Source organism: Pseudomonas oryzihabitans (assembly GCF_014522265.1).
GTDB lineage: Bacteria > Pseudomonadota > Gammaproteobacteria > Pseudomonadales > Pseudomonadaceae > Chryseomonas > Chryseomonas aestiva.
In genome coordinates, this window is the sequence record NZ_CP017024.1 from 3485520 (window position 1) to 3540710 (window position 55191).

53 protein-coding genes, 1 tRNA gene and 5 pseudogenes (2 of these 59 running past the window's edge) are annotated in these 55191 nt (G+C 65.4%); 29 read left to right on the forward strand and 30 right to left on the reverse strand.

The genetic code is table 11. From position 1 onward, the window contains the following. Window positions 1–665 carry the 5' portion of an MIP/aquaporin family protein gene (locus BGI51_RS16125; RefSeq protein WP_133859426.1) on the reverse strand. Its footprint begins 208 nt before the window's first position, so the window shows 665 of its 873 coding nt (coding positions 1–665); the start codon lies at window positions 663–665; the stop codon falls past the left edge of the window. A gap of 296 nt (window positions 666–961) precedes the next feature. On the opposite strand from BGI51_RS16125, the gene BGI51_RS16130 reads away from it, so the two are divergent. After that, window positions 962–1744 carry a PhzF family phenazine biosynthesis protein gene (locus BGI51_RS16130; protein ID WP_187978972.1) on the forward strand — a complete coding sequence of 261 codons (783 nt, stop codon included), beginning with the start codon at window positions 962–964 and terminating at the stop codon, window positions 1742–1744. A gap of 45 nt (window positions 1745–1789) precedes the next feature. On the opposite strand, the gene argF is transcribed toward BGI51_RS16130, so the two are convergent. Both argF and BGI51_RS16140 read right to left on the reverse strand, forming a co-directional pair. Beyond that, complete coding sequence (gene argF, locus BGI51_RS16135) at window positions 1790–2707, reverse strand: ornithine carbamoyltransferase (RefSeq protein WP_187978973.1); 918 nt, start codon at window positions 2705–2707, stop codon at window positions 1790–1792. 191 nt (window positions 2708–2898) lie between these two features. Further along, window positions 2899–3303 carry a DUF3597 domain-containing protein gene (locus BGI51_RS16140; RefSeq protein WP_187978974.1) on the reverse strand — a complete coding sequence of 135 codons (405 nt, stop codon included), beginning with the start codon at window positions 3301–3303 and terminating at the stop codon, window positions 2899–2901. Window positions 3304–3548: 245 nt separating this feature from the next. Between BGI51_RS16140 and grxD the strand changes: the two genes are divergently transcribed. Next, a complete protein-coding gene (gene grxD, locus BGI51_RS16145) occupies window positions 3549–3875 on the forward strand; it encodes a Grx4 family monothiol glutaredoxin (protein ID WP_017640308.1) in 327 nt (108 codons plus the stop codon). 60 nt (window positions 3876–3935) lie between these two features. Here the strand turns inward: grxD and bfr are convergent, their stop codons facing one another. The 4 genes and pseudogenes from bfr to pyrC all read right to left on the reverse strand — a co-directional run bounded on the left by bfr (window position 3936) and on the right by pyrC (window position 6645). Then, a complete protein-coding gene (gene bfr, locus BGI51_RS16150) occupies window positions 3936–4412 on the reverse strand; it encodes a bacterioferritin (protein WP_017640309.1) in 477 nt (158 codons plus the stop codon). Window positions 4413–4602: 190 nt separating this feature from the next. Further along, complete coding sequence (locus BGI51_RS16155; RefSeq protein WP_007162750.1) at window positions 4603–4818, reverse strand: bacterioferritin-associated ferredoxin; 216 nt, start codon at window positions 4816–4818, stop codon at window positions 4603–4605. A 110-nt stretch (window positions 4819–4928) separates the two neighbouring features. Further along, a pseudogene (gene rnt, locus BGI51_RS16160) lies at window positions 4929–5599 on the reverse strand (ribonuclease T). Window positions 5600–5601: 2 nt separating this feature from the next. Next, on the reverse strand, window positions 5602–6645 hold the full coding sequence (gene pyrC / locus BGI51_RS16165) for a dihydroorotase (RefSeq protein ID WP_187978975.1): 1044 nt from the start codon (window positions 6643–6645) through the stop codon (window positions 5602–5604). Between the two features lie 141 nt (window positions 6646–6786). Here pyrC and BGI51_RS16170 point away from each other — a divergent pair, with 141 nt between their 5' ends. Together BGI51_RS16170 and BGI51_RS16175 are read left to right on the forward strand one after the other, a co-directional pair. Then, window positions 6787–7737 (forward strand): flagellar protein MotY, encoded by a 951-nt coding sequence (locus BGI51_RS16170; protein ID WP_187978976.1) that lies wholly within the window; start codon window positions 6787–6789, stop codon window positions 7735–7737. A 117-nt stretch (window positions 7738–7854) separates the two neighbouring features. Beyond that, on the forward strand, window positions 7855–9072 hold the full coding sequence (locus tag BGI51_RS16175) for an argininosuccinate synthase (protein ID WP_133859418.1): 1218 nt from the start codon (window positions 7855–7857) through the stop codon (window positions 9070–9072). Between the two features lie 50 nt (window positions 9073–9122). On the opposite strand, the gene BGI51_RS16180 is transcribed toward BGI51_RS16175, so the two are convergent. The 5 genes and pseudogenes from BGI51_RS16180 to BGI51_RS16200 form a co-directional block, all read right to left on the reverse strand. Then, complete coding sequence (locus tag BGI51_RS16180; protein ID WP_064307213.1) at window positions 9123–9305, reverse strand: PA3496 family putative envelope integrity protein; 183 nt, start codon at window positions 9303–9305, stop codon at window positions 9123–9125. A gap of 141 nt (window positions 9306–9446) precedes the next feature. Next, window positions 9447–10085: an endonuclease III gene (gene nth, locus BGI51_RS16185; RefSeq protein WP_187978977.1), complete on the reverse strand. Its 639-nt coding sequence runs from the start codon at window positions 10083–10085 to the stop codon at window positions 9447–9449. Then, a pseudogene (locus tag BGI51_RS16190) lies at window positions 10082–11077 on the reverse strand (RnfABCDGE type electron transport complex subunit B); the annotation flags it as partial. The gene nth and the pseudogene BGI51_RS16190, both read right to left, overlap by 4 nt. Before the next feature lie 171 nt (window positions 11078–11248). Next, window positions 11249–13288, reverse strand: a complete 2040-nt coding sequence (gene metG, locus BGI51_RS16195; RefSeq protein WP_187978979.1) for a methionine--tRNA ligase — start codon at window positions 13286–13288, stop codon at window positions 11249–11251. A 98-nt stretch (window positions 13289–13386) separates the two neighbouring features. Further along, the gene (locus tag BGI51_RS16200) at window positions 13387–14538 is read right to left on the reverse strand and encodes a M14 family metallopeptidase (RefSeq protein WP_187978980.1); all 1152 of its coding nucleotides are present in this window, start codon (window positions 14536–14538) and stop codon (window positions 13387–13389) included. A gap of 122 nt (window positions 14539–14660) precedes the next feature. Here BGI51_RS16200 and apbC point away from each other — a divergent pair, with 122 nt between their 5' ends. The 5 genes from apbC (at window position 14661) to BGI51_RS16225 (ending at window position 19217) form a co-directional block, all read left to right on the forward strand. Then, on the forward strand, window positions 14661–15755 hold the full coding sequence (gene apbC, locus BGI51_RS16205; protein ID WP_158896505.1) for an iron-sulfur cluster carrier protein ApbC: 1095 nt from the start codon (window positions 14661–14663) through the stop codon (window positions 15753–15755). Between the two features lie 81 nt (window positions 15756–15836). Continuing rightward, window positions 15837–16403, forward strand: a complete 567-nt coding sequence (dcd, locus tag BGI51_RS16210; RefSeq protein WP_187978981.1) for a dCTP deaminase — start codon at window positions 15837–15839, stop codon at window positions 16401–16403. Between the two features lie 116 nt (window positions 16404–16519). Further along, entirely contained in the window at window positions 16520–17449 is a 930-nt protein-coding gene (locus tag BGI51_RS16215; RefSeq protein ID WP_187978982.1) for a chemotaxis protein CheV, read from the forward strand. Between the two features lie 71 nt (window positions 17450–17520). Next, window positions 17521–18324: an MOSC domain-containing protein gene (locus tag BGI51_RS16220; protein WP_187978983.1), complete on the forward strand. Its 804-nt coding sequence runs from the start codon at window positions 17521–17523 to the stop codon at window positions 18322–18324. Further along, on the forward strand, window positions 18321–19217 hold the full coding sequence (locus tag BGI51_RS16225) for a S66 peptidase family protein (RefSeq protein ID WP_187978984.1): 897 nt from the start codon (window positions 18321–18323) through the stop codon (window positions 19215–19217). The genes BGI51_RS16220 and BGI51_RS16225 overlap by 4 nt, the downstream gene beginning before the upstream one ends. Before the next feature lie 15 nt (window positions 19218–19232). Here the strand turns inward: BGI51_RS16225 and BGI51_RS16230 are convergent, their stop codons facing one another. Continuing rightward, complete coding sequence (locus BGI51_RS16230; protein WP_187978985.1) at window positions 19233–21086, reverse strand: pyruvate kinase; 1854 nt, start codon at window positions 21084–21086, stop codon at window positions 19233–19235. Window positions 21087–21298: 212 nt separating this feature from the next. Here BGI51_RS16230 and nadA point away from each other — a divergent pair, with 212 nt between their 5' ends. Next, a complete protein-coding gene (nadA, locus tag BGI51_RS16235; RefSeq protein WP_187981338.1) occupies window positions 21299–22357 on the forward strand; it encodes a quinolinate synthase NadA in 1059 nt (352 codons plus the stop codon). 16 nt (window positions 22358–22373) lie between these two features. Here nadA and BGI51_RS16240 read toward each other — a convergent pair whose 3' ends face one another. Beyond that, window positions 22374–23813, reverse strand: a complete 1440-nt coding sequence (locus tag BGI51_RS16240) for a M48 family metalloprotease (RefSeq protein ID WP_187978986.1) — start codon at window positions 23811–23813, stop codon at window positions 22374–22376. A gap of 96 nt (window positions 23814–23909) precedes the next feature. Between BGI51_RS16240 and BGI51_RS16245 the strand changes: the two genes are divergently transcribed. Further along, window positions 23910–24164 (forward strand): sulfurtransferase TusA family protein, encoded by a 255-nt coding sequence (locus BGI51_RS16245; RefSeq protein ID WP_007162768.1) that lies wholly within the window; start codon window positions 23910–23912, stop codon window positions 24162–24164. Here BGI51_RS16245 and BGI51_RS16250 read toward each other — a convergent pair whose 3' ends face one another. Together BGI51_RS16250 and BGI51_RS16255 are read right to left on the reverse strand one after the other, a co-directional pair. Next, entirely contained in the window at window positions 24165–24638 is a 474-nt protein-coding gene (locus BGI51_RS16250) for a peroxiredoxin (RefSeq protein ID WP_187978987.1), read from the reverse strand. Window positions 24639–24660: 22 nt separating this feature from the next. Beyond that, on the reverse strand, window positions 24661–25221 hold the full coding sequence (locus tag BGI51_RS16255) for a glycine cleavage system protein R (protein ID WP_007162770.1): 561 nt from the start codon (window positions 25219–25221) through the stop codon (window positions 24661–24663). A gap of 153 nt (window positions 25222–25374) precedes the next feature. Between BGI51_RS16255 and dapA the strand changes: the two genes are divergently transcribed. The 6 genes from dapA to BGI51_RS16285 all read left to right on the forward strand — a co-directional run bounded on the left by dapA (window position 25375) and on the right by BGI51_RS16285 (window position 30015). Beyond that, entirely contained in the window at window positions 25375–26253 is an 879-nt protein-coding gene (dapA, locus tag BGI51_RS16260) for a 4-hydroxy-tetrahydrodipicolinate synthase (RefSeq protein WP_187978988.1), read from the forward strand. Between the two features lie 14 nt (window positions 26254–26267). Next, complete coding sequence (gene bamC / locus BGI51_RS16265) at window positions 26268–27452, forward strand: outer membrane protein assembly factor BamC (RefSeq protein ID WP_187978989.1); 1185 nt, start codon at window positions 26268–26270, stop codon at window positions 27450–27452. Next, a complete protein-coding gene (locus BGI51_RS16270; protein ID WP_187978990.1) occupies window positions 27391–28149 on the forward strand; it encodes an MBL fold metallo-hydrolase in 759 nt (252 codons plus the stop codon). Before bamC ends, BGI51_RS16270 begins: the two co-directional genes overlap by 62 nt. Before the next feature lie 158 nt (window positions 28150–28307). Then, entirely contained in the window at window positions 28308–29018 is a 711-nt protein-coding gene (gene purC / locus BGI51_RS16275) for a phosphoribosylaminoimidazolesuccinocarboxamide synthase (protein ID WP_007162774.1), read from the forward strand. Between the two features lie 80 nt (window positions 29019–29098). Further along, window positions 29099–29188, forward strand: a tRNA-Ser gene (locus BGI51_RS16280). Between the two features lie 356 nt (window positions 29189–29544). Beyond that, window positions 29545–30015 carry a hypothetical protein gene (locus tag BGI51_RS16285; RefSeq protein WP_158896513.1) on the forward strand — a complete coding sequence of 157 codons (471 nt, stop codon included), beginning with the start codon at window positions 29545–29547 and terminating at the stop codon, window positions 30013–30015. 22 nt (window positions 30016–30037) lie between these two features. Here the strand turns inward: BGI51_RS16285 and BGI51_RS16290 are convergent, their stop codons facing one another. The 4 genes from BGI51_RS16290 to BGI51_RS16305 form a co-directional block, all read right to left on the reverse strand. Beyond that, the gene (locus BGI51_RS16290; protein WP_187978991.1) at window positions 30038–30244 is read right to left on the reverse strand and encodes a carbon storage regulator; all 207 of its coding nucleotides are present in this window, start codon (window positions 30242–30244) and stop codon (window positions 30038–30040) included. A gap of 113 nt (window positions 30245–30357) precedes the next feature. After that, entirely contained in the window at window positions 30358–30594 is a 237-nt protein-coding gene (locus BGI51_RS16295) for a hypothetical protein (protein ID WP_187978992.1), read from the reverse strand. A 439-nt stretch (window positions 30595–31033) separates the two neighbouring features. Further along, window positions 31034–31969, reverse strand: coding sequence for a dTDP-4-dehydrorhamnose reductase (gene rfbD, locus BGI51_RS16300; RefSeq protein ID WP_273862924.1), 936 nt, complete (start codon window positions 31967–31969; stop codon window positions 31034–31036). Window positions 31970–32171: 202 nt separating this feature from the next. Next, window positions 32172–33017 carry a sigma-54-dependent transcriptional regulator gene (locus BGI51_RS16305; protein ID WP_187978994.1) on the reverse strand — a complete coding sequence of 282 codons (846 nt, stop codon included), beginning with the start codon at window positions 33015–33017 and terminating at the stop codon, window positions 32172–32174. Window positions 33018–33241: 224 nt separating this feature from the next. On the opposite strand from BGI51_RS16305, the gene BGI51_RS16310 reads away from it, so the two are divergent. Then, window positions 33242–33634 (forward strand): hypothetical protein, encoded by a 393-nt coding sequence (locus BGI51_RS16310; RefSeq protein WP_187978995.1) that lies wholly within the window; start codon window positions 33242–33244, stop codon window positions 33632–33634. Between the two features lie 4 nt (window positions 33635–33638). On the opposite strand, the gene xth is transcribed toward BGI51_RS16310, so the two are convergent. Then, window positions 33639–34427, reverse strand: a complete 789-nt coding sequence (gene xth, locus BGI51_RS16315; RefSeq protein WP_187978996.1) for an exodeoxyribonuclease III — start codon at window positions 34425–34427, stop codon at window positions 33639–33641. Between the two features lie 442 nt (window positions 34428–34869). Here xth and BGI51_RS16320 point away from each other — a divergent pair, with 442 nt between their 5' ends. Continuing rightward, window positions 34870–37548 carry a glycoside hydrolase family 5 protein gene (locus tag BGI51_RS16320; protein WP_187978997.1) on the forward strand — a complete coding sequence of 893 codons (2679 nt, stop codon included), beginning with the start codon at window positions 34870–34872 and terminating at the stop codon, window positions 37546–37548. Between the two features lie 224 nt (window positions 37549–37772). Next, the gene (locus BGI51_RS16325; protein ID WP_187978998.1) at window positions 37773–37961 is read left to right on the forward strand and encodes a hypothetical protein; all 189 of its coding nucleotides are present in this window, start codon (window positions 37773–37775) and stop codon (window positions 37959–37961) included. Window positions 37962–37974: 13 nt separating this feature from the next. Here the strand turns inward: BGI51_RS16325 and BGI51_RS16330 are convergent, their stop codons facing one another. The 4 genes from BGI51_RS16330 to BGI51_RS16345 form a co-directional block, all read right to left on the reverse strand. Further along, window positions 37975–38316, reverse strand: coding sequence for an FKBP-type peptidyl-prolyl cis-trans isomerase (locus tag BGI51_RS16330; protein ID WP_187978999.1), 342 nt, complete (start codon window positions 38314–38316; stop codon window positions 37975–37977). Between the two features lie 55 nt (window positions 38317–38371). Beyond that, entirely contained in the window at window positions 38372–39232 is an 861-nt protein-coding gene (locus BGI51_RS16335) for a pirin family protein (RefSeq protein ID WP_187979000.1), read from the reverse strand. Window positions 39233–39308: 76 nt separating this feature from the next. Continuing rightward, window positions 39309–40394 (reverse strand): sigma-54 interaction domain-containing protein, encoded by a 1086-nt coding sequence (locus BGI51_RS16340; RefSeq protein ID WP_187979001.1) that lies wholly within the window; start codon window positions 40392–40394, stop codon window positions 39309–39311. Window positions 40395–40404: 10 nt separating this feature from the next. Next, window positions 40405–41571, reverse strand: coding sequence for an acyl-CoA dehydrogenase family protein (locus tag BGI51_RS16345; RefSeq protein WP_187979002.1), 1167 nt, complete (start codon window positions 41569–41571; stop codon window positions 40405–40407). 301 nt (window positions 41572–41872) lie between these two features. Here BGI51_RS16345 and BGI51_RS24095 point away from each other — a divergent pair. Further along, window positions 41873–42559, forward strand: a pseudogene (locus BGI51_RS24095) (PAS domain-containing protein); the annotation flags it as partial. 144 nt (window positions 42560–42703) lie between these two features. Next, window positions 42704–43099: pseudogene (locus tag BGI51_RS24100) on the forward strand (methyl-accepting chemotaxis protein); the annotation flags it as partial. 57 nt (window positions 43100–43156) lie between these two features. On the opposite strand, the gene BGI51_RS16355 reads toward BGI51_RS24100, so the two are convergent. Next, window positions 43157–44401: an acyl-CoA dehydrogenase family protein gene (locus BGI51_RS16355; protein WP_187979004.1), complete on the reverse strand. Its 1245-nt coding sequence runs from the start codon at window positions 44399–44401 to the stop codon at window positions 43157–43159. A 186-nt stretch (window positions 44402–44587) separates the two neighbouring features. Here BGI51_RS16355 and BGI51_RS16360 point away from each other — a divergent pair. The 3 genes and pseudogenes from BGI51_RS16360 (at window position 44588) to BGI51_RS16370 (ending at window position 47394) form a co-directional block, all read left to right on the forward strand. Continuing rightward, window positions 44588–45591, forward strand: a pseudogene (locus tag BGI51_RS16360) (ribonuclease Z). Between the two features lie 102 nt (window positions 45592–45693). Further along, entirely contained in the window at window positions 45694–46815 is a 1122-nt protein-coding gene (locus BGI51_RS16365) for a YncE family protein (RefSeq protein WP_187979005.1), read from the forward strand. 108 nt (window positions 46816–46923) lie between these two features. Beyond that, window positions 46924–47394 (forward strand): MEKHLA domain-containing protein, encoded by a 471-nt coding sequence (locus tag BGI51_RS16370; RefSeq protein WP_187979006.1) that lies wholly within the window; start codon window positions 46924–46926, stop codon window positions 47392–47394. Window positions 47395–47562: 168 nt separating this feature from the next. Here the strand turns inward: BGI51_RS16370 and BGI51_RS16375 are convergent, their stop codons facing one another. From BGI51_RS16375 to BGI51_RS16390, 4 genes are all read right to left on the reverse strand, one after another. After that, window positions 47563–48231: a LutC/YkgG family protein gene (locus BGI51_RS16375; protein ID WP_187979007.1), complete on the reverse strand. Its 669-nt coding sequence runs from the start codon at window positions 48229–48231 to the stop codon at window positions 47563–47565. Next, complete coding sequence (locus BGI51_RS16380) at window positions 48228–49682, reverse strand: LutB/LldF family L-lactate oxidation iron-sulfur protein (protein ID WP_187979008.1); 1455 nt, start codon at window positions 49680–49682, stop codon at window positions 48228–48230. Before BGI51_RS16380 ends, BGI51_RS16375 begins: the two co-directional genes overlap by 4 nt. Further along, window positions 49679–50503, reverse strand: a complete 825-nt coding sequence (locus BGI51_RS16385) for a (Fe-S)-binding protein (RefSeq protein ID WP_187979009.1) — start codon at window positions 50501–50503, stop codon at window positions 49679–49681. Before BGI51_RS16385 ends, BGI51_RS16380 begins: the two co-directional genes overlap by 4 nt. Window positions 50504–50718: 215 nt before the next feature. Continuing rightward, entirely contained in the window at window positions 50719–52413 is a 1695-nt protein-coding gene (locus BGI51_RS16390) for a lactate permease LctP family transporter (protein WP_187979010.1), read from the reverse strand. A gap of 221 nt (window positions 52414–52634) precedes the next feature. Between BGI51_RS16390 and BGI51_RS16395 the strand changes: the two genes are divergently transcribed. The 4 genes from BGI51_RS16395 to BGI51_RS16410 form a co-directional block, all read left to right on the forward strand. After that, on the forward strand, window positions 52635–53402 hold the full coding sequence (locus BGI51_RS16395) for an FCD domain-containing protein (protein WP_187979011.1): 768 nt from the start codon (window positions 52635–52637) through the stop codon (window positions 53400–53402). 565 nt (window positions 53403–53967) lie between these two features. Beyond that, window positions 53968–54717 (forward strand): methyl-accepting chemotaxis protein, encoded by a 750-nt coding sequence (locus tag BGI51_RS24105; protein ID WP_252977305.1) that lies wholly within the window; start codon window positions 53968–53970, stop codon window positions 54715–54717. Between the two features lie 11 nt (window positions 54718–54728). Then, window positions 54729–55100, forward strand: coding sequence for a response regulator (locus BGI51_RS16405; RefSeq protein ID WP_133859381.1), 372 nt, complete (start codon window positions 54729–54731; stop codon window positions 55098–55100). Between the two features lie 20 nt (window positions 55101–55120). Further along, window positions 55121–55191 carry the start of an STAS domain-containing protein gene (locus BGI51_RS16410; RefSeq protein WP_187979012.1) on the forward strand. 235 nt of this gene lie beyond the right edge of the window, so the window shows 71 of its 306 coding nt (coding positions 1–71); the start codon lies at window positions 55121–55123; its stop codon lies beyond the right edge, outside the window.

The window sequence follows — 55191 nt, forward strand, 5'->3', positions numbered from 1 at the left end:
CCCCAGCCGGCAAAGAAGGTCATCAGCTTGGGTCCGAAATCGCGAGCCGGGTTCATGGCGAAGCCGGTCAGCGGACCCATGGAGCCACCGATCACGGCGATCAGCAGGCCGATCAGCAGGGGTGCGAGCGGGCCACGGGGCAGGCCGTTGCCGTCGTCGGTGAGGGCCATGATCATGGCCAGCAGGATGGCGGTGATGACGGCTTCGACCAGGAAGGCCTGGCCAACCGACAGGGACGGATGGGGATAGGTGGAGAAGACGCCGGCCAGCTCCAGGCTCGCCTGGCTGCCGCGGACCATGTGATGGGCCTGTTCATAATCGAAAAACAGGCTGCTGTAGAGGCCGTAGACCAGCGCCGCACCGCAGAAGGCGCCGGCCACCTGGGCCAGGATGTAGGCCGGGACCTTGCGTCTTTCGAAGCCACCGAACAGCCAGAGAGCGATGGTGACGGCCGGACTGAGATGCGCGCCGGAGACACCGGCGGACAGGTAGACCGCCATGCTCACGCCGACGCCCCAGATGATACTGATCTCCCAGAGGCCGAGAGTAGCGCCGCCGACCTTCGCGGCCGCCACGCAACCGGTACCGAAAAAGATGAGTAGGGCTGTGCCGAGGAATTCGGCGATGCATTGACCGCGTAGCGTTGGAGCCGGAAGAGTACTCATGGAGGAGCCTCGTGGTTGTTGTATTTATAGGTGGCCGGAGAGCCATTTGTTCGCAACCGAAAATCTAATTTCAAATATGAAAACTGTCAAAGCTCCTGAGCGCAAAAACAGTGACGACGTTCGACAATTCATTGCCGATGCGACGCCGCCTGCTATTTTGGTCATAGGACTTCTGGCGACAACCGGCCGGTTGGCAGGTCTTAAGGTATAGCCGTTGCTGTCAGGGATCATCAGAGGCCGGGTGCCCGTGCGACGTCGATGCTTGCTGTTTCTCTTCTTCTGCTCAGGTAGCGCGCATGCCCCTAGAATTTCATCAGGTCGATGCCTTCACCGATCAGTTCTTCCGTGGCAATCCCGCCGCGGTCTACCGCCTGGACAGCTGGCCGGCCGATGAGCTGCTGCAGCGGATCGCCACCGAGCACAATCTTTCGGAAACCGCCTTCGTGGTGTGGGAGGAGGATACCTGGCGCATCCGCTGGTTTACCCCGCGGACCGAGGTGCCCCTGTGCGGTCATGCCACCCTGGCTGCCGCGCACATCCTGTTCGAGGTCTATGGCGAAGCGGGTGATCGCCTGGAGTTCATCAGTCAGTCGGGCGTCCTGCGGGTATTTCGCGAAGCCGATGGACTGCTGGCGTTGGATTTCCCTGCGCTGGTGCCCACGGAGCAGGGGGTCACTCCCGAGCTGGAACGTGCCCTGCGGGTCTCGCCGGTGGATGCACTGGCGGCGGACAAGCTGCTGGTACTGCTGGAGTCGGAGCAGGCGGTGCGTGACTGCAAGCCGGACCTGGCGGCCATCGCCCGGCTCCCCTGGCAAGGCGTCATCGTGACCGCGCGGGGGCAGGAGGTGGACTTCGTTTCGCGCTTCTTCGCCCCGGCAGTGGGTGTGGATGAAGATCCCGTCACCGGTTCGGCGCATTGCAGCCTGATTCCCTACTGGTCGCGGCGACTGGCCAAGCGGATGCTCACCGCCCAGCAGCTTTCGGCCCGGGGCGGGCAGCTCAGGTGTCGACTGGAGGGTGACCGGGTCAGTATCGCCGGGCGGGCGGTGACGGTGCTGCGCGGTCAGCTGTTGCTGTAGCGAAAGGGCCTCGACTGCCTGACGCAGCCGAGGCTTCTGCCGGGTTCAGGCGTGCAGCGGCGGCTTGATGAGAAATTCGAGCAGCGCCTTCTGGGCATGCAGGCGATTTTCGGCTTCGTCCCAGACCACCGCGCGGGCATCGTCCAGCAGGGTGTGGCTGATCTCTTCCCCGCGGTGGGCCGGCAGGCAGTGCATGAACAGCACATCGGGCGCGGCGCCATCGAGCAGTTGGGCGGTGACCTGGTAGGGCTTGAAGGCCGCCAGGCGCAGGCGGGTTTCCTCTTCCTGGCCCATGGAGGTCCAGACGTCGGTACTGACCAGGTGGGCCTGGGCCACCGCCTCGCGTGGATCCCGGGTCAGCTGCACGCGGTCGCCGGCGCGTTCGAGGAAGCGCGGATTGGGCTCATAGCCTTCCGGGCAGGCGATGCGCAGGCTGAAGTCGAGCTGCTCGGCCGCCTCGATGTAGCTGTTGCACATGTTGTTGCCATCGCCGATCCAGGCCACGGTCTTGCCGCGGATGTCGCCCCGGTGTTCGAAGAAGGTCTGCATGTCGGCGAGCAGCTGGCAGGGGTGCAGATCATCCGACAGGCCATTGATTACCGGCACCCTGGAATTGGCGGCGAAGGTGGTGAGCATCTCGTGGGCATAGGTACGGATCATCACGCCGTCGAGCATGCTCGACATGACGCGGGCGCTGTCCGGGACAGGTTCGCCGCGACCAAGTTGGGTATCACGGGAAGAGAGGAAGATCGCCTGGCCGCCGAGCTGGATCATGCCGGCCTCGAAGGAGAGGCGGGTACGGGTCGAGGCCTTTTCGAAGATCATGCCCAGGACGCGATTGCGCAGGGGCTCGTGCAGCACACCCCGGTTGCGCAGGGCCTTGAGCTCGATGCCGCGTGCGATGAGTTGCCGGAGTTCCTCGGGGGAACAGTTCATGAAAGAGAGAAAGTGGCGAACCGTCATTTCGTTACCCTAGCGTCCCGTCCCGGTAACGGCCGTCCATGGAGGACGCGGCGAACCTGAGAGCATGCCGTTTCAAACGGCGGAAAGACCAAAGGCGAAATGGTATAAGTTCATGTCGCATTTTACCACCATCGCAGGCCAGGCCCTTCAGGCAGGGCGGCTGGCCCGAGACGGATCAGTTGGCGGTAGCCTTACAGCAGGTCGGCGGGAACGTTGCCGCCGTTGTCGGCCAGCTTCTGCAGGACGGCCTTGTGCAGCCACATGTTCATCTGGGCGGAGTCGCCCAGCTTGTCGGCCGGACAGTTCAGTTCCTTGGCCAGTTCCTGGCGGGCGGTCAGGCTGCTGTCCAGGTCGAGGAGCTTGAGGAGGTCGACGATGGAGGTCTTCCAGTTGAGTTGCTCGCCTTTCTGAGCGGCCAGGCCGTCCAGCTTGGCGGCGACGTCCACCTGGCTCATATGGCTTCCAGCACCTGCGGAGGCGGTGCTACCGGCGGGCGTGGTGGTCTCAGTGGCACCGGTAGTGGGCGCGGCGGCAGGGGTGTCCGCGTGGGCTTCACCGATGCCGAGCTTGGATAGGATGGTGCTGAACAGGCTCATGGAGTTCTCCTGGGGGTCTTGGATCAGGCTTACCGAGCGGCGCCTACCCTTAACCTGACCACGGCCGCGTCCGCAAAGTTTGCTCGGCGGCGCGCCGGATCGTGGTCATGGCGGCGAACGGTGGTGCCGGAGCGTGGTCGATTTGCAGGTCGAGCCGCGCCTGTCATGGGCTGGACGTCGCGGAAATCCCGGCGTTCCACCGGCCTTTCCGTTACAATCGTCCCACCGTATTAGCGAGGTGCATCGTGGAAATCATCGATACCATCAAAGACCAGATTGCCAACAATCCCGTGCTGCTCTACATGAAGGGTTCGCCGAACGCGCCTCAGTGCGGCTTCTCTTCCCGCGCCGCTCAGGTGCTGATGGCCTGTGGCGAAAAATTCGCCTATGTCGACATCCTGCAGAATCCGGAAATCCGCGCCAACCTGCCCAAGTACGCCAACTGGCCGACCTTCCCCCAGCTGTGGGTCGGCGGTGAGCTGGTCGGCGGCAGCGATATCCTGGCCGAGCTTTATGAGAAGGGCGAGTTGCAGACCCTGATCAAGCAGGCCGTGGAAACCAAGGACGCCTGAGTCCCTGGCCCATGAAAAAAGCCCGCAGCGTGCGGGCTTTTTTTATGGGCGGCTGCCCGATCAATCGTCGTCGTGCATCTGCGACTGGATGTAGTTCTCGATCCCGACGCTGGCGATGAGGCTCAGCTGGGTCTCCAGCCAGTCGATATGTTCTTCCTCGGATTCGAGAATGCTCTTGAGCATGTCGCGACTCACATAGTCCCGGACGCTCTCGCAGTAGGTGATGGCTTCACGCAGGTCGGCCACGGCGCTGATTTCCAGGCGCAGGTCGCACTGGATCATCTCCTGGGTGTTCTCGCCGATCATCAGCTTGCCCAGGTCCTGCAGGTTGGGCAGGCCTTCCAGGAACAGGATGCGCTCGATCAGGCGATCGGCGTGCTTCATCTCGTCGATGGATTCCTTGTACTCGTGATGACCCAGCTTGCGGATACCCCAGTCGTTGTACATCCGCGAGTGCAGGAAATACTGGTTGATGGCCACCAGTTCGTTGCCGAGGATCTTGTTCAAATGCTGGATGACGGTGATATCGCCTTTCATGGCCGGACCTGCAAATCGGGTGGGATTGCCGGCAGTCTGAGCGTGGGAGGGCCCTTTGTCAAAAGCTTAAGTTGTTGAAAAATCGACGAAAATCGAACGGTAATCGAAAGCTTTTCCATCCTTTCCGTAAGCGTTTGATTAGACAATAAAAAAGCCGGACGCAAGGTCCGGCTTTTCGTGCAACTGTCGCTCAGGCGCGCGGCACGTCCAGCGCATAGGCGAGCTGCTGGGCACCATGCAGTTCGCCAAGGGTTTCCTTGACCACCTGCTTGGCGAGGCAGGCGCACTTGCCGCACTGGGTGGCGCAACCGGTGCTTTCCCGAACTTCGCGATAACTGCAGCAGCCCTCGTAGATGGCTTCACGAATCTGCTTGTCGGTCACGCCACGGCAAAGACACACGTACATGGATCGCCTGCTGTATGAGTGGAGGTGCCGGCAAAGCTAATGACAATGAGAATGATTGTCAAAGTTGTAGGCGGCAAAATCTCATTAACGGCAGGCTGGGCGACGGACGGTCAGTCGAGATCGACCCAGCCGCCCATCCCCGCCAGCGATTGACGATGCCGCAGAACAGCTCGGCGGTCTTCTCGGTGTCGTAGCGGGCCGAGTGGGCTTCGCGGTTATCGAATTCGATACCGGCGGCCTGGCAGGCCTTGGCCAGCACCGTCTGACCGTAGGCCAGACCGGCCAGGGTGGCGGTATCGAAGCTGGAGAAGGGATGGAAGGGATTGCGCTTCAGGCCGCAGCGCAGCACCGCGGCATTGAGGAAGCCCAGGTCGAAGCTGCTGTTGTGGCCGACCAGGATGGCTCTCTTGCAGCCGTTGGCCTTGAGCGACTTGCGCACGCCCTTGAAGATCTCGCTGAGCGCCTGCTCTTCGCCCACCGCCATGCGCAGCGGATGGTCGAGCTTGATGCCGGTGAACTCCAGCGCCGCCGGCTCGATATTGGCGCCGGCGAAGGGTTCGACGCGGAAGAAGTAGGTGTGGTCCGGATAGAGCACCCCGTCCTCGTCCATGGCCACCGTGGTGGCGGCGATTTCCAGCAGGGCATCGGTGGCGGCATTGAAGCCACCGGTCTCGACATCCACCACCACCGGCAGGTAGCCGCGAAAGCGGCGCGCCATGGGGATGCGCGAGTCGGACATCGGCTGGCTGGCGTCCAGTTCGTCGCTGAAGGTCTCGTCCATGCTCATGCGCCCACCTCCAGACGCCAGCGCAGCGTCTCGCCGGCGCGCAGCGGAATCACCTCGTGGTCACCGAAGGGCAGGGAGGCGGGGGCCTGCCAGTCCTCGCGGACCAGGGTGACGGTCTCGCTATTGCGCGGCAGGCCGTAGAAATCGGCCCCGAAATGGCTGGCGAAGCCTTCCAGGCGGTCGAGGGCATTGCGGCTCTCGAAGGCCTCGGCATAGAGCTCCAGGGCGCCATAGGCGGTGTAGCAGCCGGCGCAGCCGCAGGCCGCTTCCTTGGCGTGGCGGGCATGGGGTGCCGAATCGGTGCCAAGGAAGAACTTGGGATTGCCGCTGGTGGCGGCGTCCAGCAGGGCGCTCTGGTGGGTGTTGCGCTTGAGGATCGGCAGGCAATAGAAATGCGGCCGGATCCCGCCCACCAGCATGTGGTTGCGGTTGTACAGCAGGTGGTGGACGGTGATGGTGGCACCGACGTTGGCCGGGGCCTCGCGGACGAAGGCAGCGGCGTCACCGGTGGTGATGTGCTCGAACACCACCTTCAGCGTCGGGAAGCGCTGGACGATACGCACCAGGTGCTCGTCGATGAATTTCTTCTCGCGGTCGAAGACATCCACCTCGGCATGGGTGACCTCGCCGTGCACCAGCAGCGGCAGGCCGATCTCGGCCATGGTTTCCAGCGTCGGGAAGAGGTTGTCCAGCGAGGTAACGCCGGAATCGGAATTGGTGGTGGCGCCGGCCGGATAGAGCTTGGCGGCGTGCACGAAGCCGCTGGCCTTGGCGCTGCGGACCTCTTCCGGGCTGGTGCGATCGGTGAGATAGAGCACCATCAGCGGTTCGAAGCGGCTGCCGGCCGGGCGCGCGGCCAGGATACGCGCGCGGTAGGCGGCGGCCTGCTCGGCATTGCGCACCGGTGGCACCAGGTTGGGCATGACGATGGCGCGACCGAATTCCCGGGCAGCGTCGGCGACGGTCTGCGGCAGGGCGGCGCCGTCGCGCAGGTGAATGTGCCAGTCATCGGGACGGGCAAGGGTGATCCGGTCGGTCATGCGGGATTCCAGGCTGCGGGAAAGTGGGGAAATGCTACCGGAAAAGGGGGTAGCCGGCATCCGTGCGGCGGGACCGTACTCAAGTTTTCCGCGCCTTCGACCGATAAGAAGCCCAGGTACTTTTACTTTCCGGAGTCCGACGTGCGCTCGCGTTACCTCTTCCTGTCCTCTCTGCTGCTTGCCGTGCCGGCCTGGGGGATGACCTTCCAGAGCCGGCTCGAAAGCGTGGAATGGAAGGTCGAGGGCGATGTCTTCGCCTGTCGCCTGCTGCAGCCCATTCCCCGCTTCGGCAGCGGTGGCTTCCTGCGCCGCGCGGGCGAGTCCACGGTGTTCGAGCTACGGCCCAATGGCCAATGGCTGCCGGCGGGCAGTGCCAGTCTGAAAGCGGCGGCGGTGCCCTGGAAGCCGGGGCTGGGCGATATCAGCCTCGGCTCGGTCAAGGTCGTCGAGGGCGAGCAGGCGCTGGCCACCAGCGCACAGCAGGCGCAGCGGCTGCTGGCGGGGTTGATGGAAGGGCGCATGCCCCAGGTCAGTCGCGCGGGCGCCCTGGACGACCGCGTCGAGGTCCGGCTGCTGCCGGTGCGCTTCGAACCGGCCTACCAGCAGTTCCAGGCCTGTACCCAGAAGCTGCTGGCGGTCAATTTCGAGCAGATCCGCCATTCCCAGGTCAATTTTCCGGGCGGCGGGGATGCCCTGGACGATCTGGCCAAGGCCAAGCTCGATCTCATCGACGAGTACCTGAACGCCGATCCGACGGTCAATCACGTCATCGTCTCGGGCTACAGCGACAACCAGGGCACGCGCCTGGACAATCGCCAGGAGTCCCGGCTGCGTGCCATCGCGGTGATGGAGTACCTCAAGAGCAAGGGCTTCGCCGCGGAGCAGATCGAATTGCGCTTCTTTGGCGAGCAGTACCCCTTGGCGCCCAACAGCAGCAAGGCCAATCGCGCGCTCAATCGCCGGGTGACCCTGGTGTTCTCGCGGGTGTCGCCGAGCGCCGAGCCCCTGGCTGCGCCGACCTCCAGCACCGCGGCCAATCCGGCCGAACCGCCGGCGCCCACCCCGGCACCGCCGGCCAAGCCCAAGGGCTGATCCGCCCCGACCGCATGTCGCCCAGACATCAGAGTGCGTCGCGCCCCTGTAAAAGCAGCGAGGCGACCAGTAGAATTGTCGCTTTCCGACTCAACGCAACACACGGGAGCGAACGGCATGGCGGATGTGAAGAAGGTAGTCCTGGCGTATTCCGGCGGCCTGGACACCTCGGTGATCCTCAAGTGGCTGCAGGATACCTATAACTGCGAAGTGGTGACCTTCACCGCTGACCTCGGCCAGGGCGAGGAAGTCGAACCGGCACGCGCCAAGGCCAAGGCCATGGGCGTCAAGGAAATCTACATCGACGACCTGCGCGAAGAGTTCGTCCGCGATTTCGTCTACCCGATGTTCCGTGCCAACACCGTCTACGAAGGCGAGTACCTGCTGGGTACCTCCATTGCCCGTCCGCTGATCGCCAAGCGCCTGATCGAGATCGCCAACGAGACCGGCGCCGACGCCATCTCCCACGGCGCCACCGGCAAGGGCAACGACCAGGTGCGTTTCGAGCTGGGCGCCTATGCGCTCAAGCCGGGCGTCAAGGTGATCGCACCCTGGCGCGAGTGGGACCTGCTGTCCCGCGAGAAGCTGATGGACTACGCCGAAAAGCACCAGATCCCGATCGAGCGCCACGGCAAGAAGAAGTCGCCGTACTCCATGGACGCCAACCTGCTGCACATCTCCTACGAGGGCGGCGTGCTGGAAGACACCTGGACCGAGCACGAAGAAGACATGTGGCGCTGGACCAAGTCTCCGGAAGCCGCGCCGGACACCCCGACCTACCTCGAGCTGACCTACCGCAATGGTGACATCGTCGCCATCGACGGCCAGGAGCTGAGCCCGGCCACCGTGCTGGCCGAACTGAACCGCATCGGCGGCGAGAACGGCATCGGTCGCCTGGACATCGTCGAGAACCGCTACGTCGGCATGAAGTCCCGTGGCTGCTACGAGACGCCTGGCGGCACCATCATGCTCAAGGCCCACCGCGCCATCGAGTCCATCACCCTCGACCGCGAGGTGGCTCACCTCAAGGACGAGCTGATGCCCAAGTACGCCAGCCTGATCTACACCGGCTACTGGTGGAGCCCCGAGCGGCTGATGCTGCAGAAGATGATCGACGCCTCCCAGGCCAGCGTGAACGGCGTGGTACGCCTGAAGCTGTACAAGGGCAACGTCATCGTTGTCGGCCGCAAGTCCGACGAGTCTCTGTTCGATGCCAACATCGCCACCTTCGAAGAAGACGGCGGCGCCTACAACCAGGCCGACGCGGCGGGCTTCATCAAGCTCAACGCCCTGCGCATGCGCATCGCTGCTGGCAAGGGTCGTACCCTGCTGTAAGGGTCGCCGCGCAACGCAAAACCCCAGCCTCGGCTGGGGTTTTTCATGGGCTACAGATCGAAGTCGTACTCGGAGATCTGCCGCTTCAGGCGACGCTCTTCGAGCATGTCGTCGATCAGACGCCGCTTGGTCAGATTGGTCTTGCTGATGACGATGGGCTCGACGGTTTCAGGCGTCTCGCCATCGGTCTCGAAATCCTCGTCTACATCGATGTCGCTTTTGTCTTCGGCCATGGGTAACTCCGGCAAGGCTGGACAGGGTCACACGCCAGTCATCGACGGGGCTGCGGACCTTTTCGCGCACCTTATAGCGACAAAGCAGGGGCCGGTAAAAAAGATTTTTTCAATCGCCAAAGGGCTTTGGTGCGCCCTTTTTCAATCGTCAGAGGTTTTAGCCTTGTATTCGCAGAGATCCTCGATGCGGCAGCTGCCGCAGCGGGGCTTGCGCGCCTGGCAGACATAGCGGCCATGCAGGATCAGCCAGTGGTGGGCATCCAGCAGGAAATCCTTTGGCACCACCTTGAGCAGCTTGAGCTCGACCTCCACCACGTTCTTGCCTGGCGCCAGGTTGGTTCTGTTGCTGACGCGGAAGATATGGGTGTCCACCGCCATGGCGAGCTGGCGGAAGGCGGTGTTGAGCACCACGTTGGCGGTCTTGCGGCCCACGCCAGGCAGGGCCTCCAGTTCCTCGCGGGTCTCGGGCACCGCACCGCCATGGCGTTCCAGCAGCAGCCGGCAGGTCTCGATGACGTTCTTGGCCTTGCTGTTGTAGAGCCCGATGGTCTTGATGTACTCCGACAATCCCGCCACGCCCAGGTCCAGGATGGCCTGGGGCGTGCTGGCCACCGGATAGAGGCGGGCGGTGGCCTTGTTGACGCTGACGTCGGTGGCCTGGGCCGAGAGGATCACCGCGATCAGCAGCTCGAACGGCGAGGCGTAGGCCAATTCCGTCTTGGGATCGGGGTTGTCCTCGTGCAGCCGGCGAAAGATCTCCAGGCGTTTGGCGGCATTCATCGGTCGGTTCGCTCTTCCAAGGCCGTGAGGTGGTGAGCCGCCTGCTGAGCGGCGCTGCGCAGGGTTTCCAGCTGGGCGCTCTGCGGGGGTGTGGGCTCGCTACCGAAGGCCCGCTCGGCCTTGGTCAGCTGGGCGCGTGCCAGGGTGGCAGCGATCCGCGCCTGCCTGAGCGCAGCGGGGTCGGCGGACGGCTGCGCCAGGGCCGGCGCACTGGCGCTGGCGGGCCCCTGCTGCGCCCTGTCGAGGGCCGTCTGCGCCTGCTGGGCCGCTTCACGCAACTGCTGCACCTGGGTTTCCAACGCGGGCGTACCGTACTGGACCAATTGCCGCTCGGCCTTCTGCAGGGCGACACGCGCCATGGCGGCAGCGATCTTCAGCGGCTTGAGTGAGGATTCCGCCGTGGCGAGGGGCTCTGCAGCCGTGGCGGTCGCAGGTGGCACCTGACGGCGCTGGCGCTCGGCGTCCAGTCGTTCGCGGTCCCGTTGCAGGCGGGACTGGCGGGCATCGAAGCGGCGTCGATAGTACTGCGCACGCTGACGCTCTGCCGTGCGGTCAACCGGTGCCGGGACCGCCACCAGATCGATGCAGTCCACCGGGCAGGGCGCCAGGCACAGCTCGCAACCGCTGCATTCGCTCTCGATCACCGTGTGCATCAGCTTGGCCGCGCCGAGAATGGCGTCGGTGGGGCAGGCCTGGATGCACTTGGTACAGCCGATGCACTCGGCCTCGCGGATCACCGCGCGCTGGTTGGGCGTCACCGGATAGGGCGAATCCAGGGGCAGCGGCGGGCGCTGGAGCAGGGTCGAGAGTTCGAGGATGGTGGCCGCGCCACCAGGCGGGCATTTGTTGTGCGCTTCACCTGCGGCGATGCCCGCCGCATAGGGCTGGCAACCGGGGTGGCCGCACTTGCCGCACTGGGTCTGCGGCAGCAGGGCGTCGATGGCGTTAATGAGGGTGGCGTGAGCGTTCATGATTAGGGTCGGGGCTGGGGGAAGAACGGCGCCCTGAGAGCCTGCTCAAAGTCGGCTGCGCGTCGGCCAAACTGCGTTGAAAATGGCTTCGGAATGCTCATTTACGCTTTGTAAACTCCGCTTCCTCAGCCATGTTCGCCTTGTTTGTCGCTAGCTCGCTCGCCTTTGAGCAGGCTCTCGGCGCCGTTGCTGTCACATCACCCGCTGGCCGGGCTTGGCGCCGCTGTCGGGGCTGAGCAGGTGGATCTCGGTACCGCCGGGGCCGGCGGCCAGCACCATGCCTTCGGAGACGCCGAACTTCATCTTGCGTGGCGCCAGGTTGGCGACGTACAGGGTCAGGCGGCCTTCGAGCTGGCTCGGCTCCGGGTAGGCGCTCTTGATGCCGGAGAAGACGTTGCGCTTGGCATCGCCGATGTCCAGGGTCAGGCGCAGCAACTTGTCGGCGCCTTCGACGAATTCGGCCTTCTCGATCAGGGCGATGCGCAGATCGACCTTGGAGAAGGTATCGAAGTCGATGGTCTCGGCCAGCGGGGCCTTGCTCAGTTCGCCATTGCCGGCGGGCTGGGCTGTGGCCTGGGCGGCCAGGTCTTCCTTGGAGGCGTCGATCATGGTCTGCACCTTGGCGGGTTCGATGCGGGTGAGCAGGGGCTGGAAGGCATTGAGCTGGTGGTTGGCCAGGCGCGTGTCGAGGTCGGCCCAGGTCAGGGGGGCGACGTTGAGGAAGCGCTCGGCGTCGGCGGTTAGGTTGGGCAGTACCGGCTTGAGCAGGATCGCCAGCTGACGGAACAATTCGATGCCCTGGGCGCAGATGGCCTGGACCTCGTCGGCCTTGCCGTCCTGCTTGGCCAGACTCCAGGGCGCCCGGTCGGCGATCCAGGCGTTGGCGCGGTCGGCCAGGGCCATGATCTCGCGCATGGCACGGCCGAAGTCACGGGTCTCGTAGGCCTCGGCGATGCTCGGCGCGGCGGCGCGGAAGGCGGCTTCCAATTCGGGCGCGGCCTGGGCGTCCACCAGCAGACCGGCATTACCCTTGTGGATGAAGCCGGCGCAGCGGCTGGCGATGTTGACCACCTTGCCCACCAGGTCGGAGTTGACCTTCTGCACGAAGTCCTCGAGGTTCAGGTCGATGTCTTCGACATGGCGCGAGAGCTTGGCGGCGAAGTAGTAGCGCAGGTACTCGGGATTCAGGTGATCCAGGTAGGTGCGCGCCTTGATGAAGGTGCCGCGGGACTTGGACATCTTCTGGCCGTCGACGGTGAGGAAGCCGTGGACGCTCAGCGCGGTCGGCTTGCGGTAGCCGGCGCCTTCGAGCATGGCCGGCCAGAACAGCGCATGGAAGTTGACGATGTCCTTGCCGATGAAGTGGTACAGCTCGGCGGTGCTGTCCTTGTTCCAGTAGGCGTCGAAGTCCAGGTCGTCGCGACGATCGCAGAGATTCTTGAAGCTGGCCATGTAGCCGATGGGGGCGTCCAGCCAGACATAGAAATACTTGCCCGGGGCGTCGGGGATCTCGAAGCCGAAGTAGGGCGCATCGCGGGAGATGTCCCATTCCTGCAGCCCGGCGTCCAGCCATTCGGCGATCTTGTTGGCCACCGATTCCTGCAGGGCGCCGCTGCGGGTCCAGCCCTTGAGCATCTCGGCGAAGTCGGGAAGCTTGAAGAAGAAGTGCTCGGATTCGCGCAGCACCGGGGTCGCGCCAGAGATGGCCGACTTGGGATCCTTCAGTTCGGTGGGCGCGTAGGTGGCGCCGCACTTCTCGCAGTTGTCGCCGTACTGGTCGGCGCTGCCGCACTTGGGGCAGGTGCCCTTGATGAAGCGGTCGGCCAGGAACATCTGCTTGTCCGGGTCGAAGTACTGGGTGACCGGCCGGGTGGCGATGTGGCCGTTCTCGCGCAGCTTCAGGTAGATGGCGCGCGACAGCTCGCGATTCTCTTCCGCGTGGGTGGAGTGGAAGTTGTCGAAGGCCACGCCGAAGTCGGCGAAGTCGGCGCTGTGCTCGCGTTTGACGTTGTCGATCAGCTGCTCGGGCGTGATGCCCTCGCGCTCGGCGCGCAGCATGATCGCCGAGCCGTGGGCGTCGTCGGCGCAGACATAGATGCACTGGTTGCCGCGCAGCCGCTGGAAGCGGGCCCAGATGTCGGTCTGGATGTACTCGACCATGTGGCCGAGGTGGATGGAGCCGTTGGCGTAGGGCAGGGCGCTGGTGACGAGAATCTTGCGGGGCTCGGTCATGGTATTGGCTGGATCGCGGCGCTGATAAAGTGACCGACCATCATAGCGAAATGGCCGGTCGGTTTCATCCGTGGGGATGGGCGGGGACTGGAGCTGGCCTAGAGATCGGCCAGTTGCCAGTAAAGAGCGCTGACCATGGCCGCACCCAGGGCGGCGCTGCGGGCACCGTTCCAGCCGACGTCCGGGCGGGGATCGTTGGCGTTGTCCTTGAATGGCAGCTCCAGGGTCAGGGCCAGGCAGCCATGGGTATAGCCGACGTACTTGGTGGCGAGCTTGAGGGTCTCGCTGCCGAAATGACCGCGGGGATAGCCGTACTGGGTCTGGAAATCCGGGCTGGCGCGCTGGAACCGCTGCAGGAAGGCCAGCTGCTCGGCTTCCTCGCGCTCGCCGAAGGTGGGCAGACCGTTGCAGCCGTCGACGAAGACATAGGGCAGGGCCTCGTCGCCGTGGATGTCGAGAAACAGGTCGCAGCCGCTCGCGGCGATGGCACGGCGTACCGCCAGCACCTCGGGACTGCGCCCCTCGTCCGGCTCCAGCCATTCCCGGTTGAGGTTGGCACCGGCCGCGTTGGTTCTCAGGTTGCCCAGGGCCGAGCCGTCGGGATTCATGTTGGGCACCACGTGCAGTACCGCGTGCTCCAGCAGCTTGGCACCGACCGGGTCGCCCTGGTGTTCGCCCAGGCCGAGCAGGCGGCGCAGCAGGCCTTCGACAAACCACTCGGCCATGGGCTCGCCGGGGTGCTGGCGGGCGATGATCCAGATGTTCTTCTTGCCGGCGCCCGGCGTGCCGATGCGCAGCAGGTCCAGCGAACGTCCCAGCAGCGAACGGCCGACGGTTTCCAGACGGACGGCGGGATGGCGTTGCGCCTCGCCCATGAAAGCCAGGTGACGGCTCTCCGGATAGGGTTCGAAATAGGCGAAGAACAGGCTGTCGTGTTCCGGGGTAACGGTCCAGCTCAGGGTCTTGCCGTCGTAGCGGGTGGGAATGCGGAACCACTGCTGGCCGCAATAGCTGGCAACCACGCCATAGTCGCGCCAGCCCTCTGGGTAGGCGCACTCGCCGGCGTTGTCGAAGCTCAGCTGGCAGGGCAGGCCCCCGGCGCCTTCGAGGCGGAAATGGAACCACTGGGTGAAGGGCGAGGCGGTGTCCGGGCGGATGCGCAGGCGGATGTCCGCGTGATCGGCCAGGGACAGCACCTCGACGGCGCCGCTGTCGAAGGTGGAACTGATGTGCAGGGAAGAGGCGTTCACGCAGGGCTCCACGGGCGAGGGGAAAGCCGGGAGTGTAGCGCCGCGTGGATAGGCTTTAGCAAGGACAGTGGGTAGCATAGGCTGCAGCTTCTCTTTCCTATCCGCTGTTTCCGGGAGTCTGCATGACCGCTCCGACTCGCGAGGCCATCGAGGCCGCGCTGCGCCAGTATCACGATCCCTATCTCGAACAGGACCTGCTCAGCGCCGGCGCCCTGCGCGACCTCGCGCTGGACGGTGGCAGGGTGCGCGCCCGCTTCGAGCTGGGCTATGCCGCCGGACTGTTCAAGGGTGGCCTGGCCCAGGTGCTCAAGACCGCGTTGGAGAACGTGCCCGGGGTCGAGACCGCCGAGATCCAGGTCGATTGCATCATCGCGCCTCACGCCGCCCAGCCGCAGCTGGAGGCCATGGGCAACGTCAAGAACATCATTGCCGTGGCCTCGGGCAAGGGCGGGGTGGGCAAGTCCACCACCGCCGCCAACCTGGCCCTGGCGCTGGCCCGCGAAGGGGCCCGGGTCGGCGTGCTGGACGCCGACATCTATGGCCCCAGCCAGGGCATCATGTTCGGTTTCGCCGAGGGCACCCGGCCCGAGGTGCGCGACGAGAAGTGGTTCATCCCGCTGCAGGCCCATGGTGTCGAGGTCATGTCCATGGCCTTCCTGACCAATGACAAGACCCCGGTGGCCTGGCGTGGCCCGATGGTCTCCGGCGCCCTGATCCAACTGATCACCCAGACCGCCTGGAACGACCTTGACTACCTGGTGATTGACATGCCGCCGGGCACCGGCGATATCCAGCTGACCCTGGCGCAGAAGGTGCCAGTGGCCGGCGCGGTGATCGTCACCACGCCCCAGGACCTGGCCCTGCTGGACGCCAGGAAGGGTGTGGAGATGTTCCAGAAGGTCAACATCCCGGTGCTCGGGGTGGTGGAGAACATGGCGGTGCACATCTGCTCCAACTGCGGCCACGCCGAGCACCTGTTCGGCGAAGGCGGCGGTAGCAAGCTGGCCGAGCAGTACGGCGTGGATCTCCTGGCTTCCTTGCCGCTCGCCATGGCCATCCGCGAGCAGGCCGACGCCGGGCGGCCCACCGCCATCGCCGATCCCGACAGCCAGATCGCGCTGATCTACCAGGAACTGGCACGCAAGGTCGGCGCCCGCATCGCCCAGGGCGGCCAGGCTGGCGGCGGCATGCCCACCATCACCGTGAGCGACGACTGATTTCGTCCGTTCGCCTTTGAGACCGCGCGGCTATCCAATACAATGCGCGGTCAATTTTTTCGCCCCGGAGCTAGACCTGCCATGAGCATCAAATCGGACAAGTGGATTCGCCGCATGGCCCAGGAGCACGGCATGATCGAGCCCTTCGTCGAGCGCCAGATGCGTGGTGCGGACGACAGCCGGGTGATCTCCTACGGGGTGTCCAGCTACGGCTACGACGTGCGCTGCGCCAACGAATTCAAGGTGTTCACCAACATCCATTCGGCGGTGGTGGACCCGAAGAACTTCGACGACAAGAGCTTTGTCGACGTGGTCAGCGACGTCTGCATCATTCCGCCGAACTCCTTCGCCCTGGCCCGCACCGTGGAATACTTCCGCATCCCGCGCGACGTCCTGACCATCTGCCTGGGCAAGAGCACCTATGCCCGTTGCGGCATCATCGTCAACGTCACCCCGCTGGAGCCCGAGTGGGAAGGCCACGTGACCCTGGAGTTTTCCAACACCACGACCCTGCCGGCCAAGATCTACGCCAACGAGGGCGTGGCGCAGATGCTGTTCCTGCAGTCCGACGAGGCCTGCGAGGTCTCCTACAGGGATCGCGGTGGCAAGTACCAGGGCCAGCGTGGCGTGACCCTGCCACGCGCCTGATCCGCAGCTGTTCCAGCGAAGCCGCCTGTTGGGCGGCTTCGCTGTTTCCGGGCCTCAAGAATCGACCGCTGCCGCCGATAGCCTGTGACCTGACTTATCTTTGGAGTGGACTTTCCATGGCCGGCATTCTCGACACCGTCGATCAACGCACCCAGCTGGTTGGCGAGAATCGTCTGGAAATTCTCATGTTCCAGCTGTCCAGCCGACAGATGTTCGCCATCAACGTGTTCAAGGTGCAGGAAGTCCTCAAGCTGCCGCGCCTGACCCAGATGCCCAAGCGCCATCCGATGATCTGTGGCGTGGTCCACCTGCGTGGCCAGACCCTGCCGGTGATCGACCTGGCCGCCGCCATCGGCATGCGACCCATTACGCCCAACGAGAACAGCACCATCATCGTCACCGAGTACAACCGCTCGGTGCAGGCCTTCCTGGTTGGCAGCGTCGATCGCATCATCAACCTCAACTGGGACAGCATCCAGGCCCCGCCCGGTGGCGCCGGACGCCAGCACTATCTGACCGCCATCACCCGCATCGAAGACCGCCTGGTGGAGGTGATCGACGTGGAAAAGGTGCTGGCCGAGATCGCCCCCTACAACGTCAAGGTTTCCCAGGAACGCCTGGACGATCCGCTGCTGGCCAAGGCTCGCGGTCGCGAGGTGCTGCTGGTGGACGACTCCAGCACCGCCATCGGCCAGCTGCGCGACACCCTGGTGCAACTGGATCTGAAATTCCACGTCGCCACCGATGGCCTGCAGGCCCTGCGCAAGCTCAAGGCCTGGGCCGATGATGGCGTGGTGCTGACCGAAAAGCTGCTGATGGTGCTGACCGATGCCGAGATGCCGGAAATGGACGGCTATCGCCTGACCACCGAGATCCGCCAGGATCCGCGGCTCGCCGACCTCTATGTGGTGCTGCACACCTCGCTGTCGGGCAGCTTCAACGAAGCCATGGTGAAGAAGGTCGGCTGCAACGCCTTCCTCTCCAAGTTCCAGCCCGATCAGCTGGTCGAGGAAGTCCGTCGCCGCCTGGTGCTGGCCGAGGGCTGACCTCGCGGTTTCGCCGCTCCGGCGCCTCCCTTACACTGGCGGCCTTTGTCCGCCGCCAGGAAGCCGCGCTCATGTCGCACCTCAGTGCCCTCTATCGTTATCCCGTCAAGTCGACGGCCGTGGAATCCCTCGTCCAGGCCGAGATCGATGCCCTGGGCCTGGTGGGTGACCGCCGCTGGATGGTGGTGGATGCCGACACCGGTCGCTTCCTGACGCTGCGCCAGCTGGCGCAGATGAATCAGATCGAGGCGCGCTGGCTGGCCGCCGATCGGTTGCGCCTGAGCGCGCCGGGCCGGACGCCGCTCGACGTGGCGGTGCCGGATACCACCGCCGAACACCTCGGCGTGACCATCTGGCGCGACACCCTGCAGGCGCCGGTCGCCGCTGCGGCGGATGCCTGGCTGAGCGACTTCCTCGGTCGCCGCTGCCGCCTGGTGCACATCGCCGAGAGCCATGCCCGCCAGATCAATACCGATTTCGCCGAGCCGGGGCAGAAGGTGCATTTCGCCGACGGCTTCCCCTTGCTGCTGACCAGCGAGGCCTCCCTGGCCAATCTGGTGGCGCGGGTAGGCAAGCCACTGGACATGCTGCGCTTCCGGCCGAATCTGGTGGTGGAGGGTACGCCCGCATACGCCGAAGACGGCTGGAAGCGCCTGCGCATCGGCGCGGTGGACTTCGCCGTCGCCTGTCCCTGCTCGCGCTGCATCGTCATCACCCAGGATCCGGTGACCGGCGAAAAGGACCCGGATCGACAGCCGCTCACGGCCTTGCGCGAATATCGCTTCCAGGACAATCGCATGCTGTTCGGCATGAACGTCATCCCCCTGGGGCGCGGCACCCTCGAAGCCGGCATGCCGGTGGAGGTGCTGGAATGAATCCCGTGCGGCGTGTGGCGCTGGTCAGTCCGGCGGGTGCGGTCAAGGAAGCGCTGGTTACGGCGGCGATCAAGCAACTGCAGGCCGCCGGCATCGAAGCGGTCCTGGGCGAGCAGGCGCTCAGGCGCCATCGTTATCTCGCCGGTACCGCCGAGGAGCGCGCCGCGGATCTGCACTGGGCCTTCAGCCAGGCGGACGTGGATGCGGTCTGGTGCCTGCGCGGCGGTTACGGGTCCGCGCAGTTGCTGCCCTGGCTGGACTGGTCGCGGCTGTCCAGCAGCAAGGGCCGGCCGCTGATCGGCTATTCCGACCTGACGGTGCTGCTGGAGGCCTTTCACCGCCGCGGTCTCACCGCCATTCACGGCCCGGGCGCCCTGGATTGGGGGCGTCGTGACGAGGACCCGGCTACCCAGGCGGCCCGTACCCGCTCGCTGGACTCGGTCCTGGAGCTGTGCGCCGGCAGCCGTCCGGCCTGGCAGCTGGAGCGCCTGGCCGGTCCGGCCCAGGTGCCCGCCGGTGAACTGATTGGCGGCAACCTGACCACCCTGGCCAGCGTGGTCGGGACCGCGGCGGCGCTGCGTCCCCACGACGGCGCCATCCTCATGCTGGAAGACGTCGGCGAGCCCTACTATCGACTGGAGCGCAGCCTCTGCCAGTTGCTCGGCAACCTCACCGAGCACCGCATTGGCGCGGTCTGCCTGGGTACCTTCACCGACTGCCCGCCGCGTAACGTCGAGCAGTCGCTGGAAGAAATCTTCGCCGAATGGCTGGCGCCGCGTGGCATCGCCCTCTATCGCGGCCTGCCCAGCGGCCATGGCCCGGAAAACCAGGCCTGGCCCTATGGCGCTCGCGTGCGTCTGGAGGCGGGTCGCCTGCAGGTGCTCCAGGCCTGACCAGCCCCGGGCGGATCAGTCCGCCCAGGGCGAAGCCAGTTCCAGCTTGCGCAGCAGCTGGCGCTTCTTGTTGTTGTAGCCCTGCATCCGCACCAGCAGTTCATCCAGGGTGGCGACCGCCTTGAGGATGTGCGGGCCCTTGTTGAGCATCACGCATTCGGCGCGGACTCCGGTGGCGGCATCAGTGATCTCGGCGCGCGAAGGCGAACCCTTCTTGGCCAGGTTTTCAAGCACCTGGGTCGCCCAGATCACCGGCACGTGGGCCGCTTCGCACAGGCAGAGAATGTCTTCCTGCAGCGCCGCCAGGCGCTCGAAGCCGCCTTCCACCGCCAGATCGCCGCGGGCGATCATCACGCCGAAGCCGCCGCGCTGCATGCCCGCCAGCAACAGGGCGGGAAGGTTGTCGAAGCCCCGGCGCGTTTCTATCTTCAGCACCACACCCAGGTGCTCGGCCTGCAGGCGCGCCAGTTCCGCGAGCAGCGCGCGGACGTCGTCCGCGCTGTTGACGAAGGACATCTCGATGCCGTCCGCATGCTCGGCGGCAAAGGCCAGGGCCGCGAGGTCCTGTTCGCCCAGCGCTGCCAGCCGCAGGGTACTCTGGGGAAAGTTGATGCCCTTGTCGCCCTTGAGCTTGGCGCCGCCCGGTGCCTGGGTGATACGGATCTGCAGCGCGTCCTGATCGGCGCATTCGATCAGCCCGCCGATCTTGCCATCGTCGAACCAGACCGGCTCGCTGCTACGGACGTCGGCGAATACCTGGGGCAGGGTGCAGCCCAGGGTGGCGGGTGTCAGCAGGCGCCCGCCGCTGTCCTGGCTGGCGGGCCGACCGGGCGTCTGGTCGGCGGTCAGGATCAGCAGATCGTTCTCGGCCAGCCGCAGGGCGCCCGGCTGCGGGGCGAAGTCGCCGATGCGACTGTGCCGCCTGCGTCCATCGCGCGCGACGCTCAGGCGCAGTCCGGGCGTGAGGTAGCTGGTCCTGGTCGCCTCCGCCCAGCAGCCGCGGTCTCCGACCTCGACGACCGTCCAGCGCCGCCGCGCCTGGCGCGTGTCCCTTAGCTGGATCCGCTCGCCCGCCCGCAGGCCAGCTAGCCAGCGTTCGCCCACCTGGATGCTGGCAGCCGCCGGGGAGGGCGCCGGTCGCGGCCGGCGGCGGCCGGTCAGCCAGATCCGCGCCGGCTGGCGGACGCGGCCCTGGGCGTCGCGCTCGGGCTTGACCTTCTTTACCGCCACGCCCGTGGCGATGGGCCCGGTGCGCAGCTTGGGGCCCGGCAGGTCCATGAATACCTTGCAGGGCTGGTCCAGCTCCGCGCTGGCCCGCCGCACGTGTTCGATCATGCGCATCCAGCTGGCCGGTTCGTCGTGGGCGCAGTTGATGCGCGCGCAATCCATATGGCCCGCCAGCAGGTCGCGTGCCAGCGCATAATCGTCCGCGGCCTCGCTGGGCAAGGTGACCATGATGCGGACCTCCCGCGCGGCGGCGGGCGTGCCGAACAATGCCCGCGCATGGTCTGCCAGGGGGTTGGCGGCCCTGGTCGTCGGCCGCGTCGCCGGGCTGCCACCGAGCAGGCGCTCCAGGGTGTTGATGAGGGTCGCCACGGTCGGCAGCACGGCGGCTTCGGAGCGCCCCAGGGACGACAGCCCCAGGGCGGAGAGTTGCAGCTGCAGGCCATGCAGATCGTTGTCGCGCAGCGCCAGATAGGCGAGCAGATTCTGGGCACTGGCGCGGTAGGCGGGATTGAGCGCCTGCCGATCCAGCCGCGGCTCGGCGGCGGCCTGCTCCAGGGCACCCTGCAGGGCGCGCAGCTTATCCAGCAGGGTGGCGAGAGCCTGCTCGGGGGTTCGGGAACGCGAGGTCGAACGGGACGACACGCTAGATCTCCAGCAGAGGGCCCAGGCGAGACGCTCACCGGGCGTTCCTGTCTCGGACCCATGGCCGCCGCAGAAGTGAAAAGCCAAGTGTTGCCAGACATTAGCGGCAGATGGCCACTGTTGGCGACGGCCGCCGCTGCCGCCCATAGGGAGTCGGCGAGGATGCTGCTATGATGCGCGGCCTTGACGACCCCCGTTTTCAGGTACCCGCCATGGTGCAGATTTCCGAACGTCTCCTGGTCCAGGCCCATCTGGCCGCCAAGCAGCCCAAGGCGCTCGGGCCGGACGAGATCGCGGCCTACAGGACCGCCATCGCCCGCGAGCTCAAGGCGCAGAACGCGGTGCTGCTCGCCCACTACTACACCGATCCGCTGATCCAGGCGCTGGCCGAGGAGACCGGCGGTTGCGTCGCCGACTCCCTGGAGATGGCCCGCTTCGGCAATCGCCACCCGGCGTCCACCGTGGTGGTGGCCGGGGTCAAGTTCATGGGCGAGACGGCCAAGATCCTCAACCCGGAAAAGCGCGTGCTGATGCCGACCCTGGAGGCCACCTGCTCCCTGGACCTGGGCTGCCCGGTGGAGGAATTCTCCGCCTTCTGCGACCAGCATCCCGAGCGCACCGTGGTGGTCTACGCCAACACCTCGGCCGCGGTGAAGGCCCGCGCGGACTGGGTGGTGACGTCCGGCTGCGCGCTGGACATCGTCGAGCACCTGATGGACAACGACGAGACCATCCTCTGGGCCCCCGATCGCCACCTGGGTCGCTATATCCAGCGCGAGACCGGCGCCGACATGCTGCTGTGGGAAGGCTCCTGCATCGTCCACGAGGAGTTCAAGGCCAGCCAGCTGGAAGACCTCAAGCGGCTCTATCCGGAGGCGGCCATCCTGGTGCATCCGGAGTCGCCCGAGGCGGTGATCGAACTGGCCGACCATGTCGGTTCCACCAGTCAGATGATCAAGGCGGCCCAGACGCTGCCCAATCGCCAGTTCATCGTCGCCACCGATCGCGGCATCTTCTACAAGATGCAGCAGGCCTGCCCCGACAAGGTCTTCATCGAGGCACCCACCGCCGGCAACGGCGCCGCCTGTCGCAGCTGCGCCCACTGTCCCTGGATGGCGATGAACACCCTGGAGCGCACCCTCAACTGCCTGCTCGACGGCTCCGGCGAGGTGCTGGTCGATCCGGCGCTCATCCCCCGGGCGGTCAAGCCGCTCAAGCGCATGCTCGACTTCACCCAGGCGCTGCAGCTGAAGGTCAAGGGCAACGCCTGAGGGCGCTGCCCGGGCTCTATCGCAGGATCTCTTCGCTCAGCTTGCGCTGGGCGATCATCTCCTGCTGGCGGGCGTCGATCCGCGCGGCCAGCTGATAGTTGCTGGCGGCGCGCTGCTTGGCGAAGCCCAGTTGCTGGATCGCCTGGTTGTAGTCACCGGTCAGGGCGAAGTACTCGGCTCGTGCCTGGTGCACCCCGACTAGATCACCGGCCTGGCCGCGAACGTCCGCCGCCTGATTCCACAGGTCCGGATCGATCGGCCGCTGCTTGATCAGTTTGTCGAGCAACTGGCTGGCGGCCTTGGCCTGCTTAGTGCGGCCGAGCATGTCCACCTGGGCCAGACTCACGGCCAGATCGTCCGGATAGAGGTCCATCAGCCGCTGCACGCGTTTCTGGGCGTCAGGCAGGCGATTGGCGGTGATGTCCAGATCGACCTGGGCGAGGTTGTAGCTGATGTCGTCCGGGGCCTTGCGCAGCAGCGGCGCGAGGGTGTCGCGCGCCTCGTTGAGCTGGCCCTGCTTGGTCAGTCCCATGGCCAGACCATAGCGCACCGGATCGTTGTCCGGCGCCTCCTGCAGCTGGGCGCGATAGCGCTTCACCAGCAGGCCGGCGGTCTCCTCGAAGTACATCTGGGTGCGCACCTTCATCAGCTGGAAGCGCTTGCTGTCCTCGACGCCGCCCTTGGGAAAACGCTCGGCGCGCGCCTGGGTATCGGCGATCCGGCTGTCGGTGACCGGGTGGGTCAGCAGAAACTCCGGTGGGGTACGGTCATAGCGATACTGGCGGGCGAGCCGACCGAACATCTCCGGCATGGCGCGCGGATCGTAGCCGGCGCGCTCAAGATTGACGATGCCGACGCGGTCAGCCTCCTGCTCGTTGAGGCGGGAAAAGCGCAACTGGCTCTGGATTGCCGCCGCCTGGGTCGAGGCGATGGCGGCGATCCCCACGTCGCCACCGCCGGCCGCGGCCGCAACGATCCCGGCGAGCAGGGCCGCCATCAGCGGCAGCTGCATGCGTTGCTGGTTTTCCACCCCGCGGGCGAAGTGGCGCTGGATAAGGTGACCCAGTTCGTGGGCCATGACCGCCGCGTACTCGGCTTCGGTTTCCGATTTGAGGAACAGCCCGCCATTCACCCCGATCACCCCACCGGGAGCGGCGAAGGCGTTGATCTCGGGATCCTTGATCAGGATGAAGACCAGGCGGTGGTCCTGCAGATCGCTGGTCTCGGCCAGCTTGTAGACGGTCTGTTCGACGAATTGCTTGAGCTGCGGATCGTTGATGGTCGGGACCTGGCCGCGGAGCATGCTCAGCCAGGCGCGGCCCATCTGAAACTCCTGCTCGGGCGAGACGATCGAAGAGCTGGCATCGCCCAGCGACGGCAGATCGTTCGCCCCCTGCGCCAGAAAGGGCGCGGCGAGCAGCGCCAGGGACAGCAGGGCGGGGCGCAGGACGTTCATGGCAAGACTCGTGGCCGCAAAAGCGCTACTTTAGCGGCCCGTCGTCTGGGTGCCTAGCAACCCCGGGCACTGACGCAGCCCTCAATGGAGAATCCCATGGCCGATCTGAGCCAACCCTACACCGGCGCCGTGACCGCCCAGCTGGACGCCAGCGGCCTGAGTTGCCCCATGCCGCTGCTCAAGGCCAAGCTGGAACTCAATCGGCTGTCTTCCGGCGAGGTACTGGCCGTGGTGGCGACCGATGCCGGTTCGCAACGCGACTTCCGCACCTTCGCCAAACTGTCGGGCCATGCTCTGGTGGGCGAAGAGGTGGCGGGGGAGACCTTTCGCTACTGGCTGCGCAAGGCCTGATCAGACCTGGTTGAGTGCCTGGGCGGCGGCCAGCACCTCGGCGACATGCCCGGGGACCTTCACGCCGCGCCAGATCTGGCGTACCACGCCTTCCCGGTCGATGAGGAAGGTACTGCGATCCACGCCGATGTAGTCCTTGCCATAGAGCTTCTTCTGCCGCATCACGTCGAACAGCTGGCAGAGGGTCTCGTCCTTGTCGCTGATCAGCTCGAAGGGAAAGCCCTGCTTGGTGCGGAAATTCTCGTGGGTGCGCAGGCTGTCACGGCTGACGCCCAGGATCAGGGTATCGGCCGCCTGGAACTGCTCGTGCAGATCGCGAAAGCCCTGGCCCTGGGTGGTGCAGCCGGGGGTGTTGTCCTTGGGATAGAAGTACAGCACCGCCTGGCGACCGCGCAGGCTGGCGGGCGAGACCTCGAGGCCGCTGGTGGCCTGGGCCTGGAAATCCGGAAGCGGTTGGTCGAGGGTCACGCTCATGGGCAGCTCCTTGCGGGTTCGGTCAGTTGCTCTGCGGCCGCCAGGGCTCGATCAGGGCATCCAGATTGAGGGCGTCGGCGAAATCCAGGAACTGATCGCGCAGCCAGCTGATCTGGGTGCCGGCGGGCAGGGTCACGGTGATGGTGGCGTTGAGCATGGTGCCGCCGGTCTGGGGCGCCTGGTAGGAATCGCAGACCAGATTCTCCACTTCGATCTTGTGGTCGGCGAAGAACTGGCAGAGTTCGTTGAGGATGTCCGGGCGATAGGCGGCGCTGACATAGACGACGTACGGCAGGGCCTGGGGACGATTCTCCAGGGCGGCGCTGCGGGTGACGCCGACGGTGAAGCCGTGGCGCTTGCCGAGGCCGGCGAGGCCGCCTTCGAGGCGCGCCAGGCCGTCCCAGTTGCCGGAGACCTGCAGGATCAGCGCGCTGTATTCCCCGTGCCGGCTCAGCCGGCTGCTGACCACCGCGCAGCGGTTGTCCATGCAGCTGCGGTAGAGCACGTTGGTCAGCTCCATGGGATTGGCGCCCAGCGCACTGATGACGAGAAATTGTTCGCGAATCGGGGGGGTAGCGGACATTAGGGTTCCTGGCAGGGGGAGATACAGACTGGCAAAGGCGGAAGGGTAGCGAAAAGCGCTCGCGGGGGGAATGCCCGTTGGGGGCACGTTGCTTGTGCTGGCGCAGAGGCGTCAGTACCATTACCGCTCTCTTTTTCCGGCAGGAGCGGTTGCATGATTGCGGGGAGCATGGTGGCGCTGGTCACCCCTATGGACGCCCAGGGGCGTATCGACTGGGACAACCTGACCAAGCTGGTGGACTTCCATCTCGCCGAAGGCACCGACGCCATCGTCGCGGTGGGCACCTCGGGCGAATCCGCCACGGTCGACGTCGACGAGCACGTGGCCGTGATCCGTCATGTGGTCGAGCAGATCAAGGGCCGCATCCCGGTGATCGCCGGCACCGGCGGCAATTCCACCCGTGAGGCCATCGACCTGACCCGCGCCGCCAAGGACGCGGGCGCCGACGCCTGTCTGCTGGTCGTGCCCTATTACAACAAGCCGACCCAGGAAGGGCTGTATCAGCACTTCCGCATGATCGCCGAAACCGTCGCCATTCCGCAGATCCTCTACAACGTGCCCGGCCGCACCGCCTGCGACATGCTGGCCGAGACCGTCGAGCGGCTGGCCAAGGTGCCGAACATCATCGGCATCAAGGAAGCCACCGGCGACCTGGCGCGCGCACGCGACATTCTCTCCCGGGTCAGCAAGGACTTCCTGGTCTACTCGGGCGATGACGCCACCGCCGCCGAACTCATGCTGCTGGGCGGCAAGGGCAACATCTCGGTGACCGCCAATGTCGCGCCGCGCGCCATGAGCGAACTCTGCGCCGCCGCCATGCGTGGCGATGCCGACACCGCACGCGCGCTCAACGAAAAGCTGATGCCGCTGCACAAGAATCTGTTCATCGAATCGAATCCGATCCCGGTGAAGTGGGCCCTGCATGAAATGGGCATGATCGACGCCGGTATCCGTCTGCCGCTGACCTGGCTCAGCTCGCGCTGCCACGAAGTGGTACGTCAGGCCCTGCGTCAGGCGGGAGTGCTGGCGTGATTAGGAAGCAGTCGATGAAACGTGTTCTGGGTTTGACGACGCTGGGTCTGGCCGTGGCCACCGCCAGTGGTTGCAGCTGGGTGTGGGGCGAGCATGGCTATTTCCGCGATCGCGGCAATGACTACCTCGAATCCCGCGAGACCGGCCCCATGCAGGTGCCGACGGATGTCCAGGCCAAGCCGATGGATCCGCTGTTGCCGATCCCGGCCAATGTGGCCGATACCCAGAATCGCTCCTATGGCTTCGAAGTGCCGAAACCCCAGGCGCTGGCCGTCCAGGGGGGTGGCAACGAGCAGTTCAGCGTGCAGCGCAGCGGCAATGCCCGCTGGCTGGCCGCCCAGAAGGTCCCGGCCAATGTCTGGCCGGTGGCTCGTCAGTACCTGACCGACAATGGCTTCCGCATTGCCGAAGAGCGCCCGCAGACCGGTGAGATCATCACCGCCTGGCAGGCGCCCACCGAGCTGTCGACGCCGCTGGCGCGCAGCCTGAGCACCAACGGCCGCCTGCAACCGGGCAACGAGCTGCGGACCCGCCTGCGCATCGAGCCGGGCGTACAGCCGGGCAGCAGCGAGATCTTCCTCCAGACCCAGACCCGCAGCCAGGGCAGCTCCAGCGAGCCGTCCTGGTCCAGCAGCCAGAACAGCTCCGCGCTCGATGACGCCCTGCTGAATCAGGTGCTGGCCGGCCTGGACCGCAGCGAGCAGGGCAGTGGCTCGGTCTCGCTGCTGGCCGCCGGTGGCTACGACACCCCGGAGCGCGTGACCTACGAGGTCGACGGCAGCGGCGTGCCCATGCTGGTGCTGGAAAGCGATCTGAATCGCGCCTGGTCCAGCGTGGGTCGCGCCATCGAAGGCGCCGACATCCGCGTCGACGACATGGATCGCAGCCTGGGCGTCTACTACGTGAACATCGCCGAAGGCGCGCAGAAGCCTGAAGAACGCAAGCCGGGCTTCTTCGGCCGCTTGTTCGGCAAGGGCGAGACCAAGGAAGAGGAAGACGCCCGCGCCCGGCGCTTCCAGGTGCGCCTCACCTCGGTGGGCAACACCGTCCAGGTTACCCTGGACAAGACCATCAACACCGCAGCACCCCAGGACATCGCCGAAGGCGTGCTGAAAAAGCTTCAGACGAGCATGCAATATGCGCTTCGCAATCCTGGGCAGCGGCAGTCGGGGCAACTCGACCCTGGTGCACAGCCATAACAGCTATGTGCTGATCGACTGCGGCTTCTCCCTGCGGGAAGCCGAACGTCGCCTGGCCCGGCTGGGTGTGGTACCTGCCCAGCTGGACGCCGTCCTGGTCACCCACGAACACTCCGATCACGTGCAGGGCGTCGAGCTGCTGGCGCGCAAGCACGGGGTGCCGGTCTATTACAGTGCCGGTACCGGGCGTGGCCTGCGCAAGCCGGTGGCGGCCCAGGGGCTGCTGGTGGACGGCGAACGGCTGGTACTGGATGCGCTGGAAGTGACGGTGGTGCAGGTGTCCCATGACGCCCTGGAGCCGACCCAGTTCGTCTTCGACGACGGCCGCAAGCGCCTGGGCGTGCTCACCGATCTCGGCGAGGCGACCCCAGGGGTGCTGGCGCATTACCGCGGCCTGGATGCCCTGGTGATCGAAGCCAACCACGACAGCAACATGCTCGCCGCGGGACCCTATCCCTATCACCTCAAGGCACGGGTCGGCGGGGTGCGCGGGCATCTCAACAACCGGCAATCGGCTGACCTGGTGATGGAGCTGGCCTGTCCGCGCCTGCAGCATCTGGTGCTCGCCCACCTGAGCGAGAAGAACAACAACCCCTGGCTTGCCCGCGCCTGCTTCACCAACGCGCTGGGCTGCGACGCGGACTGGCTGCAGATCGCCGATCAGCAGCAGGGTCTGGACTGGCAGGCCATCGCCTGAGGCGCTGACCCGGTTTTTCTTTGGCGGCCGGGTGCTGCTGCACGGCCAAAAGATCCACGATCCTATGTAAACTGCGCTTCCCGGCTGTACTCGTTCCGAACCGGTCGTCTCACCTGCGTTCGTCCACAGCCTGCAAGCCATTCGAACCGGAGTCCAAGATGGAAAAACGCGCAGAACTCTACCGTGGCAAGGCCAAGTCGGTATTCACTACCGACGATCCCGATCGCCTGGTCCTGTTGTTCCGCAACGACACCTCTGCCTTCGATGGCGAGCGCATCGAGCAACTCGAGCGCAAGGGCATGGTGAACAACAAGTTCAATGCCTTCGTCATGCAGAAGCTCGAAGCCGCCGGCATCCCCACCCAGTTCGAGCAACTGCTGGGCGACAACGAATGCCTGGTCAAGAAGCTGGAGATGATTCCGGTGGAGTGCGTGGTGCGCAACTTCGCCGCCGGCAGCCTGGTGCGCCGTCTGGGCGTGGAAGAGGGCCTGGAGCTGACGCCGCCGACCTTCGAACTCTTCCTGAAGAACGATGCGCTGCACGATCCGATGGTCAACGAAAGCCACGTCCAGGCCTTTGGCTGGGCGACCCTCGACCAGCTGGCCGAGATGAAGGCGCTGACCTTCCGCATCAACGACATCCTCAAGCAGCTGTTCGACGACGCCGGCCTGCTGCTGGTGGACTTCAAGCTGGAATTCGGCCTGTTCCATGGCAAGGTCGTGCTGGGCGACGAATTCAGCCCGGACGGCAGCCGCCTGTGGGACAAGGAAACCCGCAAGAAGATGGACAAGGATCGCTTCCGCCAGGGTCTGGGTGGGGTGATCGAGGCCTACGAGGAGGTCGCCCAGCGCCTGGGCGTCCCACTCTAAACGCAAGCCGCTGATACCAGAGCTTTTTTTGCAATTGCTTGTTCGCTTTTGCCCGCATCGCTGGTATCATGCGCCGCGTTGGAGAGATGCCGGAGTGGTCGAACGGGACGGATTCGAAATCCGTTGAGTCAGCAATGGCTCCTAGGGTTCAAATCCCTATCTCTCCGCCAATTACGAAAAACCCGAGTGTGCCAGGCACCTCGGGGTTTTTTTATTGGCCGGATTTCGGCTCTGGATCGGAAGTTTGTCCCGGTCTGATGCGGATTATTTACGAAGTGGGACCGCCGGCATCTGGTATCGACGCTGGACGAAGCTGCGGCTGGTTCGGCAGCCAACGCACCGCTGTCCATGGTCGCTGCATGCCGTCGGGCGGTAGTGATCGGCGTCTGGGAATGGCTGGACGCTTCGGGCAAATGGAGCGATGCTGGAAATGTACGCCACAGAGCGTGCGATCTCCGATGGCCGAGCAGCAGGCGGCAGCCGTTGGACGATGGCTTCGGCGCATAACAATAAGAGGAGTCGAGCGATGTTCTACAAGGTCAGCGTGTACTCACGGCCTGAAGATCGTGGGCTGCTGGTGTGGCGGTGGAAGAAGCAGTTTCTCGGTGAGTGGGTGGAGTCGCGGCAGGAATTCGAGGATTGCGACCACTGCGTTCATCACGCCTTGCAGGATGCCAAGGGGCAGAGCGTTCACCTCGAAACCGATCGCTGCACCCTCTATCGTTACCGCTTCGAAAGCATGCTGCACCAATATGGCAGCTGCTATTGCCTGAGCGGCGGACGCTCGTCCGAAGCCGTTCTGGACCTCATCGCCCAGATCGAGGAGCGCCACAACGTGATCGTGCTGCGCAATGGCCAGCCGTTCTTCCCCCACTATCGTGCGGATCTGCAGGCCGAAGGGACGCTGGCTCCCGAACTCTGGCAGGGTGTGGAATGGCGGGGACTGGAGGGGCGCTTCGAGTACGTACGCAATCGCCACTCGCCTTGGTCCAGGTAGCGCCTGGCGGTTACCGGCCGACCTAGAAGGGCAGCAACTCCTGACGCATGATGCTGATGTCGGCAGGCGCCTGGACGCCTATCTGCACGCGGTCGCCCTGCACCTTGAGGATGCGGATGTTGATGCCGCCATTGAACAGCAGATCCAGCAGCTGTTCTTCATCAGCTCCCGGCTTGAGGGATAGATTGATGATTTCGTCGGTGCGACGGGTCAAGACCAGATAAGACATGAGCATCCCTGCCATGATTTCAGGGCGCCGATGATAAACAGTTCCGCCCTTTGTGAGAATCAGTAGGCAGATTGTTGGTGCTGCTCCAGGGGCTTGGCGCAGGTCCTAGACCGCTATCGACGTCCCAGTTGCCAGCGGCGTCCAACGAATCCCAGACCTCCCGAGACCATCACCAGCAGGTTGATGGTGTTGGTCGCCCCACTGCCGTGATAGCCCGCGATGACGGCGATCAGGGTGGCCAGGGCCCAGACGGAGATGGCGGCGGCCACGGCGGCGGCCATTTCATTGAAATCGGATTTCCGCGCCGGTCTCGCATAGGGACGGATATCGCTTTCGTATTCTTCTGGCATGGGAGGCTCCGGCTGCTGTTCTTGTTGGAGAGTATCGCCATGGATCTTATCGACTGCTGATGAACAGTCTGGATGGGATCGATAGCGCGATCAGCTTTTTTTTCCGCTGAACGGACAAGAGGTATTGGCTGAAGCCCTGGGTGGTCGGCGGGCGCGGTAGGGGGCGCCTTCTGATCTCAGGCCGGATCGTTCGACGGCCGACAACTGTCGCGGCCAGGGTCGGTCGCCTTCGTATCCGACATGACCAGCCTGGAGACCATCACGAACGACGACGGGATCACCCTCACGATCTGCCAGGATCATCCGGGAAGGGACAGGCGACGACATGGCTGAGCTTACCCGCGAGAGTGACGAGCGGGAGCTACAGTGAGGGAAGACACCCCTCCTGACCTTCGATCTGGGGCGACCCGGCGGACAGATCCGCCGGGGTCCTGCACGCTCAGTTCAGCTGTCTGTCGCGCTCGAACAACGCCCAGCAGCGGTCGAAGTCGGCCTGCCAGTGTGGCAAGGCGGCCGGCAGGACCGCCTCGATCTTGCGGCAATCCAGGCAGGAATAGAGCGGTCGCGTGGCCGGCGTTGGGTAGTGTTCGGTTGTTGTCGGGTAGAGGCGGGCACGCAGCTCGCCGCGTTGCGCCAGGCGCTCGGCGATGGCGGCAGCGAAGCCGTACCAGGAGGTCTGGCCGGCATTGGTCAGGTGATAGAGGCCGCCGACATCGCCCTGCTCCAGCAGGCGTTCGACCAGCTGGCGCGTGGTGGTGGCGATGGTGGGTGCCCAGGTGGGGGCGCCGAGCTGATCCTCGACTACATGGAGTTCGTCGCGCTCGGCCAGCAGCTGGCGCATGGTATTGAAGAAGCACTGGCCGTCATGGGAGTAGACCCAGGAGGTGCGCAGCACCAGTGCGCGACCTCCAGCTGCCAGCACCGCCTCTTCACCCGCCAGCTTGGAGCGACCATAGACGCTCAGGGGCGCCGGGTTGCAGGTCTCGGTATAGGGGTGGCGACGGCTGCCGTCGAAGACGTAATCGGACGAGTAGTGCACGAAGGGAATATCCCGTTCGCGTGCCAGCTCGGCCAGGATCTGCGGCGCGCGGGCGTTGATGGCCTCGGCGCGCTCGCTGTCCTCTTCAGCCTGATCCACGGCGGTATAGGCGGCGGCGTTGAGGATGAGGTCGGGTTCCAGGCGGTCGAAAGCTGCCCGCAGTCGTCCGGTCTGGGCGAGGTCCAGATCCGCTTGACCGAGCACGGTCAATTGATGGGTGCTACCGAACTCGCGCTGCAAGGCGCGCGAAACCTGGCCGGAGCGGCCAGTGATCACAATATTCATGAAACCATGCCTGAACGCCTTCCGCTGAAGGCGTAATCCAAAGTAGTCGATTGCTGAAAAGCCGCGGGCTTTTCCTGCACGAACCGAAACCTGCCGCGCGAGGCGACAAATCGAGGTTTCTGGTCACCTTTACGAAGAAAGGTGGCAGCCGCTGGCTATGGCGGAGTGAGCATCGACGGATTGGATAGGGCGGTCATGATAGGACTCGGGCAAAGTGGTATACGCGGCTAGGACTGCCGTCTGTCGGCGGAGTTCAGCGCGTCTTGGAAGACCAGGGCAGCAGCTTGCCAAGCTGGAGCCCTGACGTCGAGGCAGTCAGCAGGGCGGTATGGAGAACCTGTTCAAGTTCGCGGACGTTTCCTGGCCAGGGATAGGCGAGTAGCGCCGTTTCGTCCTCGGTGGTCAGCTCAGGCGCCCTGCGATCGAGGCGGTCGGCATGCTGCTGGATGAAATGCCGGGCCAGGGGTAGCAGGTCGGCCGGGCGCTCGCGCAGCGGCGGCACCGGCACCAGACCTGGCGCGAGGAGCGCCCAGAGACGCGCAGAGAAATTGCCAGCCCCGACCGCCTGTGCCAGGTCCACGCTGGAACCGGCAATCAGGCGGACATCCACGGGCGTGCGTACGCTACTGCCCAGACGCAGGATGCTGCCATCCAGTAGTACGGCCAGCAGCTCTTCCTGCAATTCGCCAGGCAGGTCGGCGATCTCGTCGAGATAGAGGCTGCCTCCATGGGCGGTACCGAACCAGCCCACGCGGCTGCCAGAGGTGCCGGCATAGGCTCGGGGAACATAGCCGAACAGTTCGGCAGCCCCATGGCGACGACTGAGCGAGGCGCAATTCAGGCTGCTGAACAGCCCGGTCCTGCCGCTGCGCTCGTGTAGCCGACGTGCCAGCAGCTCACGACCGGTTCCCCATTCGCCCACCAGCACTACGGGATGGGGTTGCGGCGCCCGCTCATCTAGGTGTTCGAGCAGCTCTCGGGAGCGCGGATCGGCGAAGGCCAGTGCCTTGGCGCGGATGGTCAGGGCGCTTTGCTGATCTGCAGGAACGATAAGAAGGTCGGGTGAGAGCGTGGGCATGGCGAAGTCATAGGCAGTCAAAGCACGATCCTATCCTCTGACCCGTTATGCCAAAAAATAAGCTTTCGCTATGCATCTAGAGTTTTTGGTTATTTTAAGTCGATTGATTTGGTTGTCGGCGGTAAGCCGAGGAATCAGGGCGTTGGTCCGAGGGTCTGCCAAAAGACTGGGCACAGCTGCCACTATCGCCGGCATGAAGCGGCCGGAACGTCTCGGTCGCCCTGAAGAAGAGGAATCGAATTCAAATGCCTTCCCTGCGTGCGCCTTGTCCCGCTGGCGTCTGCACCTGCGAGCGTGAAGCCGTGCTGGCGGATCCCGCCGCTGATGCGCGGGCGCTCCTGCTCAATCGCAAGGAAGAGCAGCGGCTGCTGGAGCGACTGGAAAACGTCGCCAGCGTTGCCGATCTGCAGCGGCTGCAGCAGCGCCTGCAGGAGCAGCTCGGCATCCGGCTGAACATCGAGCCGGGACCCGGAGAGGTGCGCAGCGCGCGTGGCATGCTCATTGAGCTGCAGTCACGACCGGGACTGTGTCGCAAGCTCCAGCAGTCGATACCGGCGGCCGTGCGCCGCGGCCTCAACCAGCGTCCGGAAGTGCTCTTCGCGCTGCTCAATGCCAACGACCTGCTGCGTGACGCCTGAACGCTTAGCGAGGTGCCTTGAAGCGGATCCAGGTGGGGGCATGGTCGCTGGTCTTTTCCAGGTCGCGTACCCAGCGATGCACCCCGGCTTCCTGCAAGGCGTCCTGCAGCGTCGGACTCAACAACAGATGGTCGATGCGCAGACCTGAATTGCGCTGCCAGCGTTGGCGGAAGTAGTCCCAGTAGGTGTAGATCGCCTCGTCCGGATGGCAGGCCCGCAGGGCATCCAACCATCCCTGACCCAGCAGGCGTTCGAAACAGGCACGACTCTCGGGTTGCAGCAGGGCGTCCTTGCGCCAGGACTTGGGATCGTAGATGTCCCTATCGGTCGGCACCACGTTGTAGTCACCCGCCAGCACTACGGGATGGCCACTTTCGCTCAGCCCCTGGGCATGCTGGATGAAGCGCTCGAACCAGGTCAGCTTGTAGTCGAATTTGGGACCCGGCCAGGGATTGCCGTTGGGTAGATAGAGGCTGGCCACCACCACGCCTTTCACCGCCGCCTCCAGGTAGCGGCGTTGCGGGTCGTCGGCCATTCCCGGCAGGCCCCGGCGAATCTCCAGTGGCTGGTCGTCGCGCGCCAGGATGGCGACCCCATTCCAGGAAGGCTGACCATCCCACAGCGCACCATACCCCGCAGCTTCCAGTTCCGCCCGCGGAAAGTCGACACACTTCGCCTTCAGTTCCTGCAGGCAGACGATGTCGGGCTGCTCCCGCTCCAGCCATTGCAGGAGGACGGGCAGCCGGGCACGAATGCCGTTGACGTTATAGGTCGCAAGGGTAAGGGAGGTCATGGAGTGCTCCGGAAGAGGTTATAGCCATGACTCGGGCAAGAGATGAGCAGTTCCTCAGTAATGATTATGTGATCTGTTTCACGTTAATTTGCGACTTACTTTTTTTGGCACCTTCGGGAACTTTTGGGCGGTTGTCTGATAGATGGAGAAATGAATTTGACGGCGGACTGGAGTTGAAGCGCTGACAACTCTAGGTGAAAGGATTCATCTGTCGGCGGCGATGAGCGGTTATTTGAAAAAATCATTAAGAATCAATTGTTTGTATTTGTTATTGATGATGTCTAAATAGTGGCCATAATCATTGGCTATGAAGTTGGCATGTGGCTTGTATAGGTCAGGGTGCCTGGAGGCAACGTCGCGTCAGGCATGACTGCGCGACTCTTCTCTCACTTCATATCGGCCAGTGTTCAGGGAGCGCGCTGTCGATTTAGCGCAGTTGGTGATGATGAATCCATCCTTCCTGAAGTTTTCCCTCAGGGCCGCCCAGATGCTGCCCTTCGTTGCCGCCCTGACCCTGGCTACCGGTGCCAAGGCCGAGCAGGTCAATCTGGTCGGCCTCAATCTGTCCGGGGCCGGGTTCGCGGGCCAGGTACTGCCGGGCGTCAATGGCACCCACTACATCTTTCCCGTCGAGGCCTACTTCAAGCAGTGGAGTGGCAAGGGCATCAAGCTGATCCGCTTCCCGATCATCTGGGAGCGCCTGCAGCCGGTGCTGGGCGGTCCGCTGGACCCGACCTATGCGGCGCTGGTGGACCAGACCTTCGCCAATGCGCAGAAGTACGGCATGCGCATCATCCTCGACCTGCACAACTACACCTTCTATCGCGGGTCGGTGATCGGCAGCGCGGCGGTGCCCTATGACCGCTACCAGGAGATCATGACCCGGATCGCGCAGCGCTGGAGCAGTCAGCCGTCGCTGTACGCCTACGACATCATGAACGAGCCCCACGACTCCATGGCCCAATGGCCGATCGCCGCCCAGTACGGCATCAACGGGGTTCGCGCGGTGGACAAGACCAAGCCCATCATGATCGAGGGCAATGGCTGGTCGGAGGCAACCCGTTGGCCGCTGTGGAACGACTCCCTGCTGGCGCTCAAGGATCCGTCCGATAACCTGATCTTCCAGGCGCATTCCTATTTCGACGAGAGCGCCGGCGGCAACTACACCGGCATCGATGTCGGCAAGCTGAGCCAGGACTACGGTGTGGAGCGTGTGCGCCCCTTCGTCGAGTGGCTGAAGAAGAACAGGAAGAAGGGCATGATCGGCGAATTCGGCGTGCCGGATAACGATCCCCGCTGGTTGCCGCTGATGGACCGGATGCTGGCCTATCTCAAACAGAACTGCATTCCTTCGACCTACTGGGCGGCGGGTCCGGGCTGGGGCAACTACTTCCTGTCGGTGGAGCCCGTCAACGGTGCCGACCGACCGCAGTGGCCGACCCTGAAGAAATACATCGATGACAGCAGCTGCACCGCCATCGGCCCGCTTGCCAGTGGCACCGGCAGTACGCCGGCCAGTGGCTCCGGAGCCACGGGCGGCTCCAGCGGCTCCACGGGCAGCAGCGGTGGCTCCAGCAGCGGCAGCGGCGGTTCGAGCAGCGGTAGCAGCACGGGCACCGGTACCCCTGTGGGCACCGGCAATACTGGCGCCTCGACCACGACCGGGGTGACCACTTCGATCAACGATTTCACCAACGAAGACTGGCTGCATGGCGTCTATCGCAAGTCGGCCGGCTTCTCCATTCCGGCGTCGGCCGCCAACGTGGGCGCCTTCAAGGTGGGCGCACAGCTCACGCCAGCCGATGGCAAGAGCTACAAGGTGACCTATGCCCAGGTCGTCGGCAGCAACATGAGCGTCTTCATCGAGAGCCCGCAGCTCGACGGCAATGCCTATGGCTATCCCAAGACCCTGAAGACTGGCACCACCACCTCCGGCACGCCGGCGACGGTGCCCGGGACCACGACGGGCAGTACGGGCAGCTCCAGCTCGGGCAGCAACTCCAGCAATAACTCCGGCAGCGCGACGCCGGCCGCGACGGCGCCGGTGGTCGAGGTGAAGCCTGCCACCGGAACCGGCAGCTCGGGATCCACGGGCTCTACCACGCCGGCAGCCGGTTCCGCGGCCGCGCCGACGGGATCGAGCGGTACGCCTGCCAACAGCGCCAAGCTCAATCTGCTGGGGCTGAACTTCTCGGGTGCCGCCTTTGCGCCTCAGACGCTGCCCGGGGTCCTCAACGTCAACTACATCATGCCGGGCGAGGCCAACTTTCAGCAGTGGAGCGCCAAGGGCGTGCGGCTGATCCGCTTTCCGGTGATCTGGGAACGTCTGCAGACACGTTTCTTCGGGAGCCTGGAAGGGGCGTACACCCAGCAGGTCACCCAGGTACTGGAGCTGGCCAAGAAGTACAACATGAAGGTGATCCTGGCGCTGGATAACGGCGGGCGCTACAAGGGCACCCTGATCGGCACCGGTACCGTCACCAACTTCAACTACTGGGATCTGATGTACCGTCTGGCCTACCAGTGGGGCAACCATGCCGCGCTCTATGGCTATGACATCATGGGCAAGCCCAATGGCGCCGACAGCAGCTGGCCGGTGACGGCGCAGTCCGGCATCGACGGGGTGCGCACCATGGACCGCACCCACCCGGTGATCGTCCAGGGCAATGCCTGGGGTAGCGCGGCCAACTGGCCGAGCGCGAGCAATGCCTTGCTCAATCTGAAGGATCCGGCCAACAACATCATCTACGCAGCCAACGTCTACCTCGATGAGGATGGCCGTGGCAGCTACGCCGCGCAAAACATGAACAACTTCGATCCGCAGGTAGGGGTCAATCGCGTCAAGCCCTTCGTCGAATGGCTCAAGCGCAACGGCAAGCGAGGCATGATCGCCGAGTTCGGCGTACCGGCTGGCGACAGCCGCTGGCTGACCGCCACCGACAATCTGCTGGCCTATCTGCAGCAGAACTGCATGCCGCTGACCTACTGGGCGGCGGGTCCGGGTTGGGGAGCTGCCCCGCTGGCGGTGGAGCCGGTCAATGGCGTGGAGCGGCCGCAGTGGCCGACCCTGAAGAAGTATGTCGATGCCAGCAACGCCTGCACGGCGGTAGGCCCGCGCTAGCTTTTCGCTGAGCCTGTCCTGAAGGCGACGAACCTCTCGAGGTTCGTTGCCTTTTTTCTTGACCGATCGGTAAGGAAAAACGCGCCTTTCACGCAGCACGGAAGTGCATCAACGATACGAAACGGCTCTGTGGCGCTAGTTTAGCGACGACGAACGGCTCTAGCTCGATTTGTCAGGGCACGGTTAGAGTCCGATTGACACCCCAAGCACAAGGAGTAGGTGCCATGACGCAAACCACCCAGCAGCGGCTGCAGACGCTCGAAGAGCAGATTCGCAGTCATCGACAGGATCTCGCCCGGAGCCGGCAGAGCTTTCAGGAGCAATTCGTCATCTACACCCGTGAGTTTGCCCGGCTGAGCGTGCTCGAAGCCCAGCTCGAGCTGGTACGCCGGAATACCAAGGCACCGAACTGAAGTCGGCCAGGCCTCAATCGTCCCGCGTCAAGACTTCCAGCAATTCGATTTCAAAAGTCAGGCTGGAGTGCGGCTTGATCAGCGCACCGACCTGACGTTCGCCATAGGCGAGCGCCGCTGGTACCTCCAGGCGCCGCTTGCCGCCCACCCGCATGCCCATCAACCCCTGGTCCCAGCCCTTGATCACTCGGCCGGTGCCGATCACGCACTGGAAGGGCCGGCCCTTGGCGCGGGATGAATCGAACAGGGTGCCGTCGTCCAGCCAGCCCTCGTAGTGGGTGGTGATCAGGGCGCCCTTGACCACCGCCTTGCCGTCACCCACTACCAGATCCTCGATCCGCAACTCGTCACTCATGGCTGTGCTCCCGGCAAAAGCCGGATTCTAGCCTGAGCGCGATCCTGTGGCGGGCTCACTCCGGCACGTCGCCGAACAGGCCCGCCTGGTAGTCGCGGATCGCCTGGCGGATCTCCTCGGCGCTGTTCATGACGAAGGGGCCGTGGGCGACGATGGGTTCGGCAAAGGGCACCGCATGCCCATAGAGCAGTACCGCGCCGTCGCGACTGGCGACTTCGAGGTGGTCGCCGTCATCGGCGAATTCGAACAGCTGCCAGGGGGCTTCGTCATGACCAGCGATCTGCAGGGTGCCGCGGACGCCGTAGCAGAACACCATGGCACCCGCGGGAGCGGGCAGGGTGGCGCGGCCGCCGGGGGCGATCTCGACGGTCATCAGGGTGATGGGCGTCGGCGTCTGCACGGCGCCCTGGACACCCTGGTGAGTGCCGGAGGTGAGTCGGATACGCACCCGGCCTTCATCCTCTTCGATCAGCGGCATGGCCTCGGCAGTGACGCCCTGGTAGGCCGGAGGCGTGAACTTCAGACGGGCGGGCAGATTGACCCACAGCTGCAGGATCTCCAGGTCACCGCCATCGCGCTTGAAGGCGGCGGGAGAGAGTTCGGCATGCACCAGCCCGCTGCCCGCGGTCATCCACTGGATGCCCCCGGCTTCGATGACGTTTTCGTGGCCGCCGCTGTCGCGGTGGGCCAGCGCACCGGCGAGGATGAAGGTCACCGTCTCGAAGCCGCGATGGGGATGAGGACCAAAGGGCAGGCCGGCATTGTGCGGCGGATAGACCTGGGGACCGTGGTGGTTGAGGAACAGGAAGGGATCCAGATGCGGCAGGCCGGGGCCCGGCAGCGGGCGGCGGGTCTGGAGGTCACCGATGTCGTCACGCCGGGCGGGATGGCGGTGCAGCAGGGTACGGGCGGTCATGCGGGGCCTCGCGGGGCAAAACCCCAGTGTAAGGGGCACCTCGGCAGGCGGGTACCCCAGGCGTGAAGAGCGCCCTTCAGATGGAGAAGCGCACCTCGCGTTCCGGCCGGACCGCGAGCGGGCGACGGTGATTGACCACCAGTTCGCCGATGCGGATCAGGTGGGCGCGGGTGACGTTGCGACTCAGCCCCAGCAGGCGCGCGGTGTGGACCTGGTTGCGATGGCAGAAGCGATAGGCCGCGCGTACCAGGGCCTCTTCGACGCGCTCGTGCAGGGCCTCCGGTTGCTCTTCGAACAACTGGGCGAATGCCTCGGCCAGCAGGCTGTCCACTGGCGCCGTGTCGACCGGACGTGGCGCTGGCGGAACGAGGCTGGGCCGCTGGACGAAGGTCAGGTCGCTGGCTTCCAGCTGGCCCTGGGGCTTGAGCAGCAGGGCGTGCTGCAGGGTGTTTTCCAGTTCGCGGATATTGCCCGGCCAGGGGTGTTCCAGCAGGCGTCGCTCCGCCGCCGGTGTCAGGGCGACCGGCGCCTGGGCATAGGCGTGAAGGAAGTGCCGGGCCAGCGGCAGGATATCGCCCTGGCGCTGGCGCAGCGGCAACAGCGGCAGGCTGACCACATTGAGGCGGTACCAGAGGTCTTCGCGAAAGGAGCCTTCGGCCACCGCCCGCTCCAGCGGGACGTTGGTGGCGGCGACGATCCTTACGTTCAGCGGCAGGCTGCGGCGAGAGCCGAGCCGCACCACCTCGCGCTCCTGCAGGACGCGCAGCAGCTTGACCTGCACCGACAGCGGCAGGTCGCCGATCTCGTCGAGAAACAGGGTGCCGCCGTTGGCCTCCTCGAACCAGCCGGCGCGCGCGGTGAGGGCGCCGGTGAAGGCGCCTTTCTCATGGCCGAACAACTCAGCCTCGACCAGGCTCTCGGCAAAGGCGCCGCAATTGACGGCGACGAAGGGGCCGGCATGGCGGTGGCTCAGCGCATGGATATGCCGGGCGATCAGTTCCTTGCCGGTACCGGTCTCGCCGATCACCAGCACACTGGCGTCGCTCGGGGCGATCTTTTCCAGGTGGGCGAGCAGGTCGCGCGATTTGGGATCGGCGAACACCTGGGCGGTCGCGCGGTAGCGGGGCACCTCGGGCGTGCGCGTCAGGGTCAGCAGGGTCATCGCGGATTCCTCAGGAGTAGAAGCTGGGGGTGGGAAGGGTGTCGTTGAGGGCCCACTCGCCCAGCTCGTGCAACTTGTAGTCGACCGGATCGTGCAGGGTCTGGGTGCGCAGGTTGCGCCAGTAGCGATCCAGGCGCAGCGCACCGGCGGTGGCCCGGGCGCCGCCGACCTCGAACAGGCGGCTGGCGAGATCGAGGCCGTGCCGGCTGGCGGCGACCTTGGCCGTGGCGATGGCGACGGCCAGTTCGCCGCGTGCCGCTGGGGTGAGGGCCGTACCCTGTTGCCACGCCTGGGCGAAGGCGCCGTTGGCGCGCTCCACCAGCAGCCGACTGCTCTCCAGGGCGACCCAGAACTCGCCGTAGTGGCGTAGGATGTAGGGGTCTTCGCTGGCGCTGGCGGCCGTTGACTTGAACCAGGGGCGCGCCTGGGTGGTGGTGTAGCGGCGCGCCTCGGCGAAGGCGCCTTCGGCCAGGCCGAGAAAGATGTTGGCGAAGATCAGCTGGGCCAGCAGCGGCCGCAGGCAGGCGAAAGGCGTGCTTAGCGGGCCGGGGTCGAGCAGCCATTCCTGCTGTTCGACGCGTACGCCGTCGAAGCGCGCGCTGCCGCTGTCGGTCTGGCGCTGGCCGTTGTTGTCCCAGTCGTCGAACAACTGGATGCCGGCGCGCCCGGTAGGCACCACGGCAATCAGCAGGCGTCCGCTGTCATCGTTCTCCAGCGCCGAGAGCAGCAACAGATCGGAGTCCAGGGCACCGCTGCAAAAGCTCTTCTGGCCATCCACCTGCCAGGCATCGCCGTGGCGGCGGGCGAGGGTACGGCGATCCAGGGGGTTGAGCGCGTTCCCCCAGAACAGGGCATCGCGCGCGGTGCTCTCCAGCCAGGGTCGCCATTGCGCAGGCTGGCCGAACAGCTGGGTGGTGGCGAGCAACAGATGATGGAAGCCGAAGACGTGGGCCAGGGAGCTGTCGACCCGGGCCAGCCGCCGCACTGCCTCCAGCGTCTGGTCCCAGGTGGCGCCGAGGCCGCCCAGTTCCGGGGGAATGCTCAGGGCCAGGAGACCGCTCTGGCGCAGGGCGTCACGCTCGGTCTTGGGCGTTCCGCCCTGACGATCGCGTTCGGCCGAGGTGGCGGCGAAGCGTTCCAGCAGGGGCGTGAGGGGATCCAGCAGGGCATCGGACATGAGGGACTCGTGCGGTGGAGGGGGTCGCAGGTGTTAGAACGTAATGCGAGCCAAACCCTTAGTTGAAATATTTTTTTGTTATTAGTTAATGGCGTGGCGCCACCCATCTTGCATTCCGACCGCCTGGTCATCTTTTTTTGCTATCTCATTTAAGCCCTGACTGTTGGCTGCCGACACTGAATTAACTCAATCTCCCGACCAGGGGCGTGTCATGTTCAACAAAGGATTAAAACAAGAACTGCAGCGTCTCCGCGAGCAGGTGGATTCCTTCAAGCGACTGAAGGCCGAGCTCGACGTCGAGATGATTGGCCTGGAGCTGGACGGCCAGGGCCGCGTGACCGCGGTGAACGCCAATTTCGAACAGGAAATGGGCCTGCGCGCCGCGGATTTGCTGGGTCGTCCGCTCCTGGATCTGGTGCCGGCGCATGTCAGAAACCAGGAGTACAACCGTCGCCTGCAGCAGTGCCTGAGCCGCGGCGAGCCCTATAGCGGGGCGCTGCATCTCCTGCGTGGCGATGGCCGGGAAGCCTGGCTGAGAGGCATCCTGCACCCGTTCCACGACAGCCAGGGCCAGGTGACGCGCTTCCGACTGTTCTGCAACAACCTGACGAGAACCATCGAGACCTCGCGCGAGCACGAAAGCCTGCTCAAGGCGCTGCGCCGTTCCACGGCGGTCATTGAATTCAACCTCGACGGCGAGGTGCTCGACGCCAACGACAGATTCCTGCAGGCCATGGGCTATTCCCTGGCGCAGATCAAGGGCAAGCACCACCGGCTGTTCTGCGAGCCGGCCGAGGCCAACTCCGAGGCCTATCAGCAATTCTGGGCGCGCCTGCGTCGCGGCGAATTCGTCGTGGATCGCTTCAAGCGCCTGGATGCCCATGGCCGCGATGTCTGGCTGGAAGCCTCCTACAACCCGGTGATCGACGCCCATGATCGCCTGTACAAGGTGGTCAAGTTCGCCACCGTGATCACCGATCAGGTCCAGCAGGAACAGGCGGTGTCCGAGGCCGCCAGCGTAGCCTTCGAGACCTCCCGGCATACCGACGACACCGCCCGCAAGGGTGCGGCGGTGGCGCAGCAGACGGTGGAGGTGATGCGCGCCCTGGCCACCCAGATGCAGGAGGCGGTGAAGGGCATCGAGGCGCTGGACAACCAGTCCCAGGTGATCGGCACCATCATCAAGACCATCAGCGGCATCGCCGAACAGACCAACCTGCTGGCGCTCAATGCCGCCATCGAGGCGGCTCGGGCCGGCGAGCAGGGCCGCGGCTTCGCCGTGGTGGCCGACGAGGTCAGGCAACTGGCCTCGCGCACCAGCAAGGCGACCGAGGAGATCGTCGGGGTGGTGCAGCAGAACCAGCAACTGGCCGGCGAAGCCGTGACGGTGATCGAGAACGGCCGGCGTCAGGCCGAGCAGGGCCTGGAGCTGGCGGGGCAGGCCGGGCAGGTGATCGTGGAGATCCAGGATGGCGCCCAGCGGGTGGTCGGCGCCGTGGGGCGCTTCGCCCGCCAGCTGTCGAACTGATCCCGCACGCTGAATGCACAACGGCAACCCCAGGGTTGCCGTTGTGCATTCAGGCGGTCAGCCCTGCTTGCTGCCGCCACCGATCTGCCAGACGAAGGGCGGTTCGCTGCCGTCGATCTCCCGGGTGCCGACGATGCGTTCCTTGTAGATCAGCGGATTGTGCGAGGCCGCGGTGCGGGCATTGCGCCAGTGGCGATCCAGGCCCTTGCGGCTGCTAGTGGCCGACGCGCCCAAGGCATTGAAGAGGTCACTGGTGGCCCGCAGCACCAGCTCGGCGACCGCCGATTGCGCCTGGGCCGATTCCAGTTCCGCCGCCACGTTGGCGGCGTGCCCGGCGGCGGCATCCCCGGCATAGCGGGCCTCGAAAGCGACCTGGGCCGCGGCGGCGGCTGCCAGGGTCGCGGCTTCGGCGGCATAGACGAAGGCCGAGGCCCTGCCCACCACCTGCTGCACCTGGGGATCGGCACTGGCCGCACTGGCGTTGCCATGGCTGTAGACCCGGGTGCGCCTCCGTACTTCGGCAGCGAATTCGCGCACGGCCGCCTGGCCGCTGCCGGTGATCACGGCCAGTAGCACCAGCTGGTAGAAGGCGGTCTGGTATTTGAAGCGGGTGGCGAAGTCGATGACATTTTCCGGCGCCACGCGCACGTTTTCGAACACCGAGGTGCCACTGGCGGTGGTGCGCTGGCCGAAGCCGTCCCAGTCGTCGGACTGGCGCACGCCGGGCTGGTCGGTGCGGATGGCGGCGATGACGTCGCCGCCGGTGTCGTCGCGCTGGGCGTAGACGTCGATCCAGTCGGCAAACAGGCTGCCGGTGCTGTAGTACTTGGTGCCGTTGAGACGCCACTCACCGTCCTGCTGGCTGACCCGGGTGATGACCTCGCCTAGCTTGACGGTACCGATCTCGGTCCAGGCGTTGCCCACCAGGTCACCGGCGACGAAGCGCTCGAACCAGACCTGTTGGGAAGCGCTGGCATGGGCGTTGAGGCGATCCTCGACAAAGGCGAAGTGGCCGCGCAGCGCCTGGGGCAGATTGCTGTCGGCGGCTGCCAGTTCGATCAGCAGCCGTACCAGTTGCGGCAGGCTGGCACCGCTGCCGCCGAACTCCACGGGCACCCGCACGGCGCCGAAGCCGGCGTCCTTGAGCCAGGCGACGGGCGCATAGGGCAGGGTGCGCTGGCGTTCGCGTTCCAGGGCGCCTTCGGCGATCCGGGCAAAAAGCGGCCGAAAGCGCGCGGCCAGCTGTTCGTAGTCGGGGCTGGGCGCAGGGGTGGGCGGCAGGTGGCGAGCGCGCAGGTTCATGGAGATCCTCAGCGTTTGGAAGGTCGACGCCAGAGGCTTTGCAAGAGCGTTGCCAGGACCTGAAAGGCCGCTTTTTCGGGGTTTGCCGGGCATGGACTGCCTGGCCGGCAGCAGGAGTGCCTGGCCGCTGTTGCCCGGGCGACAGCGAGTCGGCCACGCTAGACTGGCGTTTTGTCTGGAGTCCCCATGGACCTCTTGTTTCTCGGCACCTCGGCCGGGGTGCCGACCCGGCGGCGCAACGTCTCGGCCCTTGCCCTGATCGAGGACCAGGGCAAGGGCTGGTTTCTCGTCGATTGCGGCGAGGCCACCCAGCACCAGCTGCTGCGCACCCCGCTGTCGGCGGCGGATCTGCGCGCCATCTGCATCACCCATGTCCACGGCGACCACTGCTATGGTTTGCCAGGGCTGCTGGCCAGTGCCGCCATGACCGGACGCCGCCAGCCACTGCTGCTGATCGCACCCCAGGCGGTCCATGACTGGCTCGCCGCCACCCGGATGCTGACCGCGCTGCACCTGCCTTTCGAGCTGCGCTTCCATGCCTTGGAGGGTTTTACCGGCGTTGCCGTGGGCGCCTGGGATATCGACGCCTTCGCGCTCTCCCACCGGGTGCCCAGCCATGCCTTTCGCTTCCGCGAGACCCGTCGGCCGCAGCGCCTCGATCCTGCGGCCCTGGCGGCGGCCCAGGTGCCGCGGGGGCCGCTGTGGGGCGGCTGCATGGCGGCGAGGACGTGCTGCACGAAGGCCGCCTGCTGCGCAGCGCCGACTTCCTGCAGGCGGCCCATGGCGAGCGGCGGTTGGTGGTGGCGGGAGACAACGACGATCCCGCCTTGCTGACGGAGGCCTGCCGGGGCGCTCAGCTGCTGGTCCATGAAGCCACCTACGCCCAGGCGCAGATCGACAAGACCGGGCAGAGCTGGGGCCACAGCAGCGCGGCCGGCGTCGCTCGTTTCGCCGAGGCGCAGGCGCTGCCGGCGCTGTTGCTCACCCATTTCAGTCCGCGCTATCAGGCCGAGGCGGGGCGTTCGCCGTGCATCGACGAGCTGCGCCGGGAGGCCGCGGCCTGCTATGGCGGCCACCTGCAGCTGGCCGAGGATTTCGCGCGCTTTCGCCTGGATCGTCAGGGCCGGCTGAAAGCCCTGGACCAGAGCGGCGGGGCAGGGGATGGCGACCCGCAGCAGGAAAGAGGCTGAAACGCTTCGGTCTTGTCTGACCTGTTCTCCTTGGGCATAGTGCGAACGTTTATCATTTCAGGATCCTTTCGATCCCTCGCACCTCGTCCCTAGGAGAAGCAAATGGCGGTGTCTTTCAACAAGGTCTCGACGCTGGGCGCCATGGCGCTACTGTCCCTGGCAGTGGCAGCCTGTTCCAGCCGCCCGGAGGCACCGATGCCACCGCCGCCCGCGCCGGCGCCTGTCGCCGCGCAGCCCGCCGCGCCTCAGGCGCCGGCCGAACTCAAGCGCATCGAGCTGGGCTACGGCGTCTACGAGCTGGCCTACAGCCCGGCCAAGCAGTCGGTCTATGCGGCGACTGCCCAGTTGACCAAGGGCGTCACCGGCGGGGTGATCTACCAGCTGGATCCGGCCACCCTGGCCATCACTGGCCAGATCCACACCGACCTGAAGAACTTCGCCCTGACCACCGATGCCAGCGGCGAGACGCTATTCGTCACCAACTCCCTGGACGGCGGCCTCAGCCGCATCGACCTGCGTACCGGCAAGGTGGAGAAACGGCTGAAATTCAACGAGATGGGTCGTGACGGCCATCCGGTCAATCCGCGCCAGGTCATCCTGCATGACGGCCTGCTGTATGTCGGCGGTGTCGGCGATCCGGGGGTGATCTGGGTGGTGGACGCCAAGACGCTGACCCTCAAGGCGCGCATTCCCAATGCCGGCAAGTGGGTGACCGGCCTGCTGTATTCCGAGGACACCGGGCGCCTCTATGCGGCCAACGGCAGTGGGGAAGTGCTGGTGATCAATCCGCGCACCCGCAAGATCGAACACCGCTGGACCCCGGGTGACGGTGGCAAGTACCTGCTGCTGAACCTGGCCGAGGATCGCGCGAACCACCAGCTGTTCGTCACCGACAATTCCGAGGCCAAGACCGTGCTGGTCTTCGATATCCGCAGCGGCAAGGTAATCAAGCGCCTGCCGGTGGGTGACGCCCTGGCCATCAAGCTCAATACCAAACGCAATGAGCTGTACATCACCCAGCGCGAGACCGGTCGGCTGCTGATCCTCGACGCCACCACCTACGCCGAGAAAAAGGCCTACGACCTCAAGCCCAATCCCAACAGCCTGCTGGTCAGCCCGGATGGCCAGACGCTGTATGCGACGGTGAAGACGCCCTTCGACAAGGAATACATGAACACCGCACCGGAAAGCGTGGTGCGCATCGACCTCTCCGCGGTGAAGTAAACCACGCCGCCCTGGCTGCTGCAGCGTCCTGCTGCGGTGGCCCCGGGCTTCCCAAGCCCGCCGGCTTGCTCTTGAATGCGTGGGTACCACCACCCAGGAGCCGCCACCTTGTCCGCGACCGATCTCAGCCTGCTTCCGCTGCTGGAAGCCTCTTATCGTCACTGGCTCGGCCAGCCGCTGCCGCGTCCTGCGGGATTACTTGCGGCCGACGTTCCTGCCTGGCTGCATGAGCGGGCACCCTATGCCCTGCTGGCGCACGGTACCGAAGCCGATCCGCTGTTCTGCTATGCCAACCGGCAGGCCTTAAGCTGCTTCGGCTATCCCCGCGCCGAATTCATCGGCATGCCCTCCAGGTTCAGCGCCTCACCCAAGGACCGGGACGAGCGCCAGCGCCTGATGGAAGCGGTGGGGCGCCAGGGTTATGCCTGTGGCTATGAGGGCTGGCGGGTCGATCGAGACGGTGAGGCCTTCCAGATCCATGCCGGCGTGGTGTGGAATCTGCTTGATGTCGACGGACAGCGATTGGGGCAGGCGGCGTTGTTCTGGCCGGACCCGCAGCGGATTGGGCAACTGGAGTGAGGCAAAGATCGTTGGGCTCGGCTGCGCTCGGAAGATCGGCGAATTCGGGGACAAGGCTGCGCCGTTGTCCACCCTACGCCTAGTCTGACGTCGTAGGGTGGAAAACCGCGCAGCGTTTTCCACGCGAGGGTAATGCCAGGCTATCCCGACTCATCCCGGTCGGATGCTTCACTTGTCCTCGACGATCAGCACCACCAGATCCTTGGGCCCGTGGGCGCCATAGGCCAGTACCTGCTCGATGTCGGCGGTCTTGGACGGCCCGGAGATCAGCAGGGCATTGGTCGGCATGCCGTCCTGCCAGCGGTGCTGTTGCTGCAACTCGTAGAAGTTGTCCACCACGGTGCTGGCCCTGAGCAGGGCGATATGCAGCGGGGGCACCAGGCTCATCAGGCGCGGTTCCTGACGATCCGGCCAGAGCACCAGGCTGCCAGTGGAGGCCAGGGCGCCAAGGGTGCCGGTGAGGCTGGCCGGGGTGTCGTTGAACAGTTCGGCCTTCCACTCTTCCACGGGGCGATCGTAGGCCTTCCAGCGCGGTGAGCCGTCGCCCTGCCAGCGCTCCACCAGGCGCGCACCGTGGGGCGTGCCGGGAGCGATCAATAGCTGATCCAGACCCCGTTCGGCGAGGACGCGCTCGACCAGCGCCGGCCAGTCCGCCGCGGTGGTCAGGTGGGTTTCGGTATGCACCGTCTCCATCAGGGTGCGCAGGCGGGCGACGCGCTCCGCAGGTGGATAGCGCCAGGGTTCGGTCACCAGGGCTTCATCGAAGGTGTCCGCCAGCGGCTGAGTGCCCTGCAGACTGCCGCGCAGCTTGGCGAGGATGTTGTCGCGGGCGCTCATGGGCGTTTCTCCAGGTGGTCGCGGGCCAGTTCGTGCAGCGAGCGCGATGCCGGCCTGGGCGCGCTGTGGTGCTCCGTCCAGGGGCCGAGCTGGCCGGGGGCGAAGCGGCCGAAGCGGGTGGCCAGGTAGCTGAAGCCGCGATAGAGCAGCGGCGAGGTGTAGAGATTCTGCCAGGCATGCCAGGTCCAGCGCTCCCGGGCGGAGAACTTGCTGCCCTGGCCGCGCAGCAGGTGCGGCTCGGCATTGGGCGCCTTGACGTTCTCTTCGCGCAGGCGCCGCAAGAGCGCCGGAATCGGGATCTTGACCGGGCAGACTTCACCACAGGCGCCACACAGCGAGGAGGCGCTGGGGTGGTCGGGCGCCTGCTCCAGGCCGACCAGGTGGGGGGTGATGATGGCGCCGATGGGGCCGGGATAGACCTCACCATAGGCATGGCCGCCGATGCGGGTATAGACCGGGCAGTGATTCATGCAGGCGCCGCAGCGGATGCAGTTGAGGGTCTGGCGCAATTCGCTGTCGGCGAAGGCCTGGCTGCGGCCGTTGTCCAGCAGCACCAGGTGCACCTCGCGCGGTCCGTCCAGCTCCTCGGCCTTGCGCGGCCCGGAGATCATGTTGACGTAGGTGGTGATCGGCTGGCCCAGGGCCGAACGGGTCAGCAGCGATAGCAGCGGTACCACGTCGCGCAGGTTCTCCACCACCTTTTCGATACCGGTCACGGCGATGTGCACCGGCGGTACCGTGGTGGACATCCGCCCGTTGCCCTCGTTTTCCACCAGCAGCAGGGTACCGGTCTCGGCCACGGCGAAGTTGACCCCGGAGATGCCGATGTCGGCCTCGAAGAATTTCTGCCGCAGCACCCGCCGACCGGTCTGGATGAGTTCGTCGACGTCGGTGGTGTAGGGCTCGGCGAGGTGCTCGTGGAAGAGGGTACCCACCTGCTGCCGGTTGAGGTGGATGGCCGGCATGATGATGTGCGAGGGCTTCTCGCCGGCGAGCTGGATGATGTACTCGCCCATGTCCGATTCCAGGCAGTCGATGCCCTGGGCGCCGAGCACGTGGTTCATGTCCATTTCTTCGCTGACCATGGACTTGCCCTTGATCAGCAGTTTGGCCGCATGGCGCTCGGCGATCTGCTGGACGATGGCGTTGGCCTCGGCCGTGGTCTCGGCCCAGTGCACCTGGACGCCATTGCGCTTGAGGTTGGCTTCCAGGCGCTCCAGCAGCTCCGGCAGCTTGGACAGCGCCCGGGCGCGGGTGCGATTGCCCAGTTCGCGCAGGCGCTCGCGCTCGTCGGCATCGCTCATGCTGGCCAGGCGCTTGGTCATCAGCGAATCCATGGCCGTGCGGAAGTTGCGTCTGAGCTGGTCGTCGCCCAGGGCCTGGCGGGCGCGCGTCTTGAAGGGGGGCGCCGCGCTGATGTCGGTGAGGGGGATCTTCAGCATCTCGTTCATACGGCACCTCCGATACGGCGCCAGAGAAAGCTCGCCAGGTGTTCGCCACGCAGGGCGGCGCGCTGTTTTTCCAGGGCGCCGTTGATGTTCATCAGGCAACCGCAGTCGGCGGTGAGCACCTGGGCCGCACCGCTGTCCTGCAGGGCACGGGTCTTGTCCGCCACCATGGCGCCGGAGATGTCCGGCATGCGTACCGAGAAGGTGCCGCCAAAACCGCAGCATTCGCTCTCGTGGTCATGGTCGACGCGCTCCACGGCCTGCAGCTGGCCGAGCAGGGCGCGGCCGTGCAGGTGGGTCTGCATCTCGCGGCGGGCGCTGCAGGAGGTGTGCAGCGCCACCTTGGTCGGGGCGCCGCGATCCTGGTAGTCGACCTGGCAGACGTGCAGCAGGAATTCCGCCAGTTCGTAGGTGCGCTCGGCCAGATCCCTTACCTGCCGCAGGGTGTCAGGCTCGTCGGCGAACAGCTCGGCGTAGTGATGGCGCAGCATCCCGGCGCAGGAGCCGGAGGGCACCACCACCGGCCAGGGCTCGGCGAACAGCGCCAGCTGGGTGCGGGCCACGGCACGGGCTTCCTCGGTGTAGCCCGAGGTGTAGGCGGGCTGACCACAGCAGCTCTGCGCCTGGGGGAAATGCACGCGGATGCCTTCGCGCTCCAGCAGGCGGATGCTGTCCATGCCGGCTTCGGGATAGAAGAGGTCCACCACGCAGGTGCCGAACAGATAGACCTGGGTCGGTTTCTGCGGCGGATAGGTCCGCGGCGGCGCCAGCGGTGGCGCGGTGCGGGTGGCGTTGGGGGCGGCGTTGTGGAAGAGGTCGTTCATTAGGCTACTCCGGGTTGGCCCGGTTAAAAGAGAGCCTTTTCATGATCTGCTGCGCGTCGGCCAAACCGCGTTGAAAAGGCCTTCGGAATGCTCATTTACCACTCGTAAACTCCGCTTCCTCAGGCCTTTTCGCCTTGTTTGTCTCTAGCTCGCGAGATCATGAAAAGGCTCCAGAAGACCGGCGGCGACCTGGGTCGCCGCCGGGAAACGCACGATCAGTGCACCAGCATGCCGGTGAACACATAGGCCTGCGCCAGGGTGATCAAGCCGACCAGCACGGCGAAGCCGATGCTGTGCCGTACGGTGAAACGGAACAGGTCGGACTCCTTGCCCACCATGCCGGTGGCGGCGCAGGCCACGGCGATGGATTGCGGCGAGATCATCTTGCCGGTCACGCCGCCGGAGCTGTTGGCCGCCACCAGCAGGGTGTCGGAAACGCCGATCTGGTGCGCGGTGGTCGCCTGCAGCGAGCCGAACAGGGCATTGGACGAGGTATCCGAACCGGTCAGGAATACCCCTAGCCAGCCCAGCAGCGGCGAGAAGAAGGGGAACAGCGCGCCGGTACCGGCCAGCAGCAGGGCCAGGGTGGTGGACATGCCCGAGTAGTTGACGACGAAGGCGAAGGCCAGCACCAGGCCGATCGACAGGATCGGCTTGCGCAACTCCACCAGGGTTTCCCTGAACACGCCCAGGGCGGTCGAGGGCTTGATGCGGAAGATGGCCATGGAGATCAGCGCCGAGATCAGGATGGCGGTGCCCGACGCCGACAGCAGGTCGAGCTTGTAGACCGCCGGCATTGGCGTCGGCGTGGCCACGATCGGCAGCGTCTTGAGCACCAGCTTGTCCAGGTAGGGCACCGGTACGTTGATCACCAGGGCATAGAGGGCACCGCCGGTGGCGAACAGCGCCTTGAAGGCCTTGGTGGTCCAGATCGTGACGACCACGGTCAGGATCAGGAACGGCGACCAGGCCTTGATCACGGTACCCAGGGGATGCTCAGGAGGCAGCCGGCCGCCGCCGCCGAAGCCGGTCCCGCCACCCAGCATGGCGGCGCCGCCGCCACTGACCACGGCAGTGGCGCCTGCGGTGGCCTGCTGCGGCTGGCGCAGCTTGAGGTAGGCGGTGAGGGCGATCATGGCGGCCAGCGACGAGGTGATGTCGGGCAGTTCCGGGCCGATGAAGTTGGAGGTCAGGTACTGGAACACGGCGAAGGTGCCGCCGCAGATCAGCGCCGGCTTCCAGGTTTCCCGCAGCCCGCGCATGCCGTCCATCATGAACATCAGCCACAGCGGCACCAGCAGCGACAGCAGCGGCAGCTGGCGACCGGTCATGGCGCCGATCTTGAAGGCGTCGATACCGGTCACCTGCCCGGCGACGATGGTCGGGATGCCCAGGGCGCCAAAGGCCACCGGCGCAGTGTTGGCGATCAGGCAGAGCCCGGCCGCCTTCAGCGGATTGTGGCCGAGGCCCACCAGCAGGGCGGCGGTGATGGCCACCGGTGCGCCGAAGCCGGCCGCACCCTCCAGGAAGGCGCCAAAGCAGAAGCCGATCAGCAGCACCTGCAGGCGCTGGTCGTCGGTGATGGACAGCACCGAGCTGCGGATGATGTCGAACTGCCCGCACTTGACCGTCAGCTTGTAGAGGAACACCGCCGTGACGATGATCCAGGCGATGGGCCAGAGGCCATAGAGGAAACCGTAGCCGGCCGAGGCCAGCGCCTTGTCCACCGGCATGCGATAGACGAACAGCGCGATGAGCAGGGCGATCGCCAGGGTGATGGCGCCCGCCACATGGCCCTTGAGCCTCAGACCGGCGAGCGCGACGAAGAAGAACAGAATGGGCAGGGCGGCGACGAAGGCCGAAAGGCCCAGGCTGCCCAGGGGGAGATAGATCTGTTGCCAGGTATCCATCGGGTGCTCCTTGATTGTTTTTGTAGGGAGGCGGCAGGACGGGGTTGCACAAGATCGCGACCTGTGGCAGAAATTGGTAATACCAATTTACAAGAGCGACTTCACGCACGTTAAGCGGGGTCTTTGCCTCTGTCAAACCCCTTGATGTGCGACTTTCGTCGGCCAGTACCGCCCGGCTGGCGGACGTCCGCCATCGTCCGCGGCATTTTTCGAGGTTTTTCATGGGGTTCGAACCGGTCAAGCAACGTCGTCTGTCGGACGACATCGTCAAGCACCTGGAGGCGCTGATCGCCGAAGGCTCTCTGCGACCTGGCGAGCGCCTGCCGGCCGAGCGGGTGCTGGCCGAGCGCTTCGGGGTATCGCGACCCTCGCTGCGCGAAGCCATCCAGAAGCTGATCGCGCGCGGCCTGCTGCTCAGCCGGCAGGGCGGTGGCACCTATGTCACCGAGGCGCTCAACAGTGCCTTCACCGATCCCCTGCTACCGTTGCTGGAAAGCCGCGAGGAAACCCGCCGCGATCTGCTGGAGTTTCGCCACACCCTGGAAAGCGCCTGTGCCTATTACGCCGCCCAGCGCGCCACCGAGCCGGACCTGGCGCGGCTGACCCTGGCCTGGGAACGCCTGGAAGACTGCTACCGGCGGCGCGAGACCCTGACCCGGGAAGAGGAGGGCGAGGCCGATGCGGCCTTTCACCTGGCCATCGCCGAGGCCAGTCACAACGCCGTCTACCTGCACAGCATCCGCAGCCTGTTCGAATTGCTGCGCCATCACATGGTGACCAATATCGGCGGCATGCAGGCGCAGCGGGGCGAAACCCGCGAGCGCCTGCTGGAACAGCACCGGTCGCTCTACCAGGCGATTGTCGCGGGTGAAGCGGAAACGGCGCGCGAGGCCGCGAGTCGTCATCTGGGCTATGTGCGGGAGGTTCTGGAGGAGGCCGGCGCCATGGCAGGCCGTCTAGCACGGGCCAAACGGCGAGATGAGCTCTAGAAAAATCTGGCGGAAAACATCATGATGTCATTATGCTAGTAGCATAAGTTGAGCGTCCGCGGCTAAAGTTTAGCGTTCCAGAGCTGATAACCCGGTCACACCTTCCCGCCTTCGCTGGCGTCTAGACCGGTACCCTCCTGTGGAACACGCCTCTTCTTCGCCCTCGCTCGTCGACTTTACCTTCACCCCTGCATTGCTCGGTGCCTGCGGTACCGGCGCGATCCTGTTCGTGGGCGGCGTGACGCCGACCACCCTGGCGCTGAGTGCCACCCAGGTGGTGCTTGCCGCCGGTCTGGGCTTCTGGCAGCTGCGTCGCGCCCAGGCGCGCCACGCCGAGCGCGCCGCCGACCAGGCCGTGAGCCAGAGCCCGGCCAGCGGTCGGGACGAGGCACTCGAAGCCCTCTGCGTGGCGGTACTGCCGGTATGGTCCGAGCAGATCGAAGCGGCGCGGGCCCACACCGAGCAGGAAATCGTCAGCCTGACCAGTCGCTTCGCCGAACTGGCCGACCGCATCCACAGCGTCGCCGGCGCCGATCATGGCGGTGGCGATCGCCTGGTCAATCTCATGGCCAGCAGCCAGAACCAGCTCGACGGCATCCTGCACTCGCTGCGCGAGGCGCTGTCGAGCAAGGGCGCGCTGCTGGACGAGGTCAACGGCCTGGCCGGTCTGACCGAACAACTCAAGAGCATGGCCAAGGACGTCGGCGACGTGGCGCGCCAGACCAACCTGCTGGCCCTCAACGCCGCCATCGAAGCCGCCCGGGCCGGCGAAGCCGGGCGCGGTTTCGCGGTGGTCGCCGACGAGGTGCGCAAGCTCTCCACCCTGTCCGGCGATACCGGACAGAAGATCGGCGAAACCGTGGAAACGGTGAATGGCGCCATTGCCCGCACCCTGGAACTGTCGCAGCTCCACGCCGAACGCGACACTGGCACCCTGAACCAGTCCGGCGAGACCATCGAGCAGGTCATCGGCGCCTTTGGCGGCACCACCCGTGACGTGGTCGAGCGCAGCGATGCCCTGGCCGACAACGCCGCGGCCGTGGGCGGCGCCATTGCCGAGGTGCTGGTCGCCCTGCAGTTCCAGGATCGCGTCAGCCAGATGCTCGGCCACATCCGTGACGACCAGGCGCGCCTCGAGCGCCTGGTGATCGACCGTCGCACCCTGGCTGCCAGCGGTCAGCCGCTGCCGACCCTCGACACCCGTGGCTGGCTCGCCGAGCTGGCCCGCACCTACACCATGGCCGAGCAGGTCGCCGTGCACCACGGCAAGCGACCGGCCGCCGCCGCTGCCGAATCCGATATCACGTTCTTTTAAGGAAAGCTGTCATGAGCAACAAGACCATTCTGATCGTCGACGACTCCATCTCCATCCGCCAGGTGGTGTCCATGACCCTGAAAAGCGCGGGCTATGACGTCATCGAAGGCTGCGACGGCCGCGATGCCCTGACCAAGCTGGACGGTCGCAAGGTGCACCTGATCATCAGCGACGTGAACATGCCCAACATGGACGGCATCACCTTCGTCACCGCGGCCAAGAAGCTGCCGGCCTACCGGTTCACCCCGGTGATCATGCTCACCACCGAATCCGATGCCGCCAAGAAGGCCGCCGGCCAGGCCGCCGGTGCCAAGGCCTGGATGGTCAAGCCGTTCCAGCCGGCGCAGATGCTGGCGGCGGTTTCCAAGCTGATCATGCCCTGATGGCCCTGGAGGCTGCCCCCATGAACGATGCCGTTCGTACCCGCTTGCCCATTACCGGGCCGCTGACCATCTACACCGCGGCCGACAGCAA

Excerpts from the sequence above, each read along its gene's own strand:
- BGI51_RS16310 (WP_187978995.1), top strand. The coding sequence starts at position 33,242 with ATGCCTTCCCTGCGTGCGCCTTGTCCCGCTGGCGTCTGCACCTGCGAG.
- pyrC (WP_187978975.1), bottom strand. The coding sequence starts at position 6,645 with ATGACCGACCGGATCACCCTTGCCCGTCCCGATGACTGGCACATTCAC.
- BGI51_RS16130 (WP_187978972.1), top strand. The coding sequence starts at position 962 with ATGCCCCTAGAATTTCATCAGGTCGATGCCTTCACCGATCAGTTCTTC.
- argF (WP_187978973.1), bottom strand. The coding sequence starts at position 2,707 with ATGACGGTTCGCCACTTTCTCTCTTTCATGAACTGTTCCCCCGAGGAA.
- purC (WP_007162774.1), top strand. The coding sequence starts at position 28,308 with ATGGAAAAACGCGCAGAACTCTACCGTGGCAAGGCCAAGTCGGTATTC.
- BGI51_RS16375 (WP_187979007.1), bottom strand. The coding sequence starts at position 48,231 with ATGAGCGCCCGCGACAACATCCTCGCCAAGCTGCGCGGCAGTCTGCAG.
- apbC (WP_158896505.1), top strand. The coding sequence starts at position 14,661 with ATGACCGCTCCGACTCGCGAGGCCATCGAGGCCGCGCTGCGCCAGTAT.
- BGI51_RS16395 (WP_187979011.1), top strand. The coding sequence starts at position 52,635 with ATGGGGTTCGAACCGGTCAAGCAACGTCGTCTGTCGGACGACATCGTC.
- BGI51_RS16285 (WP_158896513.1), top strand. The coding sequence starts at position 29,545 with ATGTTCTACAAGGTCAGCGTGTACTCACGGCCTGAAGATCGTGGGCTG.
- BGI51_RS16320 (WP_187978997.1), top strand. The coding sequence starts at position 34,870 with ATGATGAATCCATCCTTCCTGAAGTTTTCCCTCAGGGCCGCCCAGATG.
- BGI51_RS16175 (WP_133859418.1), top strand. The coding sequence starts at position 7,855 with ATGGCGGATGTGAAGAAGGTAGTCCTGGCGTATTCCGGCGGCCTGGAC.
- metG (WP_187978979.1), bottom strand. The coding sequence starts at position 13,288 with ATGACCGAGCCCCGCAAGATTCTCGTCACCAGCGCCCTGCCCTACGCC.
- BGI51_RS16155 (WP_007162750.1), bottom strand. The coding sequence starts at position 4,818 with ATGTACGTGTGTCTTTGCCGTGGCGTGACCGACAAGCAGATTCGTGAA.
- BGI51_RS16405 (WP_133859381.1), top strand. The coding sequence starts at position 54,729 with ATGAGCAACAAGACCATTCTGATCGTCGACGACTCCATCTCCATCCGC.
- BGI51_RS16390 (WP_187979010.1), bottom strand. The coding sequence starts at position 52,413 with ATGGATACCTGGCAACAGATCTATCTCCCCCTGGGCAGCCTGGGCCTT.
- bfr (WP_017640309.1), bottom strand. The coding sequence starts at position 4,412 with ATGAAAGGCGATATCACCGTCATCCAGCATTTGAACAAGATCCTCGGC.
- BGI51_RS16335 (WP_187979000.1), bottom strand. The coding sequence starts at position 39,232 with ATGACCGCCCGTACCCTGCTGCACCGCCATCCCGCCCGGCGTGACGAC.
- BGI51_RS16240 (WP_187978986.1), bottom strand. The coding sequence starts at position 23,813 with ATGAACGTCCTGCGCCCCGCCCTGCTGTCCCTGGCGCTGCTCGCCGCG.
- dcd (WP_187978981.1), top strand. The coding sequence starts at position 15,837 with ATGAGCATCAAATCGGACAAGTGGATTCGCCGCATGGCCCAGGAGCAC.
- BGI51_RS16180 (WP_064307213.1), bottom strand. The coding sequence starts at position 9,305 with ATGGCCGAAGACAAAAGCGACATCGATGTAGACGAGGATTTCGAGACC.
- BGI51_RS16140 (WP_187978974.1), bottom strand. The coding sequence starts at position 3,303 with ATGAGCCTGTTCAGCACCATCCTATCCAAGCTCGGCATCGGTGAAGCC.
- bamC (WP_187978989.1), top strand. The coding sequence starts at position 26,268 with ATGAAACGTGTTCTGGGTTTGACGACGCTGGGTCTGGCCGTGGCCACC.
- BGI51_RS16245 (WP_007162768.1), top strand. The coding sequence starts at position 23,910 with ATGGCCGATCTGAGCCAACCCTACACCGGCGCCGTGACCGCCCAGCTG.
- BGI51_RS16220 (WP_187978983.1), top strand. The coding sequence starts at position 17,521 with ATGTCGCACCTCAGTGCCCTCTATCGTTATCCCGTCAAGTCGACGGCC.
- BGI51_RS16330 (WP_187978999.1), bottom strand. The coding sequence starts at position 38,316 with ATGAGTGACGAGTTGCGGATCGAGGATCTGGTAGTGGGTGACGGCAAG.
- BGI51_RS16340 (WP_187979001.1), bottom strand. The coding sequence starts at position 40,394 with ATGACCCTGCTGACCCTGACGCGCACGCCCGAGGTGCCCCGCTACCGC.
- BGI51_RS24105 (WP_252977305.1), top strand. The coding sequence starts at position 53,968 with ATGGCCAGCAGCCAGAACCAGCTCGACGGCATCCTGCACTCGCTGCGC.
- nadA (WP_187981338.1), top strand. The coding sequence starts at position 21,299 with ATGGTGCAGATTTCCGAACGTCTCCTGGTCCAGGCCCATCTGGCCGCC.
- BGI51_RS16365 (WP_187979005.1), top strand. The coding sequence starts at position 45,694 with ATGGCGGTGTCTTTCAACAAGGTCTCGACGCTGGGCGCCATGGCGCTA.
- BGI51_RS16345 (WP_187979002.1), bottom strand. The coding sequence starts at position 41,571 with ATGTCCGATGCCCTGCTGGATCCCCTCACGCCCCTGCTGGAACGCTTC.
- dapA (WP_187978988.1), top strand. The coding sequence starts at position 25,375 with ATGATTGCGGGGAGCATGGTGGCGCTGGTCACCCCTATGGACGCCCAG.
- BGI51_RS16250 (WP_187978987.1), bottom strand. The coding sequence starts at position 24,638 with ATGAGCGTGACCCTCGACCAACCGCTTCCGGATTTCCAGGCCCAGGCC.
- BGI51_RS16225 (WP_187978984.1), top strand. The coding sequence starts at position 18,321 with ATGAATCCCGTGCGGCGTGTGGCGCTGGTCAGTCCGGCGGGTGCGGTC.
- BGI51_RS16255 (WP_007162770.1), bottom strand. The coding sequence starts at position 25,221 with ATGTCCGCTACCCCCCCGATTCGCGAACAATTTCTCGTCATCAGTGCG.
- BGI51_RS16355 (WP_187979004.1), bottom strand. The coding sequence starts at position 44,401 with ATGAACCTGCGCGCTCGCCACCTGCCGCCCACCCCTGCGCCCAGCCCC.
- BGI51_RS16325 (WP_187978998.1), top strand. The coding sequence starts at position 37,773 with ATGACGCAAACCACCCAGCAGCGGCTGCAGACGCTCGAAGAGCAGATT.
- xth (WP_187978996.1), bottom strand. The coding sequence starts at position 34,427 with ATGACCTCCCTTACCCTTGCGACCTATAACGTCAACGGCATTCGTGCC.
- BGI51_RS16215 (WP_187978982.1), top strand. The coding sequence starts at position 16,520 with ATGGCCGGCATTCTCGACACCGTCGATCAACGCACCCAGCTGGTTGGC.
- BGI51_RS16295 (WP_187978992.1), bottom strand. The coding sequence starts at position 30,594 with ATGCCAGAAGAATACGAAAGCGATATCCGTCCCTATGCGAGACCGGCG.
- BGI51_RS16270 (WP_187978990.1), top strand. The coding sequence starts at position 27,391 with ATGCGCTTCGCAATCCTGGGCAGCGGCAGTCGGGGCAACTCGACCCTG.
- BGI51_RS16385 (WP_187979009.1), bottom strand. The coding sequence starts at position 50,503 with ATGAACGACCTCTTCCACAACGCCGCCCCCAACGCCACCCGCACCGCG.
- BGI51_RS16290 (WP_187978991.1), bottom strand. The coding sequence starts at position 30,244 with ATGTCTTATCTGGTCTTGACCCGTCGCACCGACGAAATCATCAATCTA.
- nth (WP_187978977.1), bottom strand. The coding sequence starts at position 10,085 with ATGAATGCCGCCAAACGCCTGGAGATCTTTCGCCGGCTGCACGAGGAC.
- BGI51_RS16380 (WP_187979008.1), bottom strand. The coding sequence starts at position 49,682 with ATGAACGAGATGCTGAAGATCCCCCTCACCGACATCAGCGCGGCGCCC.